The sequence below is a fragment of the Shinella sp. OV683 genome (assembly GCF_057787725.1).
This window is the reverse complement of sequence record NZ_CM173543.1, coordinates 4314273-4370864: the sequence shown is the minus strand read 5'-3', so window position 1 is coordinate 4370864 and position 56592 is coordinate 4314273. Positions and strand designations below refer to the sequence as shown.

Genomic DNA, 56592 nt, shown 5'->3' with positions numbered 1-56592 from the left:
GGCAGTGTCTTGCCGTTCGTCGGCCAGACCATCGTCATCCATGACATGTATGATGTCGATGCCCGCTACAGGCCGCGCCTGCATGTTCTTTACACGAAAATCATGCTGTCGATCTATGCGCTGGTCAGCAAACGTGTCGTCTGTGTGTCGGACGCGACTTTCGAGGATGCTCTGAAGCTGATCGGCCGCAGCCGGTCGAAGGTGCGCATCGTCAAGGAGGCGTCCAAGTTCCTGCCGATGCACGAAGCGGATGCACTCGCCCAGGCGCGAAACGGCCGGGTCCTCTATGTGGCCAATGTCGAAGGCACCAAGAATGTCGGTTGCCTGCTGGAGGCGCTGCGCCTGGCCGAAAGCCGTGGCATTCCCTTGCAGGTCAACTGGATTGGCCGCGATCCCAGCAGCATCGTGGCGGACTGGCTGGCCAAGCATGGCCCGCTTGCCAACTTTCACTCGCTCGGCGCCGTTGACGATGAACGCCTTCTGCTTGAATACAAGCAGTCAAACGCCCTGGTCGTGACCTCGCTGAGGGAAGGTTTCTGCCTGCCCATCCTCGAGGCGAACGCCCATGGTACGCCGGCGATCGTTTCCGATATCGACATTCTTCGCGAGGTTGCCGGCAGCGCAGGCAAATTCTTCGACCCAGGCAAGCCCGAGGATTGCCTGGAGAAGATGAACGGCGTTCTTGCCGATATGGCTGGCTATCCCGAGCGGCAGAAACTTGCCCTCGAGAACGCCCGTAAATATTCCTGGGCTGATTCAGCCGCGAAACTGGAAGAACTGCTGACCGAAGACAGACGCGGCGCCTAGAGTCCTTCCGGCTCTAGTGTGCCTCATCCCAGTTCCTGGCCGCCCGTGCATCCACAGCCAGCGCCGGCTCCATCTGGATGACCGGGAAGGTGGCGTTTTCCATCACCTGCTTGATCACAGGGATCGCCTTTTCGGCTTCTGCCTCGGAGGTCTCGAAGATCAGTTCGTCATGCACCTGCAGCAGCATGCGGGCATTGATCTTCGCCGCATCGAGCGCAGGCTCCATCTTGATCATCGCCCGGCGGATGATGTCGGCGGCCGAGCCCTGGATCGGGGCATTGATCGAGGCTCGCTCGTTGAATGAGCGCACCGACGGATTGGTCGAGCGGATTTCCGGGAAATTGATCCGCCGGCCGAAGATCGTCTCGACATAGCCGAGATCGCGCGCCTGCGATTTCGCCTGCTCCATGTAGTCCTTGATGCCGGGGAAGCGCTCGAAATACTTCTTGATGTAGTCGCCGGCTTCGGACCGCTCGATACTGAGCTGGTTGGCAAGCCCGAAGGCCGAGATGCCGTAGATGATGCCGAAATTGATCGCCTTGGCACGCCGCCGAACATCCGACGGCATGCCCGCGACCGGCACACCGAACATCTCCGATGCCGTCATCGCGTGGATGTCGATGCCGTCGGCAAAGGCCTGCCGGAGCTGCGGGATATCGGCGGTATGGGCGAGTACCCTCAGCTCGATCTGGCTGTAGTCGGCCGACACCAGCACGTTGCCGGGCTCTGCGATGAAGGCAGTGCGGATCTTGCGGCCTTCGGCCGTGCGCACCGGAATGTTCTGCAGGTTGGGTTCCGACGAGGCCAGCCGTCCGGTCGTCGTCGCCGCCATCGCATAGGAGGTGTGGACGCGCTTGGTGTCGGGATGGATATAGCCCGGCAGCGAGTCGGTATAGGTCGATTTCAACTTGGTCAGCTGCCGCCAGTCGACGATCTTGCGGGGCAGCTCGTGGCCGGTCGCGGCCAGGTCTTCCAGCACCTGCACCGAGGTCGACCACTGGCCGGTCTTGGTCTTGCCGCCGCCGGAATCGAGGCCCATCTTGCCGAACAGGATATCGCCGAGCTGTTTTGGCGAGCCGATGTTGAAGCGCTCGCCGGCCAGTTCGTAGATCTCGCTCTCGATACGGGCGGCCGATTGTGCCAGCTCGCCGGACAGCCGCGACAGGATCTGCCGGTCCACCGAAATGCCGCGCTCTTCCATTCGTGCCAGCACGTCGACCAAGGGCCGCTCCAGCCGCTCATAGATGCGCGTCAAACCCTTGGCGACCAGCCGCGGCTTCAGCACATGCCAGAGCCTCAGCGTCACGTCGGCATCTTCGGCGGCATAGATCGTCGCCTTGTCGATCGGCACCATGTCGAAGGTGACCGAAGACTTGCCCGAGCCTGCCACGTCCTTGTAGGCGACCGGCGTGTGGCCCAGCCAGCGCTCGGCGAGCGAATCCATGCCGTGGGTCGTGTTGCCGCCGCCGTCGAGCACGTAGGACATCAGCATCGTGTCATCGAAGCTGTTGATGGCGATGCCGTGGCGCTTCATCACCAGCCAGTCGTATTTGACATTCTGGCCGACCACCAGCACCGAAGCGTCTTCCAGCAGCGGCTTGAGCAGGTCCAGCGCTTCGCGCAGCGGGATCTGCCCTTCCGCCATGCCGCCGCCCAAGAGGTCGCCGCGGCCGGTCTTGTGGCTCAGGGGAATATAGCAGGCGCGGATCACATCGCCGCGCGGCGAAACCGTGTTGTCGGCCACAGCCAGCGAAATGCCGGCAAGCTCGGCCTGCATCGGGTCGAGCGAGGTGGTTTCGGTGTCGAAGCCGACGACGCCGGCCTCGCGCGCCATGGCGACCCAGTGCGCCAGCTGGTCGCCGTCGCGCACCGTCTCGTAGGTGGTGTGATCGATGGGATGGGTGGCAAAGAACTCGGCGCGCGATAGCGCCAGCTTCGAGGCATCCTCGGCGACCGGGTCCTTGGTGGTGGTGGTGTAGGCCTCGGCATTCGGCGTGCCGGCGGCGGGCGGAATGGCCTCGCCCCCCTTTGAACCAGCAGTGTCGAGATCCGGGCCGCGGGCGGCGCCATCCCAGACGACGGGAACATTGGCGGGCTCGATCAGTGCGGCATCGACGCCTGTGGCTTCGGCGACACGGCGGGTCAGCGTGGTGAATTCCATCGTCTTGAGGAAGCCGACCAGTTTGGGCCCGTCCTGCGCCTCGAGCGCCAGATCGTCGAGCCCGTCGGTCACCGGCGTGTCCACCTTCAGGGTCACCAGCTGCTTGGAAATCTTCACCAGCTCGCGGCCGGCGATGATGCTTTCGCGACGCTTGTCCTGCTTGATCTCGTGGGCGCGCTCCATCAGCGCCTCGAGCGTGCCGAAGGTTTCCAGCAACTGCGCCGCGGTCTTCGGGCCAATGCCGGGAATGCCGGGCACGTTGTCGGTGGAATCGCCGGTCAGCGCCTGCAGGTCGATCATCTTTTCCGGCGGCACGCCCCATTTCTCGATCACTTCTGCAATCGAGATCTGCTTGTCCTTCATCGGGTCGTACATGTGCACCCGCTCGGTCACCAGCTGCATCAAGTCCTTGTCGGACGAGATGATGGTGGTCTCGGCACCCGTGGCCTCGGCCTGGCGCGCATAGGTGGCGATGATGTCGTCGGCCTCGTAGCCCTCGATCTCGATGCAGGGCAGGTTGAAGGCGCGGGTTGCTTCGCGGATCAGCCCGAATTGCGGGATCAGGTCCTCCGGCGGTGCGGAGCGGTTGGCCTTGTATTCGGGATAGATCTGCTTGCGGAATGTGGTCGCCGAATAGTCGAAAATCACGGCAAAATGCGTCGGCGTCACGCCCACATCGGTGTTGCGCGCATCGGCCAGCAGCTTCCACAACATGTTGCAGAAACCGGAGACAGCGCCCACCGGCAGCTTGTCGGATTTGCGTGTCAGCGCCGGCAGCGCATGAAAAGCCCGGAAGATAAAACCGGAGCCGTCGACGAGGAAGAGATGATCACCATTTTTCATGGGCGATTTGTTAGCATGGGCGGTGAGGGAGGCCAAGGTGGCAGGCGCGGGGATGGTGACAGAATTGGGATAGCGCTCCTGCGTCTGGATTGCGGACATCGACGATCCAGGCAAAACGGCAAGTTTACGCACCGTCCGCGACGTGTTCCATCAGCTTCACACCATCACTCTTCAGCCAAAAGCTGGCCACGAATATCCATCAAACGCTTCTTCTGCTTGTCGTCGATAACGGGCATGCTCAGATCCAGCCGCTCGAGAGCGGACGACACCACTTGCGACACCGCAAGACGAGCAAACCACTTGTTGTCCGCTGGAATGACAAACCATGGAGCCCACTCCGTGCTTGTGTTTTCGAGCATCTGCTCAAACGCCTTTTGATAGTCGTCCCAGTACTTTCGTTCCTCGTAGTCGGCCGCAGAGAACTTCCAATTTTTTTCAGCGACGTCGATCCGGGAAAGAAAACGTTTCTTTTGCTCTTTCTTGGAAACATTGAGGAAAAACTTCAAGACAATGGTGCCGTTGTGACGGAGGTACTTTTCGTAGTTGTTTATTTCCTTGAACCGCCCTTTCCAAATGTCCCCTTCCCGGGTCGTCGGCGGGATCTTTTGTTTCGCCAGGTATTCGGGATGCACTCTAACGACGAGCACTTCCTCGTAGTAGGATCGGTTGAATATGCCGATCATGCCGCGTGCGGGCAGCGCCTTCGAAGCCCGCCAAAGGTAGTCGTGATCAAGCTCCTCGGCTGAGGGGGACTTGAAGGGTGTCACCTGGCAGCCCTGGGGATTGATGCCGGACATGACGTGACGTATCGCGCCGTCCTTGCCAGCGGCATCCATGGCTTGAAAGATGATGAGCAGGGAATAGGTATCCTGGGCGTAGAGCATTTCCTGCATTGCGGCCAGGTCCTCCACGTTTGCCGCGAGATGTTCGAGTGCACCGGCCTTGTCGTCAAATCCTCCGGTAAAATCCGGGTCGAAATCTTTTTTGAGTGATACGGATTTTCCTGGTTCGACCACAAAATCCCGGAAGCGAAACTCTACCTCGCCGCTCGTTCCCACTGCCATTTTGCGCTTTTTGTCAAAGTCAAAATCGGATCTCATGTTCCCCCCCTCGCGCTTTGAGCCAAAGGCTTGCGCTAACTCGTTAAGTCATCCACTATTATATAAGGCTAAATTATGTTATCATTATTCACCGAAAAATCCACATGCTGAAATTCAATTCAACTGTAGGAAGCATCTAGAATCAACTGCAAAGCATGCAGCCTTGGCAATGTCTGAACTCAGGGGGAAGCAATGACCAGTTTGAACAAACAAAGTGAGCCGACCGGCGCCAATGATCTTTTCATGACCGCGGAAGAATTGCTGGATTACGCAGACAAAATCGATACGGCGCGTGCATCGGCAGCCTTCAATTCCATGAATGTCGCGGAAGATGCGCGAAAAGTGTTGATGGCCAAGTTGTCCAAGCCGGTAACGGTCACGGACGAGATGAGAGCCAGCGTTCTTTCCAGACTGAAAAAGGCCGCGGCCGACGGGCTGAGCGAATTGAAGGTCCTTCAGTTCCCCGTTGAGCTTTGTACCGACTCGGGCCGTGCGATCAACAACAATGAGCCCGACTGGCCAGACACACTCACTGGCGTTCCCCGGCAGGCCTACGAAGTGTGGCGAGATCGATTGAAGCCCGCAGGATATAGCCTTTCGGCAATGATTGTAGAGTGGCCACATGGGATGCCGGGCGATGTGGGTCTTTTTCTGGGCTGGCACAAACCCAAACCACTTTGAGCTATGCAGGACGAGTGCGGAGCGGATCTGCGAACCGCGCCGTCATCTACCCTGAATTGTCCGATTCTTGATATGCGGGTTGCGCCCATAAAGCCGTGCTGGCCATAGATGGACGCTGAATTGTGCCAACTCATTCAATTGCTGGTGTGTTAGACCCAATGCTCACACTTCCATTCATTTCCAGTATGAGAGAATATCGAGCTGAATGGTTTCGGCACGATTTGACCTCTGGCCTAGCCATCGCTGCGGTTGGATTGCCCAGTGCCATTGCGTATCCCGCACTCGCTGGACTGCCGCCGGAAATCGGCATTTACGCGAGCATCCTGTCGGTTCTTGGCTACGCTCTTCTAGGCTCCTCGCGCCAGCTCATCGTTGGTCCGGACGCCGGCACAGTGACGGTGCTTGCCGCAGTCCTCGTTTCTTTTGGGCTGTCCTCGACTGCAGAAAACGTGGTGGCCTCGGCCGCAATTGCCGCGATCGTCGGGCTTTTATGCTTCCTGGCCAGCTTTCTTCGACTTGGCTTCATTGCTAACCTGCTGTCGCGTCCGATTTTGACCGGGTTCATGACGGGTGTGTCGTTGACGATACTCGTCGGCCAGATCGGCCGCCTCACTGGCGTCAAAATAGATAGTAATGGATTGTTCGCTCCGCTCATGGAAATCATGTCAAAGGCGGGATTGATCCATTGGCCTTCCCTTGGAGTGGGCATTGGTCTGTTTATCATGCTCCGGTTACTAAGCGCATGGCGTCCAGCTGTGCCAGGGCCGCTTGTCGCTATCGGACTCGCGACGGCCTTATCGTGGTTGTTTGACTTTCCGGCGTTGGGAATTCGCGTTGTCGGCGCAGTCCCATCTCATCTCCCTTGGCCATCGCTGCCGATCCCAAAAGGTATCGCCATCGACGACCTGATCCTGGGCGCCGTGGCAGTGCTGATCGTCAGTTTTGGGTCTGGGATTTTGACCGCGCGCAGTTTTGGCGCCAAAAATGGATATCCCGTGGACGCTAATCGCGAACTCCTTGGATTTGGGGCAGCAAACCTCGCGTCTGGATTGTTTGGCGGTTTCGCGGTGACTTCCTCGGACTCCCGTACCGCAATCAACGACATGATGGGCGGCAGGACGCAGTTGGCGGCGGTTGTTTCCGCCGCCGCCCTTGCGCTTGCGATCTTGTTTTTGACCGACGCCTTGGCAATACTACCGACGCCTGCCCTGGGGGCTATCCTGGCGTCGGCCGCGATCAGCATTATCGATCTGCGAGCGCTGCGAGAGCTATGGCGGATCAGTCGCATCGAGTTCTCGTTTGCGCTGATCAGCATAGCGGGCGTCGTCGGTCTCGGTGTTTTGAAGGGCGTGATCATCGCGATCGGCGCAACGCTGCTGTATCTCCTTTTCAAGGGAATGAAGCCGCGCGACGCGCTGCTGGGGCGAGTAGAGGGCCGTGAGGGCTTCTACAAACTCCATCGACACACGCACGCCGAACCGGTTCCTGGCGTGGTGATCTATCTTCTCCAGGGCAGTCTGCTGTTCCTCAATGTCGATTATGTCAAAGGTCGGATTGAGGGCATTTTTTCAGAGCTGCCGCGGGACGTACGGGGGGTCATTTTCGATGCAGGGGCGGCTCCCCAGATCGACAGCACGGCAGCCGCTATGCTCGGCGAAATACAAACGCTCGCAGAGGAGCGCGGCATAAAATTCGGGATTGCAGACCTTCACAGCGAACCAATGGAGATGCTGAGACGCTCCGGCGTCCTCGCCAAAATCGGACCCTCCATGATTTTCGACGAGCTGGAGGAAGCCGTGGCGGCTCTGTCAACCAGCCAAAACCCACCCGCGGTGTTGGGAGCCTGAATGGCTGCTCGTGGCGCCGGTCGGTAACCACAATGTTTTTCAAAAATATTTTCACCCCCGTCATCCCCGCCCTTTTCACCTGCCAACGCGGAAGGGGGCTCCTGATCGGCAATCAAGCATCGACCACGGCTGAAACCGCCCTGCTCAAGCCGCCGCATCGAACTTCAGCGCGAAGGCGTCGACGGGCTCTTCGATTCCCTTCAACATGAAGGCACCTAGGCTGTCGACTGCCGACTCGCACTGGGCCTTCTCGGTGAATGCCCTGGAGAGGAGCACCGGGCGCTTTACTTCCTTGGTGAGGCTTTCGAGCCGCGACGCCACGTTCACGGCCGGTCCGATCACGGTGAAATCAAGACGCTTTTGAGAGCCGATATTGCCGTACATGACATCACCCAGATGGACGCCGACACCATAGCCGAGTTGCGGGTGGCCGTCCTTCGCGCTCTTCTCGTTCAAGGCTGCCATCGCGGCTCTTCCTTCCCTGATGGCACTGAGCAGATCGCTGCAGGCGGTCGGCACGGAAAGGGGGAATACGGCAAGAAGTCCATCGCCCATGAACTTGAGTATCTCGCCGCCATGTTCCTCGATAGGTCCGGAAAGCGCATCGAAATAGCCGTTGAGAAGTTCGATCACATAGTCGCGCGGCCAGAGCGACGAAAGCGTCGTGAAGTCGCGAAGGTCGCAGATCATGATGGCGGCGCTCATGGTTGCGCCGCTGCCCCTCGTCGTCGCACCCGCCAAGATCGCTTCGCTCGCATGGGGCCCGACATAGGTTCTCAACAGCGTCCTCGCCATGATGTTCTTTACCCGGATCTCGGTGATGAGCGCGAGCACCGGCACGAGATCCTTGAGGAAGCTGATATGCTGTTCGGCAAAGCCACCCGGGCGAGCCGTCGAGAAAGTGACCACATGCCGCTTGCCAAGCGTGTGGTTGAGCGGCCAGGCCACATACTCGGTCAGGCCCTCCTCGCGCAGGTCGGTATAAAGCGACGACTCCGATTGAGGGTCGAGGACAGGCTCCTCGAGATTCTTCCTCAGTTCGTCAGCTCCGTCATGGATCACCTTCAGCGGGCTCATGAGAAACGCTTGCGACTTCTCGACCTCATAGCCGTACATGTCCACTTCCGCTTCGCTCAATCCCGAGCGCCAAAGCAGCCGGGCGCCGCGCCATTGCGGATGATTTGTCTGAAAATGGAATGAGGCACGCCCGACAGGCACACCGGCGTCGACCAGCCGCTCGCACATCTCGATCAGTATGTTGTCGACGAACCGCTGCTGCTGCGTGTCGTTCACCAGCCAGTCGAGGACCTTCCGCCTTCGGGCAGGCCAAGTGCCGTCGTCAATCTCGGCATCTGAAAGAACTGCTTCGTGTAACATCACCATGTGCATGCCTCGTGAGTAGCCTGTCATCATATTTCGGGCTGGCGGCCGAAGGCTTCAAGGCCGGTGTCACCAACTTGTTTCGATTATGATGACATTCGTCTTTGTCGCGAGCCAGCAGGATACACGGAAGGCAATGACAATCTGACTAACGCTGTGCGAGCATCGCCGATGGCTGAAATTGCCCGAGCAGCCCGAGATAGGGCTTTTCCACCGGCGTCGCATAGGCGCCCTTCTTGGCGGTCCGCAGTCCCAGCGCCACCAGGCTCTCGGCCTGCTTGACCGCACAGGCAACGCCATCGATGACGGGCACGCCGAATTCATGGCTGAGTTCGGCGGTCAGGTCGGCCATCCCGGCACAGCCGAGCACGATCGCTTCGGCGCGGTCTTCGAGTAGGGCCAGCGTGATCTCGGCCCGCAGCCGCGTCTTGGCGTTGGATTGCGGGTCTTCGAGCGACAGGACGGGGATATCGGCGGCCCGGACCTTTACACGCCCGCCCATGCCGTAGCGATGAACGAGATGTTCGAGCGGCAGGCGCGAGCGTTCCATCGTCGTCACCACCGAAAACCGTTGCGCGATGAAGGCGGTGGCCGACAGCGCCGCCTCGCAGATACCAATGACCGGCATGTCGCAGAGCGCGCGGGCTGCGTCCAGCCCGGTGTCGTCAAAGCAGGCGATGATGGCGGCATCGGCGCCTTCGCGCTCGCCCTTGGCCAGTTCGATCAGCAGGCCCGGCACGGCGAAGGCCTCGTCATAATAGCCCTCGATCGACACCGGCCCCATCGACGAGGTGATGGCGACGATCTCGGTAGAAGAATTCTTCACGCGTTTTGCTGCGTCGGCGATGGTCGCGGTCATGCTCGTGGTCGTGTTGGGATTGACGACCAGGATGCGTGGATTGGGCTTGATGCTCATCCGCGTAACCGGCGGCGGTTGAGCCCGACGATCAGGCCGAGCGTACCGGCAATGACAAGGAAGGAGAATACGGTGGTGACGGTGCCGAGCGCATAGAGCACCGGCGTCGTCACATTGGTGGTCATGCCGTAGATCTCGAGCGGCAGTGTGTTGTAGGTGCCTGAGGTCATCAGCGTCCGGGCGAATTCGTCGTAGGACAGCGTGAAGCCGAACAGTCCGACGCCGATCAGGCTCGGCGCGATCATCGGCAGCAGAACATGCCGGAAGGTCTGCCAGTTCGAGGCGCCGAGGTCGCGCGCTGCTTCCTCGTAGGCCGGCGAGAAACGATTGAACACGGCAAACATGATCAGCACGCCGAACGGCAGCGTCCATGTCAGATGCGCACCGAAAGCCGAGGAGAACCAGGCGGGCTGGATGCCCAGTTGCTGGAAAATCACGCCGATGCCGAGCGAGATGATGATCGACGGCACGACGAGGCTGGCGACCGCCAGATAGAAGAGTGCGGTCGCACCCCAGAATTTCCGGCGGAAAGCCAGGCCCGCCAGCAGCGACACCAGCACCGTGACCACCATCACCATCAAGCCAAGCGTCAGCGAACGCTTGAAGGACCCGCCGAAATCGCCGACCGCCTGCTTTTCGAACAGATTGGCGAACCAGTGGAAAGACACGCCATTGAGCGGGAATGTCAGGCCGCCATTCGGCCCCTGGAACGACAGGATCAGGATCGCCGACAGCGGCCCGTAGAGGAACAGCACGAAGACGGTGAAGAAAACAGCCAGGATGTAGAATTCGCGGCCGCGGGATTCTCGATGCATCTCAAAGCTCCTTGCGGATATCGACGACGCGCAGGATGCCGGCCACCATCAGCAGCACGAGGATCAGCAATACAACGGCATTGGCGGCGGCGGCGGGATATTGCAGCAGCGACATCTGGTTCTTCATCATCAGCGCCACAGAGGCACTCTGGCCGCCGGACATGACCTGTACGGTGGAAAAATCGGCCATGACGAGCGTGACGACGAAGATCGTGCCGATCGCCATGCCGGGCTTGGCCAGCGGCAGCACGACATTGGTCAGAATCTGCATGCTCGATGCGCCGGCATCGCGGGCTGCTTCGATCAGCGATTTGTCGATGCGCATCAGCGTGTTGAAGATCGGCGTCACCATGAACAGCGTGTAGAGATGCACCATGGCCAGCACCACGGCGAAATCGGAATAGAGCAGCCATTCGATCGGCTGCGGCACGATGCCGGAACTCACCAGCGCCGAGTTGATCAGGCCGTTGCGGCCGAGCACCGGGATCCACGAGATCATGCGGATGATATTGGAGGTCAGGAACGGCACGGTGCAGACGAGAAACAGAACCATCTGCATGGCCGTGGTGCGGATGTGGAAGGCCAGGAAGTAGGCAACCCAGAAGCCGATGAACAGCGTGATCACCCAGACGATGGCAGCAAATTTCAGCGTGTTCAGATAGATCTTCCAGGTCACCCAGGACCCGAGCGTGTCGGTGTAGTTGAAGGTCACGAAACCGGGATACATCTGGGCGAAGTCGTAATCCCAGAAACTGACCACGGCGATCATCAGCACCGGCAGCAGCAGGAAGGCTCCGAGGATAATCAGCAGCGGCAGCGCCTGGATATAGGACGCGTGCTCGGCAATCCGGCTGCCGGGCTTCTTTTTCCGTTCTTCAGCGGCGGCGACTGCTGTGGTGTCGGTTACGGCTGCCATGGTCGTCTCCTTGCTTGGATGTGCCGGGAGCGTTCCGCGCACTCCCGCTTCTCCCCTTGGGGAGAAGGTGGCCCGAAGGGCCGGATGAGGGGTTCCCAGGACGGTCGAGTCTGTCGCTGAGAACCCCTCATCGCCTCGCATTCGCTCGGCACTTCTCCCCAAGGGGAGAAGAGGGAGCATCCATCAAGCTGCGATGAACTCGTTCCAGCGCTTGACCATGTAGCGGTCCTCGTCCATCACCGAGTTCCAGCAGGCGACCTTGCCCATGCGGTCTTCGAACGAGCCGCCGTCGCGCACGGCGCCGGCCTTCTCCATAACCTTGCCTTCCGGCGACAGGATATCGCCCTTGGCCGCCTTGCCTTCGATCCAGTAGCCCCATTCGTCTTCGGTCATGAACTTCTTGGCAGTGTCCATGGCTGCCGAGTAGTAGCCTTGGCGGTTGAGATAGCCGCCCACCCAGCCTGACGTGTACCAGTTGATGTATTCATAGGCCGCATCGAGCTGCGCGCCGGAAAGGTGGGAGGCGAGACCCAGACCGCCGCCCCATGAGCGGTAGCCTTCCTTGAGCGGCTGGTATTTGCAGGCAATGCCCTTGGAGCGGACGGCGGCCACGGCCGGCGACCACATCGACTGGATGACGACTTCGCCGGACGCCATCAGGTTGACGCTCTCGTCGAACGACTTCCAGAAGGCGCGGAACTGGCCGGCCTGCTTGGCCTTGATCAGGAAGTCGATGGTCGTATCGATTTCCGCCTTGGTCATGTTGCCCTTGTCGGCATACTTGATGACGCCCATGGCTTCGCAGATCATCGCGGCGTCCATGATGCCGATCGACGGGATGTTGAGGATCGAGGTCTTGCCCTTGAAGGCCGGGTCCATGATGTCGGCCCAGGTGGTGATTTCGCGGCCGACGAGATCAGGGCGAATGCCGAGCGTGTCGGCATTGTAGATGGTCGGAACCATCGTGAACCAATCGGTCTCGCCCTTGGCGAAGGTCTTGTCGCCCGGCTTTTCGACATAACCCACCGTGTGCGGGGCGGTGCCCTGCGCGATCACGCTGTCGGGCTTGAGCTTGCCGTTCTTGAACAGCGGCACGATCTGGTCGTAATACTTGAGCTTCTTGACTTCCATCGGCTGGATGACGCCGGCGGGGAAGACTTTCTTGAGGATCCAGTATTCGATGTCGGCGATGTCGTAGGAGTTCGGCTGGGTCACGGCGCGCTGGGCGGCGGCGTCGGAATCGGTGGCGGTCATTTCAAGTGTGATGCCAAGGTCGGCCTTGCACTTCTCGGCGATAGCATTGATGTTCGAAACGCCGGTGCCGAACTGGCGCAGCGTGATATTGCTCTGTGCCCAGATGGTCGGGAAGCCGGTGATGATGCCGGTGCCGGCGGCGGCGCCCACCGCAGCGGCGCCCGTTTTCAGCAACGAGCGGCGCGAAATGCTGCTTTTTGCGGCAGTCGTGATTTCAGTCTTGTCTGTCATGGTTTGTTCTCCTTCACGTTTATTGTTTGTTGTTCAACTGTCGAGACGGCCAAGCACGATGGCGTCCCGTGGCTCCCAGGAAAGCGGCACGGCAGCACCGACCGCGATCGATTTTTCAAAGAAATCGTCGTCATCGAGGATGACGGTGAAATCCTCGATGCCCGCGCCGGTGATCACCAGTTTCACCGTCGAGCCGCGATATTCGACATTGGAAACAATGCCGGTGAAGCCGAGGCCGGGCGTCGGACTTTCGCCGACCCTGACGTGATCGGTGCGGATGGCGATGTCGACAGGAGCGCCGATCTCGCCCGTGCGGCCGGTCGCCAGGAACTGGCCGCCGCCGATGACCTCGAGCGTCACGCCGTTGTCATTGGTCTCGAGAATGCGGCCGGAAATGACGTTGTGGTCGCCCATGAACCGGGCAACGAACGCCGTCGCCGGCTGCTCAAATACTGTGCGGGGGTCGGCCGCCTGCTCTATCTTGCCGTCATTCATGATGACGATCAGGTCGGCCAGTGCCATGGCTTCTTCCTGGCTGTGGGTGACATGCACGAAGGAGATGCCGAGCGTGGTCTGCAGCTTCTTGAGTTCGGCGCGCATCTTGATCTTCAGGAACGGATCGAGCGCCGAGAGCGGCTCGTCGAGCAGTAGCGCCTCCGGATCGGTGATCAGCGCCCGGGCGAGTGCCACGCGCTGCTGCTGGCCGCCGGAAAGTTGGGCCGGGCGGCGGTTGGCATAGGCCTCGAGTTGCATCAGCTTCAGCATCTCCATGGCTTTGGCCTGGCGCTCGGCCTTCTCCACGCCCTTCATTTTCAGGCTGAAGGCGACGTTGTCGACGAGATCGAGATGCGGAAACAGCGCGTAGGACTGAAACATCATCGCCGTGCCGCGCTTGGCGGGCGGCAGGTCGGTGACCACGACATTGCCAAGCCGTACGTCGCCGGTCGAAATGGTTTCATGGCCGGCAATCATACGCAGCGTCGAGGTCTTGCCGCAGCCGGAGGGGCCGAGCAGGCAGCAATAGGTGCCGGCCGGAATTTTCAGGCTGATCGAATGAACTGCGGTCGTCTGCCCGTAGATTTTGGAGACAGAGACGATGTCGATTTCGGCGGCTTTCGTCATGCGGCGCTCCCTTTGCGTCGCCTCCTACCATGCATCAGCCGTGCCAGTTTCCATTGCGCTGCGGTAACTTGTTGAAATTGCGTGTGAAATAGTTGTTAACTAAATGTCGCCAAAGAAGGTGATTTTCATTTGGGCAAAAAACGAGCGATTGTCGCCAATCTAATGGGTAATTTGTATGCAATAATATTTGTTATTCCATTCACTCTTCGATTTCCTCCGCACTGCAATTCGGGTTACATTGGGCGACAATCTGGAAGCGAAATATGAATGTCGTCGAAAAGGTAGAGTCCGCCGACCTGAGCCAGGAGGACCGGGCACAATCGATCCGTGACGCGCTGCGCGACGCGATCGTCGATCGCCGGCTGGTGCCCGGCAGCAAGCTTGCCGAAAGCGAGGTCGGCGCGCTGTTCGATGTGTCGCGCACGGTTGTCCGCACGGTCCTGCAGATGCTCGCTTATGAGGGCCTGGTAAAGATCGAGCGCAATCGCGGCGCTTTCGTCGCCAACCCGACACCGGAAGAGGCGCGGCAGGTGTTCGATTCCCGCCGCCTGATCGAGCCGGGCATCGTGCTGGCCGCGGCCGAGCGGCTGACGCCGGAAGACATCGCCGCCTTCCGCGTCCAGCTCGAGCAGGAAAGCCGCTTCATGAACGAACGCGGCCCCAGCGCCCGCCGCGCCGAGATCAAGGCCTCGGGCGATTTCCACCTGATGCTGGCGAGCTATTCCGGCAATGCCATCCTGCAGAAATTCATGGACGAGCTCGTTGCCCGCTCATCGCTGGTGATCGCGCTCTATGGCCGCTCCGGCATTTCGAGCTGCGGTCACAATGAACATGGCTCGATCCTCGATGCGCTTGAACAACATGACACCAGACGGGCCTGCGACCTGATGCTGCACCACATCAATCACATCGAGACCGATCTCGATCTGCGGGTCCAGGAGGGGCTGACCCTCAAGGACGCACTCTCCCTCTGATTTCGCGCTTTGGGTCTCGCCCAATCTCCTGCGAGCCGCTATCGTGCTGAGATCAAGAATTGGGAGGTTCCATGTATCTCGAACTGTTCAGCCTGAAGGGCAAGACGGCGGTTATCACGGGGGCGGCGCGCGGCATCGGCTTTGCCACGGCCGATGCGCTGAGCGAGGCCGGCGCCAGGGTTGTCATCACCGACATGAACGGCGAGGCTGCTGCCAAAGCAGCGGAGGAACTCGGCGCCAAGGGGCGCGAGGTGTTCAGCGAAGTGCTTGATGTCACCGACCCGCGCGCGGTGGAGAGGGTGCATGCTGATATCACCGCGAGGCATGGCCGCGTCGATATCCTCGTCAACAATGCCGGTATCGCCATCTCCAATCGTCCGGCCGAAACGATGGACGATCCGACCTGGCTGAAGGTGCTCGACGTCAATCTCAACGGCGTCTTCTGGTGTTGCCGGACGTTTGGCAAGGCGATGCTGGAACAGGGCGGCGGCAATATCGTCAATGTCGGCTCGATGTCGGCCGATATCGTCAACCGACCGCAGGAGCAGTCGCAATACAATGCCTCCAAGGCCGGCGTCCATCACCTGACGCGCTCGCTGGCGGCGGAATGGGCGACGCGCAACGTTCGCGTCAATGCGGTGGCGCCGACCTATATCGAGACCGAGCTGACCCGCTATGTCTATGACGATCCCGACATGATGAAGCACTGGGTCGGCAACACGCCGATGAACCGCATGGGCCAGCCGCCGGAAATCGCCGCCGTCATCCTGTTCCTGGCGTCTGAGGCCTCGAGCCTGATGACCGGCTCGATCGTCGCTGCCGACGGCGGCTATACGGTCTGGTAGGGTCCATGTCGCAGATGCCAAAATTTTTGAGAAGAGGGCGTGAACTCGCCCCCGGCCAGATCACCGAACTGACCATCTTCGATATCGAAACCGGCGACAGCTCGGTCATCTTCACATCGAAAGAGGTCATCGAGGCCCCGAACTGGACGCCGGATGGCAAGGATCTGATCTTCAACGCGGGCGGCCAGCTCTGGCGGATCGGCGCCGATGGCAAGGACGGTCCCGAACTGATCGACACCGCTCCGTTGGCCGACCTGAACAACGATCATGTCGTCTCACCGGATGGCACCACGCTCTATCTCAGTTCGGACGACGGCCATCTCTATTCGGTGCCGATTGCTGGCGGCACGCCGAAACGCGTCTCCAATCAGCACGAGCAGCCCTTTCACTACTATCTGCACGGCATATCGCCGGATGGCAGCGAGCTTGCCTATGTCGCGGTCGAGGGTGGGCCGGACAATCGGCGCATCAACCTGTTCACCATTCCAGCCGCCGGCGGCCCGGACAGACGGCTCAGCGACATTGACAAGCCCAATGATGGCCCCGACTATTCTGCGGACGGCCGCTGGATTTATTTCAACTCGGAGCGGGCCTCGCCGATACCCGGCCATGCACAGATCTTCCGCATGGTGAGGGACGGATCCGGCGTCGAGCAACTGACCCATGACGAGCGGGTCAACTGGTTCCCGCATCCTTCGCCGGATGGACGATGGGTCGTCTATCTCAGCTATCCCACGGGCACTTTGGGACATCCGCCGGACAAGGACGTGATCCTTAGATTGATGGCAACGGAGGGCGGGCCGCATCGCGACCTCGTGCATCTCTTCGGCGGGCAGGGAACGATCAACGTCAATAGCTGGGCGCCCGATTCCAAACGTTTCGCTTACGTGGCCTATTCCATGTAAAGAAAATGCCCGCCAGTGAGGCGGGCATCTTATTGACCGATAGGTCGATCCGCTCAGAACTCTTCCCACTCGTCCGCGCTGACAGCGACGGCGGCACTACCGCTGCTGCGCATTTGGCGGACCGGCGAGGGTCTTGGCGCCGACGCAACTGGCTGTCGGGCAGGGGCACGCTGGACTGCGGGACGCACCTGCGCACCCTTGACCTTGAAGCGAGCGACCATATCAGAGAGGTTGTCGGTTTCGCGCGACAGGCTCTGGGTGGCCGCAGTCGTTTCTTCGACCATGGCGGCATTCTGCTGGGTCGCCTTGTCCATCTGGTCCGCGGACGAGGAGATTTCGCGCAGGCTGATCGCCTGCTCGTTGGTGCTCGATGTGATCGTGTTGACGAATACACTCATCTCGCCGACTTCAGCGACGATCTCGTTGAGCGATGCGCCCGAGGCGGTCACCAGCTCGACGCCGTGCTTGACCTGGGACGCCGACATGGAGATCAGTGCCTTGATTTCCTTGGCGGCGTCGGCCGAACGCTGGGCAAGGCCGCGCACTTCCGATGCGACGACGGCAAAACCGCGGCCAGCATCGCCGGCACGCGCCGCCTCGACGCCTGCATTCAGCGCCAACAGGTTGGTCTGGAAGGCAATGTCGTCGATCACGCCGATGATCGTATTGATCTGGCCTGATGATTGCTCGATCGCGGTCATTGCAGTGACGGCACTGGCGACGATCTCGCCGCCGCGCGAGGCCTTTTGCTGGGCCGCCGCAGCCACGTTCTGCGCCTTGCCGGCGCCGGTGGCGCTGTCGTTGACCGCACCGGTGACCTGCCCAAGGGCGGCAACAGTTTCTTCGAGGCTCGCTGCCTGGTGTTCGGTGCGCTTGGCAAGATCGTTGGATGCGGTGGAGATTTCCTGCAAGCCGGCGCGGATCGTGCCGACCGAGCCGACCACAGAGCCGATGACCTCTTCAAGCTGGGAAATGCTATCGTTGAACTTGGAGCGGATCGGCTCGAATTCGGCGGCGACCGCCGCATCGAGCCGGATGGTCAGGTCACCGGCGGCGAGACCGTCGAAGCCCTGTTCGACCATGTAGACAAAGGCGCGCAGGTCTTCTGCCTTGGCATTGTCGAGCGCCGACTGGCGATTGCGCTGCGCTTCCTGTTCCTGACGGCTTTCCAAAGCCACTCGCTCCAGCCGTTTGTTCTCACTGCCGGCTTCCTTGAACACCTGCACGGCCCGCGCCATGGCGCCGATTTCGTCGGCGCGATCCTGTCCGCGAATTTCCGCATCGAGGTCGCCATTGGCAAGCTGCGCCATCGTGTCGGTGATCTTGCGGATCGTGCCGGCCAACGAGCGGGCAAAGATCAGGAAGCCGAGCAGCGACAGCAATGACACGATGACAGTGCCGACGATCGTCGTCCAGACCGCAGCCTGGCTGGCGGCGACAATGGCAGTCACGTCGGACGCGATTTCGATCACGGCGATCTTGTCGCCGGAGAAGTTGGTCAGCACCTTGCCTTCAACGACATAGTCGTGGCCATCGACAGCGGTGCTTTGACGGCTTGTGTCACCATCATAGGCTGCCTGGATCTGTTCGGGGGTCAGGATCGTGTCGCCAGTGAATGTAGAGGACTGCTTTTCGAATTTGCCTTCCTTGAGAACATGGACAGCCACCTGCGCATCGACGGCCTTGGCGAGGGGCATAAAGTAATCGTTGGTAAGCTGCGTGCCGACATCAACGATGCCGACCACCTTGCCGTCCTTCAGGACAGGTGCGGATGCAAACATGCTGACCGCCTTGCGGCCGAGTTCTGTGCCCGCCATCAACTTGCTCTGTTCGATGGCAGCGACAATCATCTTGCGACGCCCCTTGAGGTCGTCACCGAACTTGTCTGGGGTGTGGACGCGGGCGACCGCTATGCCGTCGGCACTGCTGAAGGTGATGAGCTCCAAGCCGCCATTCTTGAAGACGTCGGGCAGGCTTCCTGCATATTTCGCGACGATCTTGTCGCGTGCATTGGAGAGGATCAGGTCGGCGGTATCCGGCTCGCCGGCCAGCGTCAGCGCAAGCGCAGATGCCGCGCGCTTCTGGGCGGTCATGTCGAATTCGATCACCGAGAGGTCCGTGTCGAGCTCCTTTTGCAAGGCTTGTGTATTCATCGCTGACTGGCGATACCATGCGAGGCCACCAATCGTGGCGCTGGCAAACAGCACTGCGGCAAATCCGTAGGCGGTGATCCGGACCCACATGGGCCGCTTGATATCCATTTCAGTCATGTCTGTCCCCGTCAGCCCGGCGTCGCAGGCGAATGATCCGTCCGGGTTCAAAAAGAGCAAATATGTTTAAAGTTTAAGTAAACCCGGCACCCCTAAATTGTGCATGTCACGACTGATGCGATCGGTCAGCATCTGCGCGAATCCTCACGAGCGCCGCGGACAGCCAATTTCGGCCCAGTTGCAGAGCACGGATCAAAAGTGCCAGAAGGACACTGTGCCTGAACAAACAAAAAGCCCCCACATCTTTGATGCAGGGGCCCTCTTTCAAGTCAAATTGCCGTCCAAGCCTTATGAGCCGCCCTGGTAGTTGGGGCTTTCGCGGGTGATGGTCACGCCGTGGGTGTGGCTCTCGCGAAGGCCGGCGCCGGAGATGCGCACGAAGGTTGCCTTTTCCTGGAAGTCCTTGAGGTCCTTGCCACCGACATAGCCCATCGAGGCACGCAGGCCGCCAGCGAGCTGATGGAGCACGGAAGACACCGGTCCCTTGTAAGGTACCTGGCCTTCGATACCTTCCGGCACGAGCTTCAGCGTGTCACGCACTTCGGCCTGGAAATAGCGGTCGGCCGAGCCGCGGGCCATGGCGCCCACCGAGCCCATGCCGCGATAGGCCTTGAAGGAACGGCCCTGGTAGAGATAGGTCTCGCCCGGGCTTTCGTCGGTGCCGGCCAGCAGCGAGCCGATCATGCAGGCAGACGCGCCGGCAGCGATCGCCTTGGCCATGTCGCCCGAGAACTTGATGCCGCCATCGGCGATCACGGGAATGCCCATCTTCGAGGCGACGTCGACGGCGCCCATGATCGCAGCCAGCTGCGGCACGCCGACGCCGGCGACGATGCGGGTGGTGCAGATCGAGCCCGGACCGATGCCGACCTTGACGGCGTCTGCACCCGCATCGATCAGCGCACGGGCGCCATCCGGAGTGGCGACGTTGCCGGCCATGATGCGGACGGAATTGGAAAGCTTCTTGGCACGCGTCACGGCATCGAGGACGCGCTGCGAATGGCCATGCGCGGTGTCGATGACCAGAAGATCGATGCCGGCATCGATCAACCGCTCGGCGCGCTCGAAGCCGTCATCGCCGACGGATGTGGCGGCGGCGGCGCGAAGACGGCCCTGTGCATCCTTGGACGCATGCGGGTTGAGCTGCGACTTCTCGATGTCCTTGACGGTGATCAGGCCGATACAGTGGCCGGCATCATCGACAACCAGCAGCTTTTCGATGCGGTGCGAGTGCAGCAGCCGCTTGGCTTCGATCTGGTCGACATTCTCCTTGACCGTGATCAGGTTCTCACGGGTCATCAATTCATAGATCTTCTGCGACGGGTCGGTGGCGAAGCGCACGTCGCGATTGGTGAGAATGCCGACGAGGCGGCCGGTGCGGCCAGCGCCGGAGGTCTCCACCACCGGAATACCAGAAATATGGTACTTGGCCATCAGTCCGAGCGCATCGGCCAGCGTCGCATCCGGTCCGATCGTCACCGGATTGACGACCATGCCGCTTTCGAACTTCTTGACCTGATGGACCTGCTCGGCCTGTTCCTCAGGCGTCAGGTTGCGGTGGATGACGCCGATGCCGCCGGCCTGGGCCATGGCAATGGCGAGGCGGGCTTCGGTGACCGTATCCATCGCTGCCGACAGAAGCGGCAGGTTGAGTTCGATGTCGGAAGCAATCTTGGTTGCGATATTGGTCTGGCCGGGCATGACTTCGGAATGACCCGGCTGCAACAGCACATCGTCAAAGGTAAGAGCTTCAAGCCCGGTGATCGTTTCGATGATGCGCGCCATGCCATGTTCCTTATATCGGCTCCGCCCGATGCGGGAAGCTCGGGGGACAGGAAAAACCTGTGGGAAGATGACGAGGGCTGGTACCATGTTCATTGTGCAAAGGGAACAGGGCAGCTCATGAAATTTCAATGAAATTTACGCATGGCTCCAATGCAGCAGGAGGGCAGATGCGCTGCCATGCCTATCCCCGCAACTCCTTCCGGAGTATCTTGCCGACATTCGATTTCGGCAGGCTGTCGCGGAATTCGATCTGGCGCGGGCGCTTGTAGTTGGTCAGCGATGTCGCGCAGAACGCCTTGACGGCCTCGGCGGTCAGCGTCGGATCCTTGCGGACGATGAACAGTTTTACGGCCTCGCCCGAAGCATCGTCGGGGATGCCGATGGCTGCGACTTCCAGCACGCCGGGATGCGCGGCCACCACTTCCTCGACCTCGTTCGGATAGACGTTGAAGCCCGAGACGATGATCATGTCCTTCTTGCGGTCAACGATCTTGGTGTAGCCCTGCTCGTCCATGAAGCCCATATCGCCGGAGCGGAAGAAGCCGTCCGATGTCATCACCTTCTCGGTCTCGTCGGGGCGGTTCCAGTAGCCTGCCATCACCTGTGGCCCGCGAATGCAGATCTCACCGACCTCACCGAGCGGCAGTGTGTTGCCGTCATCGTCGCGGATCTCGATTTCGGTCGAAGGCAGCGGCAGGCCGATGCTGCCGGTAAAGCCTGTCGCATCCAGCCGATTGACGGTGACGATCGGCGAGGTCTCCGAAAGACCATAGCCCTCCGAAATCACGCAATGGGTCACCGCCTGCCAGCGCTCGGCAACAGGTCGCTGGCAAGCCATGCCCCCCGACAGCGTCAGCAGCATGTGCGAGAAATCCAGCGTCTTGAAATCGGCATTGTTGGCCAGCGCATTGAACAGCGTGTTGAGGCCCGGAAACACATGGAAGCGATATTTCCTGAGCTCCTTGATGAAGCCGGGAATGTCGCGTGGATTGGGGATCAGTATGTTGCGTGCGGCCTCGTTCATGCCCATGACCATGTTCACGGTCAGCGCGAAGATATGATAGAGCGGCAACGGGCAGACGAAGGTCAGGTCGGCGGGCTTGCCCTTGAGGTCAAACATGGTTTTCAACCAGACCGTCGTCTGGGCCGCGTTTGAAAGCACGTTGGAATGGGTCAGCATCGCACCCTTGGCGACGCCGGTCGTGCCGCCGGTATATTGCAGGAAGGCGAGATCGCTGGGGCCGATATCGACGGGCTTGAAGGATGATCGGGCGCCTTCCACCAGCACGGTGTTGAACGACACGTGCCCCGGCAGGGCCCAATCCGGCACCATCTTCTTGACTCGCCGGACAACGAAATTGACGATATGGCCTTTGATGCCCAGGAGGTCGCCCATCGTTGCCACGACGACGGTCTTCACCGCCGTGCCGCCGATGGCATTCTGCACGGTGGCAGCAAAGTTCTCGAGCGCGAACAGCACGGTTGCGCCCGAATCGGCGAGTTGGTGATGCAGTTCGCGCGGTGTGTAGAGCGGATTGATGTTGACGACCACGGCGCCGACGCGCAGCACGGCCATGGCCACGACCGGAAACTGCAGGATGTTTGGATACATGATGGCGACGCGGTCGCCTTTCTTGACGCCCTTTGCCTGCAGCCAGGCCGCGACTTTGGTGGAGACTTCGCCGACTTCGCCGAAACTCATGGTCTTGCCCATGCAGGTGAAGCCCGGCTTGCTGCTGTTGTCGATGCAGGCTTTTTCGAACAGCGCACCAACAGACTTATGGGCCAACGGACCGATCTCGGCCGGCACGCTTTCGGGATAGGATTTTAGCCAAATCCGCGATGTCCTGATGTCGCCGCCAGCCGCTTCAACCAATGCCATAGTCTCCTCCATTCCGCCGGCGAACTCCCGTTCCGCCCGCAGACTCCCGTTTCTGCGTCGCCAGCAGGATGCGCAAATAACGGCGCCCCCGCAAGACAATTCACGAACTATCTTACTTTGACGTAAACGGCAATATGTCGCAGGACGCTTGCAAGATCGACAAAAACAGGAGAACAGAATCCTCGCGATTCAGAGGGATGACGGATGACCAATATTTTGCTCGCTGTAGCGGCCGGCGCAGGCAAGGACAGTGCGGGACATAAGCAGAAAGGCGGGATTCACCTCTACAAACTCGATCCCGCCAAGGGCACAGCACAGTCGGTACAAGGCAGTGAAGCCACGAGTTACCCGTCCTATCTTGCCTGGTCGGATGTCAAGTCGGCACTCTATGTGGCAGGTGAACTTCCCGAGGTGGATGGCCAGGTGACTGCACTCAAGCGCACAGGCAATCGGCTTGCCTCGCTCGGACACGTCGAAACTGGCGGCAATGGCGCGGTGCATCTCTGCCTCGATCGCAGCGGAAATTTCCTGTTCGCTGCAAATTACCAGGACGGCGACCCGCTCGATCAGGTCTCGGTGGCAGTCTTCCCGATTTTGGCCGATGGCTCTCTAGGCGTGATGACCGGTTCCGCCCGGCATGCCGGCCACGGTCCGGACACTGGGCGCCAGAGCCGCCCGCATTGCCACGGCGTGGCGATTAGCCCGGACAATCGCCTGCTGGCCGCCGTCGATCTCGGTACCGACAGCGCCTATTTTTATCGCTTCGATGTGACAACCGGCGCAATCTCGCTGGCCAGTCAGTTGCGATTGCCGCCCGGCACCGGCCCCCGCCATCCGGTCTTTCATCCATCTAGGCCGCTCATCTATATTACGGGAGAACTCGACCCGACATTGATGACGATCGCCTTTGAAAAGGATGGCGCCGCAGCCGAACTCATCACCTCGGAGCCGTCGACGCGCAAGACAGGCAATTTCCGCAACTACCCCTCAGGCATCGCAATCTCGCCGGACGGGCACTACGTGCTCGCCGCCAATCGCAACGCCGATACGATCGCCGTGTTTTTCGTCGACGCGCATAGCGGAATTGCCAAGCTCCGCGATGAAGTGGACTGCGGCGGCAAGTTCCCGCGCGCGATCCGTCTCGATCCATCCGCGCGACTTCTGGCGGTTGCCAACCAGAAATCGGACGGCGTCAGTATCTTCAGCTGGGATTTCTCGACAGGTAACCTGTCCGCAAAACCGACCGTCGAGATCGACGTGCCGATCCCGTTCGATGCGGTTTTCATCGACGGCTGATCAATAGCCCGCGTCGCGTGCCACGACATTTTCGAGCGGTTCGCCGCGCTCGAAGCGTTCGATCTGCCGCTGGACGGAGCCGAACAGCGCCGCGACATCCGAGTCCGCCGCCGAATGTGGCGTGAGAATGACGTTGGGCATCGTCCAGAACGGCGATGTATCCGGCAGCGGCTCGGTCTGGAACACATCGAGCGACGCGCCCTTCAGAGTGCCATTGTTGAGAGCCGCAATCAGGTCGCCCTCGACCTGGCTGCCGCCACGTCCGGCGTTGATGAAGACGGGGCCGCCGAGCGCGCCACCTTTCTTGAGCTTTGCAAACAGCTTGCCGTCGAAGATGTTGCGCGTGCCCTCGGTCAAGGGCAGCAGTCCGACGAGGATGTCGGTCTTGCCGAGAAACGTGTCGAGCCCGCTTTCGGCATGCATCTCGAAGTCATCGACGGCCTTGCCGCTCCTGGACCAGCCTATCACCTTGAAGCCCATGACCCCGAGCTTGCGCGCGGCGTCACTGCCGAGCACGCCCATGCCCATGACGCCGACCGTGAGATCGGCGGCTTCCGGTTGGGTCAGCGCATTCCAGATCTTCCGACGCTGCTGACGATCATAGGCGAGATGCTGGCGCAGATGCATCAGGCACTGCATCACGATCCATTCGCTCATCCGCGTCGTCAGCGTGTGATCGACGAAGCGTACCAGCGGCAGGTTGGGGAGGCCGGGCAGGGTGAGCACGTGATCGACACCGGCTCCGCCCGAGAAAAGTACCTTCAGATCGGTTGCGCGCGAAAAGAGATCATCGAGCGGCTTCCACAGCAGCGCATAATCAATGCCGGAGAGATCGCGATTGGCATGTTGCGGATCGGCACGGTTGATCACCTCGCGGCCGGGAAAAGCATGCTTCAGACCCTCCCGCACCTGGTCGGGATGGAAGCGTAGATCGACGATGATGGGGCTCTTGGCAGGCATGATAGGCGAACTCACTGATGGATGGATGGAGTTTTGACAGCTTCGATGTTGAAAGCCGCGGCCAGCAACGCCTTGGTATAGTCCTCCTGCGGCGTGGCGAACAGGGTCTTCGAGGAGCCCTGTTCCACGACCTTGCCATTGCGCATGACGATGATGTCATTGGCAAGCGCCCGCACCACCCTCAGATCGTGCGAGATGAACAGGTAGGCCAGGTCGTGCTTGACCTGCAGGTCGCGCAGCAATTCCACCACCTGCGCCTGCACGCTCATGTCGAGCGCCGAAGTCGGCTCGTCGAGCATGACGAATTTCGGCTTCAGCACCATGGCGCGGGCAATGGCGATGCGCTGGCGCTGGCCGCCGGAGAATTCATGCGGATAGCGATGGCGGGTTTCCGGATCGAGGCCGGTCTCAGTCAGCGCTTCCGACACCAGTCGGTCACGCTCGTCGATATTGATGTGTGGCTCGTGGATGCTCAAGCCCTCGCCGACGATATCTCCCACCGACATGCGCGGCGACAGCGAGCCATACGGATCCTGGAAGACGATCTGCATCTGGCGGCGAAGCGGCCGCATGGCAGAGAAGCTGGCGCCCTGGATATCGCGACCGACAAAGGCGATGCGGCCGCGCGAGGAGATCAGCCGGGTGATCGCCAGCCCAAGCGTCGTCTTGCCCGAACCGGATTCGCCGACGATGCCCAGCGTGTGGCCGGCCTTGAGCGAGAGATCGATGCCATCCACCGCCTTCACATGATCGGTGACCTTGCGCAGGAAGCCGGTCTTGATCGGAAACCAGACCTTCAGGTCCTGTGTCTCGACAATGATCGGCTTGGTGGCGTCCGATACCGGCGGCTCGCCCTTGGGCTCGGCGGCAAGTAGATGCTTGGTATAGGCGTGTTGCGGATTGGCGAAGATCTCGGCCGTCGGGCCGGTCTCGACGATCTTGCCCTTGGTCATCACGCAGACGCGGTCGGCGATCTTGCGGACGATGCCGAGATCATGCGTGATGAACAGCATCGACATGCCGTGCTCGGTCTTGAGCTTGGCAAGCAGTTCGAGGATCTGCGCCTGCACGGTGACGTCCAGAGCCGTCGTCGGCTCATCGGCGATCAACAGTTCCGGGCGATTGGCGAGCGCCATGGCGATCATCACGCGCTGGCGTTGACCACCGGACAGCTCATGCGGAAAGGCGCTCAGCCGCTTCTCCGGCTCCCTTATGCCGACCTGTAGTAGCAGTTCGATGACCCGCTTGCGCGCATCAGCCTTGCCGATCGGCTGATGCAGTTGCAGGATTTCGGCAATCTGCCGTTCGATCGAATGGAGCGGATTGAGTGACGTCATCGGCTCCTGGAAGATCATGGTGATGTCGTTGCCGCGCACATGGCGCAGCCGTTCGACACCTGTCTTCAGGAGATCCTTGCCCTTGAACAGGATCGCCCCCGAAGGATGGCTTGCGGCAGGGTAGGGCAGCAACTTGAGTATGGAATTGGCGGTCACCGACTTGCCCGAGCCGGATTCTCCCACCAGCGCCACGACCTCACCCTTGGCGATATCGAAGGAAACGTGATCGACGGCAATCGACGTCCCGCCGCCCTGGTGGAAGGCGACGGACAGGTCGCGCACGGAAAGCAGGGGATCGGTCATCCGAATGTCTTCCTTGGATCGAAGGCGTCGCGCACGGCTTCACCGATGAAGATCAGCAGCGACAGGATCAGCCCGAGCGTGAAGAAGGCGGTGAAGCCCAGCCACGGCGCCTGCAGGTTCGATTTCGCCTGGCCTACCAGTTCGCCGAGCGATGCAGAACCAGGTGGCAGGCCGAAGCCGAGGAAATCCAGCGAGGTCAGCGTCGTGATCGACCCAGAAAGGATGAACGGCAGGAAGGTCAGCGTCGCCACCATCGCGTTGGGCAGCAGGTGCCGCCACATGATGGTGATGTTGCCGACGCCCAGCGCGCGGGCCGCCCGGACATATTCGAAATTTCGTGCCCGGAGAAATTCCGCGCGCACAATGCCGACAAACGCGGTCCATGAAAACAGCAGCAGGATGCCGAGCAGGATGAAGAACCCCGGCGGCAGGATGGCGGCGATGATCAGCAGGATATAGAGCACCGGCATAGCTGACCAGATTTCGATGAAGCGCTGCATGATCAGGTCGGTGCGGCCACCGAAATAGCCCTGCACCGCACCGGCGATCACGCCCACGACGGCCGAGGCAAAGGTCAGCGCTAGCCCGAACAGGATCGATATGCGCGAGCCATAGATGATCCGTGCCAGTACATCACGCGCCTGGTCGTCGGTGCCCAGCCAGTTCATGTTGCCGAGCGTGCAGCCCGGATCCTTATCAGCGAGCGGGTAGCCTGCGCAGCGATCCTTGGCGTCCATCAGCCACCACGGTTCGGTCGGCGCCGAATGGGGGATATTGGAATTGACTGTGCCGTTGGAATAGCGGATCGGCGGCCAGATCATCCAGCCATGGGCGTTGATCTCGTCGCGGATATAGTCGGTACGGAAGTCGGTCTGCGCCAGGAAGCCGCCAAACTTGTCTTCCTGATAGTCAACTGCGAAAGGAAACAGCATCTCGCCCTTGTAGGAAACGAGGATCGGCCGGTCATTGGCGATCAGCTCGGCGCACAGGCTGAGCCCGAACAGAACGACAAAGATCCAGAATGCCCAATAGCCGCGTTTGTTCGCCTTGAAATTCTGCAAGCGGCGCTTGTTGAGAGGCGACAGGAATGGTCTTTTTGCCATCGCTCAGACCTCCCGCTTGTCGAAATCGATGCGTGGATCGACCCAGGTATAGATCAGGTCCGACAGCAGGCCGACCAGCAGGCCCATCAGCGAGAAGATGAAGAGCGTACCGAAGACGATCGGGTAGTCGCGCTTGAGCACTGCCTCATAACCCATCCGCCCCAGGCCATCGAGCGAGAAGATCGTCTCGATCAGCAATGAGCCGGAAAAGAACGCGCCTATGAACGCACCCGGAAAGCCTGCAATGACGATCAGCATGGCGTTGCGGAACACATGGCCGTAGAGCACCTTGTTTTCCGTCAGGCCCTTGGCGCGGGCCGTCACCACATACTGCTTCCTGATCTCGTCGATGAAGGAATTCTTGGTGAGCAGTGTCGTGGTCGCAAAGGAGGACAGCACCAGCGTCAGCACCGGCAGGGTCATGTGCCAGACATAGTCGAAAACCTTGCCGCCGATGCTGAGATCATCGAAATTATCCGAGACGATGCCGCGCAGCGGAAACCAGTTGAAGAACGAGCCGCCGGCAAACACGACGATCAGCAGAATGCCGAACAGGAAGCCGGGAATGGCATAGCCGACGATAATGACACCCGATGTCCAGACATCGAATGTCGAGCCATCCGAGACCGCCTTCTTGATGCCGAGCGGTATGGAAATGGCGTAGGAAAACAGCAGGATCCACACGCCGAGAGAGATCGATACCGGCATCTTCTCGATGATCAGGTTGAGCACGGTCTCATTGCGGAAGAAGCTCTCGCCGAAATCGAAGCGCGAGTAATTCCACAACATCTCGCCGAAGCGCTGATAGGCTGGTTTGTCGAAGCCGAATTGTTTTTCGAGTTTCTTGATGAGGTCGGGATCGAGCCCCTGCGCACCGCGATAGCGATCGTTCGTGCTGCCGGCGGTGTCGTTCATCCCCGTGTCGCTGCCGCCGCTGTCGAGCCGGTCGCCACTGTTGTCCTGTCCGGTCAACTCGGCGATGATCTGTTCCACCGGCCCGCCGGGAGCAAACTGCACGATGGTGAAGGATAGCAGCATGATGCCGAACAGCGTCGGGATGATCAGCAGAAGGCGCCGGAGAATATAGGCTCCCAAGTCAGGTCTCCGTCCGGATGAGGTGCGTCGCCGTCAATGCCAACAAATTCTCCAATCGTCGCGGCGAAAACAGCCGCATCGGCTGATTCGCATGCTTACAAACAATTCCAACCCGGCCTAAAGCGCAAGCCTTTTGCCAGCCTCGCGCAACCCTATTGCTTGGCCCACCAGATGGTCGGGAAGCCGACCGAGTAGGTCGGCAGGTTGGCGGGGCGCTCGAATTTATCCCAATAGGCCGTGGGTACCTGGCGGCGCGTATAGCTCGGGACGAGGTAGTGGTGGTGCAGCAATACCCGGTCGAGTGCGTGGACGGCGGCCACCTGATCGTCGCGCTTCACCGAAAAGATCACTTTCTGGATCAGCTTGTCGATGGCCGGATCGGAAACGCCCATCCAGTTGCGCGTGCCCTCGATGCCAGCCGCTTTAGAACCCCAATACTCCGCCTGCTCGTTACCGGGGTTGAGACTTTCGCCCCAGCCATTGTACATCACGTCGAAATCGCGCGTGCGAGCCCGTTCGGTGAATTGCGAGTCATCGACCGCCCGCACAGTGGCCGTCACGCCGATCAGCTTCAGGTTTGCGGCAAAAGCCAGTGCAACAGGCTCGATAATGGGCGAATTGAGCATGATCTCGAAGCTGAAAGCCTCGCCGGTCTTGCTGTTGACCATCTTGTTGCCGCGGATTTCGTAGCCGGCCTGCTTGAAGAGGCCGACCGCCTTGCGGAGATTGTCCCGCAGCTTCGTCTGGTCGCCCGCCACCGGGTTCTTGTATTCCTCGGTGAACACCGAAGGTGGCACTTCGTCCTTCAGGCTGTTGAGGATTTCGAGTTCCTTGCCCTGCGGCAGTCCGCTGGATGCCAGTTCGGTGCCATAGAAATAGGAACTGATCCGTTGGTAACTGTTGTAGAAGATCGTGCGGCGCAGCGTCTCGAAATCGAACGCGTAATTCAGTGCCTCGCGGACGCGCTGATCCTTGAATTTCTCACGGCGAAGATTGGGAATGAACCCAACCATCACACCCTGCGCGCGATAATCGTTTTCGAAGAGTTCGCGCTTGATCTTGCCCTGTTTCACTGCGGGAAAATCATAGGCGGTCGCCCAACGCTTAGCGGCGTTCTCCGTCCAGTAATCGGTATTGCCGCCGCGAAACGCTTCGAACTGGACGTTGCGATCGGAGAAATAGGTGTACTCAATCGACCTGAAATTGTTCTGGCCGACATTGACCGGCAGGTCTTTGCCCCAATAGTCGTCGCGGAGTTCGTATTTGATGGCCGAGCCGGGTTTGATCGAGGCGACCTTGTAGGGTCCCGAACCCATCACTGGCTCAAGCGTGGTTGCGGTAATATCGCGCTTCTTGCCGGCTGCGTTCGTGCCCTCCCACCAATGCTTCGGCACGACCAGCAACTGGCCCATGACGTTGGGAAGCTCGCGATTGTCCTTGAGGTCGAAGGTGAACTTTACCTCGGCATCGCCAACCTTCTCGGCTTTGGTGACATGCGCATAGTAGCTTGCCTTGCTGGGATCGAGTTCCTTGGTTTTGTCAAACGAATAGATCACGTCCTCGACCGTGACCGGCTGGCCATCGGCCCATTTCGCGTTGGGATTTATCCGAAAGGAAACCGAAGAGAAATCGGCGGGATAGGAAATGCTCTCGGCGAGCAGGCCGTAGCTCGAAAACACCTCGTCGGAGGATGCCTTCATCAACGTCTCGTAGACCAGGCCGACGCTTGCTTCGATATTGCCCTTGTTGGGCACCGGATTGAGCGTGTCGAACGTGCCGAGTTGCGACAGATGCAGGTCGCCACCCTTTGGCGCATCCGGATTGACATAGTCGAAATGTTTGAAGCCCGGCGGGTATTTCAGCTCGCCAATCGTGGAAATCCCGTTGGTCCAGGTATCGGCAAAAGCTGCGGTGGGAAGCACAAGGGAAAGCGCCAGCATCATTGTCGGCAGGCGTGAGAACTTTCCAAGCATGTGCAATCCCATCTCAATTTCCTTCTGCAAACGAATCCGTCGCTGATCTTATGTGAAAAAATCATCGTGGCAAATTTGCCGCTGGCGGCAAAGCAATTTTCGGACTGTTCATCGATTCACCAAAATTGGCGCTATCTGTGGTATGAAAAGCAAATCACTTTGTGCCGGCTTATCCGCCGGTTACGCTTGAAGGATGGCGAATTGAGATTCAACCTGTTTCGCATCGCGGCTGTCGCGCTCGGTCTGACAATGGGCGTGCAGTCCGCGTTTGCCGGCGATCCGATCCCCGCAAAGCAGCTGTTCGGCGCGGTGGAATTGCCGACCAGGGGCGACACGGCGTCGCTGGGTTTCTATGCCAAGGGTTGTCTCGCCGGCGGCGAAGCATTGCCGACCGACGGTCCGACCTGGCAGGTGCTGCATCCCTCGCGCAACCGTCGCTGGGGCAACCCGCGCATGCTGGCGCTGATCGAGAAACTGTCGCACGAGGCTCACGACCAGGATGGCTGGAATGGTTTGCTGGTGGGCGACATCTCGCAGCCGCGCGGCGGCCCAATGCTGTCTGGCCATGCCTCGCACCAGATCGGTCTTGATGCCGACGTCTGGCTGACACCGATGCCGAACCGCAAGCTTTCCTACCAGGAACGCGAAACGTTTCCGGAAAACTCGATGCTGCGCAAGGGCTCGCTCTATGTCGATCCCAACAAGTGGAGCAAGTCTGCTGCCAGCCTGATCATGCGGGCCGCGAGCTATCCGCAGGTCGAGCGCATTTTTGTCCATCCCGGCATCAAGAAGAAGCTTTGCGAGAGCTGGACCGGCGATCGCTCGCTGTTGTCCAAGGTCCGGCCTATGTATGGGCATCACTATCATTTCCACATTCGTATCAAGTGCCCGGCAGGCTCAGCCGGTTGCGACGACCAGGTCGACCCACCGTTTGATAGCGGCTGCGGCAAGCCGCTGGCCGATTGGTTTGCAAAGCTCAGGCCTCGTCCTGCGCCAAAGGTGGTGAAAAAGCCGACCAAGCCCGTAAAGCCGACATACCTGACGCTCAAGTCATTGCCCAAGGCTTGCAGCATGGTGCTGAATGACAAGGCAGTAACCTCGGTAGCAGCGGCCACATATGGCGCCCCGGCTGAGGCAACGGGTGAAGTCGCAGTGGCGGAAGCGGCATTTGCGGAGCCGACCATAGCGGAAACCACGGTGTTCCGGTCGATCGAGGACTTTTCAGAATTTCTGCCGAGAGGCGGCGTTCCGATCCCGCGTGATCGTCCCTAACTCCGGTTCGGCAAGGGCATTCAGCCTTTCTGCCGTGCCACAAGCTCGAGAAACAGGCCGGCATGGTCGAGCTCGCCGCCATCCATGTCGTCGACGAAATGCTTGAAGCGCTCGCGCTGCAGCTCTGACAGCGGCAGACTGAGACCAAGCTCGCCGGCTTCTGCCAGCAGGTTGTTGAGGTCCTTGAGCTGCAGGATAGAGCGGCCGCCGGGCACGAAATTCTCGTCGGCCATGCGCTTTCCGTGCTGCTGCAGGATAATGGAATCGGCAAAGCCGCCCTTCAATGCATCGCGAAAACGGTTCATGTCGGCGCCGGCTGTCTTCATCAGCAGCATGGCTTCGGCAACAATGCCGATCGTCGTGGCGACGATACCCTGATTGGCGAGCTTGGCGAGCTGGCCGGAACCCGATGGCCCAACCAGGATCGGCCGTCCCATCGCCGAAAGCGCAGCCTCGACAATGGCAAAGTCCGCCTCCGTGCCGCCGGCCATGATCGCCAGTGTTCCATCGGTCGCACCCTTCGTGCCGCCCGAAACCGGCGCGTCGATGGCCCCCACGCCATGGGCTGCGAGCAATTCGGCATGCGCGCGCGCTTCGGCCGGTTTGATCGAGCTCATGTCGACCAGCACGGCGCCCTTTTTCGCTGATCTGGCGACGCCGGCATCGTCCAGCAGTGCCCGTACAGCGTTGCCGTCGGAGACCATGGTGATGATGATATCGGCATTGGCGACGGCTTCTGTGACATCTGCAGCAAACCGTGCGCCATCGCCGACAAGCGCCTCGGCCTTATCGGGCGAGCGGTTCCAGGCGGTGACGGTAAAGCTGGCTTTCAACAGATTGCGCACCATCGGCGCACCCATCAATCCGGTTCCCAAAAATGCGATGCGTGCCGACATGTCCCCTCCGCGGATTGTTCGCCGAGAGCTATAGCAACCAAATGTTTGGGACGAAACCGCTTTGCGGGATTGATTTTCTAGCCGGTCGGCAATGGCTGCCAGCGATCGGTGATCTTGCCGCCCTGATAGACAAGGACGGCCCCAAAATACTGCAGCACGGCCTCGCTTTGCGTCGGCCTGAGGAAGACGAAATCGTCCTCTTTCAGTGTGCTATCCTTGGCCAGTGAGAAAAATTGCTGGTTGGAACTCGTGCCCCACAACGCGTTTTCGCGGAGATCGGAGGGGTAGGCGGGCTTTGCCATCCACTTGCCGCCATAAGTGAAACAGCCACGCGCCGGCAACTTGCCAAGCCGCTTCATCAGCGTGGTGAGGAATTCCGGACCCGGTAGCTTGGCCTCGACGATTTTCAGAGCAGGTGTGGCGATAAACACGGCAGGCGAGAGCGCGGCGAGTTCGCCGCCCTCGAAATCCGTCGTCGCCAGGAAACCGGAGCCCATCGAGAATTCATTGGCCAGCGTATCTCGCCCATAGCCAAGTGCAGTGTTGCTGCCACCGGTGTTGAGGATAACACGGCAATCCGAGGGGACGACATCAAGGAAAGCGGCAAATCGGGCGCTGACCTTTGTGCGCTCGCCCTTTGTGCCACCGGCAAACCCCGGGATTTTTGGCAGATGTGCCTCGTAGCCCATCAGCCCCTGGCATCTCATTCGTCCGTTGCCGGCAATCGTCCGCAGTGCTTCGGCCAATGCTGACGGCGCGGCAAAGCCGCCGCGATGCATGCCGATATCGATCTCGGCTGCGAAGCGGAAGGCGAGGTCGAACTCTTGTGCCACTTCCGCATAGGCGGCAAGGCGCACGGCGCTATCGGCCAGCAACGCGACGCGACGGCAGAAATCCTGCCGCTCGTCCGGCGTGCTCGCCTGCAGAAAATAGCGCAATGCGGGAGCCGGCATCGGTTTGCCGAACAGCACTTCAGCGTCCGGGAACGCCGCCAGCACCGCATGCGTGATCGGCAGGTGGAAGCTCATGACCCGCTTGGTCCCTAGCTGTTCCATCAGATGCGCAATTAGCGGCAGGATCGGCAGCGACTTGTCGACGATGCGGATGGGCATTCCAGGAGCGAGCTTGCTCTTCACGATGTCGATATTGGCGTCGAGCCTGTCCTTGTCGATGACCAGCGCTGGCTGCGCGCAGCCAGCCTCCCGGAGCGCGCGGTCGAGGGAGGCGTAATAGGTTTGATCGGTCATTCGATCCCCAGCAGGCGGCTGATATAGGGTGTGACGAAGCGATTGTCGGGATCGATCTCGCGGCGAACCTCCATCGCATCCTTGAAACGAGGATAGAGCTTGGCGAGGTCGAGGGCGGTGAGATTGTGCATCTTGCCCCAGTGCGGCCGCCCGCCGTAGCGACGGAAGATCGGTTCGGCGGCCTTCTGGAAAGCCAGCGGATCTTCCTTCGCATCATGATGGATGGCGATCGAACAGCTCGGACGCTTGTAGAACGGGCTGAGCCAAAAATTGTCGGCTGCGACCGTGCGCACTTCCATGGGGAAATAGACCTCGGGAAACAGGTTTTCCGTCAGTTGGATGATCTCCGCCAGCGCCTTCGGTCCTTCCTCCAGCGGCAGATGATACTCCATTTCATTGAAGCGGGTCTGCCGGTCGCTCGTATAGACCTTCAGCCAATCCTCGACGAAGTCCTCGCGCGGCAGCTTTTTCATCGCATTGCGGATCAGCCCGCGCCGCGCCCATGGCAACCACTTCAACCCGTTGCGCAACATCCGCAAGGTCTTGAGCCCCTCCTCGTCGTCCTCCGGCGGTCGATGGGTTACCGGCTCGTCTGTAATGTCGCTGGCGAGAAACATCGCATGGCCGGAAAACGGAATGAAGTAGAACTCGGCCGAGCGATGGGCCAGCATCAGGTCGTGGAAATTGGCGAGCATGTCCTCGATCGGCAGCACCCAGCGACGCTTGTGCATCCGATAGCTCGGCAGGTTGTTGAGCGTCACCTCAGTAAAAATGCCGAAGGCACCGAGGGTTACGCCGATCGCCTCGATCATCTCGGCATGATCGGTACGGTCATAGCTGCGCACGCCGCCGCGGCCATCGACCAATTCAACGCGTTCGACGAGCGTGTGGTATGCACCGAGCTTCGAGCCCGTGCCGTGGGTGGCAGTGCCAAGCGCGCCGCCGATCGATTGCTTGTCGATGTCGCCCATATTGGCCAGCGCCTGGCCGATGCCCTGCAGCGCAGGCGTGAGCTCGCCGAGGCGGGTGCCAGCACCGAATGTGGCCTGGTTTTTTCCCGCGTCATGCGACCGCAATCCCGAGATATTGTCCAGTGATACGATCGTGCCGGCGCTTGGCACCAGCGGCGTGAACGAGTGACCGGAGCCGACCACGCGCACCGGACCGGGCGCAGTACGAACCACGCCTTGCAACTCTTCAACAGTGGCCGGCGTGGAGCGGTTTGCGGGATTGGCGGTGACGAAGCCCGACCAGTTGGTCCATGAGGCAGGCGTGGTCATGCTTGCAGCTCCTTGCCGCGCCGACTGGCCAGTACGAGGCCGAGCAACAGCAGCAGGCTGACGAATGCGCATCCCGCCGCAAACCATGTGACCGGCCGGAAATTATCTGCCTGGATGAAGGCAGCAGCACCAGCGGGCCCGATTGCCGCGCCGAACAACTGGGCGGCCGGCACCAGCAAGGTCGATCTGCGGCTGGGGTCGATTTCCACTGCCATGGCGATCTGCCAGGGCACGACGAACAGCCAGAGAAAGCCGGTCGCCAGCGACAGTACCCAGAACAATGTTACTGACGGGCCGGAGGCAAAGCCAAGGCTGATCAACACGGCCGCAAACGCAGCGCCGCCAATGACGATCGGAAAGCGCAGATGGGGTTCGAGGAAAGTCGCGCTCATCGCGCCGCATACCTGCACCAGCAGCGAGGCGGCGACGATGATGCCAACCGTTGCCGCGTCGATGCCGTTCTGGCCGCCGATCGGCTCCAGAAAGGCCCAGATTGCCCCGATGAACAGATAGAGCGTGAAAATCACTAGCAGCGCGATGGCCGGCTTCCCCCAGCCTGCGGCTCTTCCGGCGATTTCGACGGGCTTGGGCAGGCTGCCGTAATCATTCAGCAGCATCGGCACGGCGAGCAGCGGCAACAGGCTGGCAGCCGCAAGCAGATGAAAGCCGCCGGCGGATCCGAATTTCGGCACCACGATCAGCGCCAGGATTGCCGCCAGGATGCATTGCGCCAGCGTTTGCAGAATGACGAACCAGCCACCATGCCGTCCGGGCGTGGCGCTGCGGGCGATCAATTCGACAGCGATGGCAATCAGCCCGCCCTCGAGAAGTCCGGTCACGCCGCGGATAATGGTCAGCGATGTTGCGCCATCGGCGCCTGCGGTCAAGTAATTGCCGGCGGCAGCGCCAAGCAAAAGCACGATGGCCTTGAGGCGCATGTGCCGTGCGGAAAACAGCAGTGCCAGCAGCGCCGAGCCGATGCCGATCGCCAGCATTTCCACCGTGGCCATCAGGGCCAGGCCATCGAAAGTGACGCGATTTTCGTTGAGAAGCGCGCCGAGCAGCACAGGCTGCAGTCCGAGAATTAGGGTGCCCGTCGATCCGATCACCAGCGCTGATGGCAATTGTTGGCCCGACAATGCTGTCTTCGTACTTTGATTACCCACGCCCATGGGTGCATTTTCTTGCATAAGTGTTCCCCGCACTTGCATTTTTAAATGCGCCCGCACATCAATGTTCTTATATATTGTATAAGCACGGGCACATGGACAAAATCTGACACTCGATCAGATTCATGTCAATGGCTACATTGCAGGAAAGGCCGGACTGCGAAATGCCTCAACAAGAGTCGGTGCTCAGGCGCCCCCCCAAGCAGGAACGGAGCCGCGAGCGGGTGGATGAAATTCTGGGTGCGGCCAAGCGCCTGATCGGCGAAAAGGGCATCGATGCGGTCAAGATGCGGGAAATCGCGGGTCTGACCGGCGGACCGATTTCCTCGATCTATCAGTATTTCCCGAATAAATCGGCGATCATCGCGACACTCTATAACCAATGGTCGTCCGAGATCATGGAGGTGTTGAAACAGGCGCTCGCCGGTGTTCGGGATCTCGACGAACTGTTTGCGGCGACAGCGGCATTGCTCGACTTCTACTACGAGCGGATAAAGTCCGATCCGGCGATCCTCGACCTGATCAATGCCACGCTGGCCGACAAGGCGCTGAAGAATATCGACATATCGGAGACCCGCAGCCAAACCGCCTATTTTTGCGAAATCGCAAGGCCCTGGATCGCCGAAAGCCGGTTCGATGCCTTCAACCGGGTGACATTCATGATGTTCCAGCTCGCCAACGGCGCTGTGCGGATGGCACTTGCCGCCAGCAGCTCCGAAGAGGCCGAGGCAATCCTCTCCGATTACAAGATGATCATCCGGGTACAGCTCAACGATTTCGTCCGCGACAACGCGGCCACTGCCTGAGGCTCGGGCGCGCGCTCAGTCGCGCCAGTCTTTCAGCGGATTCTTCCGCGCGCGCATCAGGACCAGTGCGACGTCTTCGCCATGAGGGCTTGCCAAGGCCTGTTCGAAGTCGAACCGTGTCAGGCCGATATCGGCAAGCAGATAGTCGTCACGGCTCGCGAGGTCTTTCAGCATCGCTCGGTCGGCGCGCTTGGTCTGCATGCGGTCGAAACGGGCGAGGATGCGAGCCAGCAGGCCCGTACGTGCTGCGCGGCATGTGCCGCTGGCATTGTTGGAATAGATCATGTCATTCTCCTTTGCTGGCAGCGCTGATAGCGCCCATGGGAGATGGGATCGGTTCCTGAGGCAACTCGGCCCAGATTTGGCACGTGTGCCGGGCTTGGCCGACGCCCCAGGGCTCCAGCGCGGAAATGCGAGCGACCGGCAGTTCAGGGAACTAGCGGGCCGTCTCAGGATGTCTGGCCTCATGGCGTTGCTCAGCGAGAACGGCTGGCCTGGATGAGAGCGATCATCGGGTCTTCTGTTAGCGGCGCCGAACCAGCGATGATGAGATCGTCGCGGCTAAGGCCGATGTCTCTCAACATGTAGTCGTCGAGCGCGTTGAGATGCTTGAATTCCCGGCGAGCCTTGATCAAGGCGGCGAATGACCGCGCGACGTCTGCGATCCGCGAGAGGAAAGTACCGGCATGACCGGCAGCGATCTGGGTTTCATGGGTCATGGTCATGTTTTGCTCCTTTGCAAAGGCTGATCTTTTAGGGCCTTTGCGCAGTGCGGGTTGTTTCGTTGGTAACAGTTTCCAGTTTTGGGACAGAACGCCCGCACGATTGTTGGAAAGAAAAAACCCGGCCGGTTGCTGGGAGGCAACGGACCGGGCAAGAAGCAGGGTTGCTTGGCTTTAACCCTGCGGGGAAACTCGGGAGCGCCTAGAAGCGCTTGATGCCACGCAGCGGGTTCAGCCGCGCGCTGATCAGGTGGTGCGACGGGTCGACGCTGAACGGCAGGTCCAGTGCCGCCCTTATGTCGCTGCGCTTCAGGCCGATATCGGCGAGCTGCGCATCGTCGAACTCATTCATGTTCATCACTGCTCTACGGCTGCGCCATGCGCGCACTACCGCGGTCAATCGGCTTATAAGCGTCGACAGGCCAAAATTTGACAACAGTTCTTCTCTGCCCGCTGCTGCGCAAACGGGCGCTTGATCTAGCATAGACATCGATTTTCTCCTTGGCCGCCGCGAACGCGACGTGTTCGATGATCACAATATTAAAAATAATCATTGATCAGTCCAACGAATGTTTCTAATGATAATCATCAAACTCTCTTATGGGTGGGAAACATGCCCGCGCCTCTCGATATCGACCAGTTGCAGACCTTCGTGGCGATTGCCGACGCGGGTAGCTTCACCAAGGCAGCGGACCGCGTCTTCAAGACGCAGTCGGCCGTGTCCATGCAGATGCGCCGCCTCGAAGAGCGCATTCGCAAGCCGCTTTTCGTCAAGGACGGACGGGGCAACCGGCTGACGCCCGAGGGCGAAAAGCTGTTGAACTATGCACGCCGGATGATCCGCCTCAACAACGAGGCGGTTGCAGCCTTCGACGACAATCGTCTCGAGGGCACGCTGCGCATCGGCACGCCGGACGATTATGCCGACCGCTACATGCCCGAGATCATCCAGCGTTTTGCGCGCTCGCATCCTAATGTCGAGCTCTACATCGTCTGCGAACCCTCGGTCGACCTCGCCGAGAAGATGGGCCGTGGCGAACTCGATATCGCGCTGGTCACCCACAATCCACTGGAGCGCGAATCTGAAGTCGTGCGCACCGAGCCATTGTGCTGGGTAACCTCGGCCAATCATCCGCTGCCGGAAAATGCACCGGTACCGCTGGCAGTGGGCCGTCGTGATTGCCAGTGGCGTAGGCTCGCCTGCGCATCGCTCGACGCCGTCGGCCGTGAATACCAGATCCTGTTCACAAGCTGGTCGTCGACCGTCGTTGCCTCCGCAGTGCTTGCTGGCATGGCCGTCTCGGTGCTGCCGGAATCGGCGCTGCGCACCGGCATGAAGGTGCTCGGCCAGCCCGACGGCTTTCCGCCACTGGCGCCCGTGCAGATCGGCATCATGAAGCGGCCGGGCCTTTCGACCTCGCTGACCAATGCCATCACGGCCCATATCAGCGCCTGCCTCGACAACATCACGCCGTCCAATGTCGAGGATGAACTCGACCGCGACGTCAAGGTCTGGCCGCGTATGCCGCGCCTCAAGGCCGGCCATATGCTGCCGGGCTGGTAGGGCGTTTTTGGGCTGTATTTAAGCCGCAATCTGCATGGCAAATATTGAGGGTTAAACTAAGGTGAGGTGGGCAGCTTTGCGCCCATCGACTTCTGCATGTCCAATTTCCCGAGAGTACCGATATGACCGACCGTACCTTCACCACCATTGAAAACCAGTGGATCACCCTGAAGGACGGCACCCGCCTCGCCGCCCGCATCTGGATGCCCGACAATGCGGAAAACGATCCCGTGCCGGCAGTGTTCGAATTTCTCCCCTATCGCAAGCGTGACGGAACCAGCCCGCGCGACGAATCGACCTATCCGGTCTTTGCAGCCGCTGGCATCGCCGGCGTGCGCGTCGATATCCGCGGTTCGGGCGAATCCGATGGCGTGATCGATGGCGAATATACGCCGCTCGAACTTGCCAATGCCGTTGAGCTGATCGAATGGATCGCCGCCCAGAAATGGTCCAACGGCTCGGTCGGCATGATGGGCATTTCCTGGGGCGGGTTCAACTGCCTGCAGGTCGCCGCCCTTCGCCCAAAGGCGCTGAAGGCGGTGATCTCCATCGCCTCGACGGTGGATCGCTACAATGACGACATCCACTACAAGAACGGCACGCATCTCTCCGCCCAGCTTTCCTGGGCCGCGACCATGCTCGCCTATCAGTCGCGTTCGCCCGATCCCGAACTCACCGGCAATCGCTGGAAGGAGATGTGGCAAGAGCGGCTGGAGGCCGAACCCTTCTTCATGGAAGAATGGCTTCAGCATCAGCGCCGTGACGAGTTCTGGCAGCATGGCTCGATCGGCGACAATTTCGGCGATGTCGAAATTCCGGCATTGGTGATCGCCGGCTGGGCCGATGGCTATCGCAACACGCCACTCAAGGCGGTCGAAGGCCTGGGCTCCAAGGCCAAGGCCATCATCGGCCCCTGGGTGCATAAATATCCGCATTTCGCCTGGCCCAAGCCGCGCGCCGATTTCCACGGCGAGGCGATCCGCTGGTGGAACCGATGGCTGCGTGGGGAGGAGAATGGCGCCGAAAACCTGCCGCAGGTGCGCGCCTACATCATGGATGCAGTCAAGCCGGCTGCCCGCCGCGATTTCGATCCCGGCTTCTGGATTGCCAAGGATGAGTGGACAAAGCCGGCGGGCGATCATTTCCACGTCGATGTCGGCGGCAAGCTCGCGCACGGTGCCAGCCGGGGTGCAGGCGGTGATGTCTTCCTGCGCTCGCCGCTCGATACGGGCACCCATTCCGGCGAGTTCTTCACGCTCAAGCCGGATGCCGAAATGGCGGTCGACCAGCGCGGCGACGATGCCGGCTCGCTGGTGTTCGAAACCGCCGAACTGACCGAGGCGCTGGACTATCTGGGCCAGCCGGTCGTCAAGCTCACTTTGTCGTCGGATGCCGAGCTTGCCAATCTCTGCGCCCGCATCGTCGATGTACATCCGGATGGCTCGTCGCTGCGCGTCTCGTTCGGCGTGCTCAACCTCGCGCATCGTAGTTCCAATGCGCATCCCGAGCCGCTGGTCCCCGGTAAGAAGACCGAAATCACGCTGGTGCTGGATGCCTGCGGCTATCGCTTCGAACCCGGCCACAAGATTCGGCTGTCGCTGTCGACGGCCTATTGGCCGATGATCCTGCCGCAGCCCACCGATGCTGGCCTGACGATCGATGTCTCGTCGATCGATCTCGCGCTGCCGAAGCTGGGCGAAGCCGACAGGATCTCCATGAAGGAACCGGAAAATCCGTCACCGCTGCCGGATTATATCGAGCACCATCCGGGCGTGACACGCCGGGCCGTGACGCGCGAATTGTCGCTGGCGCGCACGGACTATCTCATCCACGAAGATACGGGCGTTCACGAGCATCCCGGCACGGGACTTTCGACGCGCCAGCTGCGCGAGGAGCTGTGGTCGATTTCCGACAACGATCCGACCTCGATGACCGGACGTTCCGTCTGGACCTGCGACATGTCGAGGCCGGGCTGGTCGGTCCGCACGGTCTCGATGGCGAAGATATCCTGTACGAACACCGAATGGCTCATCAGCGCCAGCGTGCTCGCCTATGAGGGGCATGAGCAGATCTTCGAGAAGACCTGGGAAAAGACCGTGCCACGCGACATGATGTGATCAGGCGGCGGTGCTTCGCATGCTCAGGTCGCGAAGTGCCTCGACTGCCCGTTCGGCATCAGCTGACGGCACGAAGATGTGGTCGTGATAAAAGGCCGCGACCACATTGGCGCTGATGCGGTGCCGGGTAAGCTCCGTGGAAATGGCTGCGGTCAGGCCCACGGCTTCCAGCGACGAATGAATCGTCAGGCTGATGTGCCGCATCGGTGCGCTCTTCGGGCAATCGAGGAATGCGGCCAAGGACACTTCGAGGATCAGCGTCCGGCCTTCTTTCTCGATGAATGTTGCAAGCGGCACAAAATCCCCGCCCAGTATTTGGCCCCGGGGAATCGTGCAGAACAAGAATTCACCCGGCTGTAACTTGGGCTCCATGCTGGCGAGCAGGACATTGAGGTCTGTCACGCCTGTCATCGGTTCTTCCCCCGCCTCCGCACATAGTAGCGCGTCGGCCACTTGAATTGTAAGGGCTCACAAGTTGAGCCAGTGCGAATTCCTTCTTGCCAAATCCGCGATCCCTGTCATAAACCCGCCTCATGACCGACAAAAAAGATCTTCCGGAACGCGCCGATTTTGCTGATATCAGCGAATGGGTGTTTGACCTCGACAACACGCTCTATCCGCATCACGTGGATCTCTTTGCGCAGATAGACCGCAACATGACGGCCTATGTTGCCGATCTCCTCGGGCTCGGGCTGGAAGATGCGCGCAAGCTGCAGAAGCAGTATTATCATGACCACGGCACGACATTGCGCGGCCTGATGCACCATCATGGCGTCGATCCGGCCAGCTTTCTCGACGCCGCCCATAAGATCGATTACTCGCCGCTTCCCGCCGATGCCGGTCTGAGCGACGCGATCAAGGCGCTGCCGGGACGTAAGTTCATCTTTACCAACGGCACGGACAAGCATGCCGAGGCCGCCGCCAGGGCGCTGGGCATTCTCGATCATTTCGAGGATATCTTCGATATCGTCGCGGCCGACTATGTGCCGAAGCCGGCTGGCCAGACCTACGACAAGTTTGCCAGCCTGCACCGGGTGACGACGAACAAGGCTGCGATGTTCGAGGACTTGCCGCGCAATCTCGTGGCACCGAAGCTGCTCGGCATGAAGACGGTGCTCATCATCCCGATCGCCGGCCAGCAGCAGATGGAACGCTGGGAGATCGCCGACGAGGCGGATGAGCACATCGATTACATCACCAACAATCTGACCGGCTTCCTGAAAGCCGTCCTGTGATTTCAGAACATTTCCAACGGAAATGTGGGGCGTTGCGCCGCCCTGAAGTTTGACGCGGTGGCGGTTCGAACATGAACCGCCCATTCAGCCTGCATTCAGCCGCGTCCCTTATAACGACGGTCAACTTTGGCAGACGGCACAGGTACTGCGTTGCCGGACTGCCCAGAGGAAACAATCAGGATGCGGCTGACGCGTCCCCATCGACTTGAGCAATCAAGTGAAAGGTCCTCATTTTATGAAAACCAAGACTATCGTCCTTGCAGCCCTGGCCTCCGTGTTCGCCTTCACCGCTGCAGCCCCGTCATTTGCCGCCGCTGATCCGGTCAAGAAGCAGAAGCACTTTTCCCGCATGATCAAGCGCGCCGACACCAATGGCGACCAGCGCGTCTCGCATGCAGAAATGCTCCAGGCGATCGACCGCACCTTTGTGGTTCTCGACACCAACCATGACGGCGTGCTGAGCAAGGCCGAGCTGGAAAATCGCAAGAGCGTCTTCAAGGCGCATGTGCAGAAGGTCAAGGCATCCGGCTCAGAGGTTTCCGGAGTCATGCGCATGCCCAAGGGTGTGATCAAGCGCTTCGACAAGATCGACGCCAACCATGACGGCGTCATCTCCAAGAGCGAGATCGCTGGCATCGCCGACCGCGTCTTCAAGCGCCGCGATACCAACAAGGACGGCTACATCTCTGCCGCGGATTTCAAGGCCTGAACCCCATGCATTTAGTCAGCGACGGCCCGTGTCTCACGGGCCGTTTTGCGTTCATGCTATCTGGGCTCAGCTGCGGCCGTTTCCGTTGCCATTGCCGTTCTCGTAGAATACCCGGATGATCTCGCAGGCTTCGGCCGCCGTCTCGACGAAATGGACGAGATGAACGTCCTCCGGCGCGATGGTGCCGAATTCCGCCAATGCTTCGAAATTGATCACCTTCTGCCAGAATTCCCGCCCGAACAGGATCACCGGTATTTTAGCCATTCGCCCGGTCTGCATCAGGGTGATCGATTCAAACATCTCGTCGAGCGTTCCGAAGCCTCCGGGAAACACCACGATCGCCTTGGCGCGCATCATGAAATGCATCTTGCGGATGGCGAAATAGTGGAAATTGAAGCTGAGTTCCGGCGTCACATAGGGGTTCGGCGCCTGCTCGTGCGGCAGCACGATGTTGAGCCCGATTGATGGCGCGCCGGCTTCGGCCGCGCCCCGGTTGCCGGCTTCCATGACGCCGGGCCCACCGCCGGTGACCACGACATATTCGTGATAGTCGTATTTGGCTGACCATTCCGAGCACAGGCGCGCAAACTGCCGCGCCTCATCGTAATAGATCGATGCCGCCTCGAGGTTTTTCTTCTGCACCTGGTTGCGCGCTGCCCATGCGGCCTGGCCGGGCGCCGGGATGCGTGCGCCCCCGAACAGCACGACAGTGGATCTGATGCCGCGCTCGGTGAGTACAGCTTCAGCCTTCAAAAGCTCGAGTTGCAGGCGGATCGGTCGCAATTCCTCGCTCGAAAGGAAATCCGGATCTGCATAGGCAAGCCTGTAGGACGGCGAAAGCGTCTGCGGCGTTTCAGGAACGCGCTCGGCCCGCTTGCTGTCGGCGCGACTGCTTTCCAGCGGATCCCAGACACCGTCCTTGCGCCGAAAGCTGTCGGTTTTCCCCTTTGCCATTGCCATTTCCATTCGCTATAGAGCCGTCAACGGCCCGCATGTTATTGCCGGAAGAATAATCCTTCAAATCTTAAGGAATTCCCATGAACGCCACCGAACTTGCTTCGCTCGAAAAGACAATCGATGCCGCTTTCGACGACCGCGACAATGTCTCGACCTCGACGCGAGGCGAAGTGCGCGATGCTGTGGAAACTGCACTCAACCTGCTCGACAGCGGTAAGGCACGCGTTGCGACGCGTGGAGAAGACGGAACATGGACCGTGCACCAGTGGCTGAAAAAGGCGGTGCTGCTGTCCTTCCGCCTCCGGCCGATGGAAATCATCAAGGGCGGCCCCGGCGAAGCCGTCTGGTGGGACAAGGTTGCCTCCAAGTTCGATGGTTGGAGCACCAATGAATTTGAAAGGGCCGGCCTTCGCGCCGTGCCGGGCGCCATCGTCCGCCGCTCTGCCTATATCGCGCCGGGCGTGGTGCTGATGCCGTCCTTCGTCAATCTCGGCGCCTATGTCGGCGCCAACACCATGGTCGACGGCTGGGCAACGGTCGGCTCCTGCGCCCAGATCGGCGCCAATGTACATCTTTCGGGCGGCGTCGGCATCGGCGGCGTACTGGAGCCGATGCAGGCCGGCCCGACCATCATCGAGGACAATTGCTTCATCGGCGCCCGTTCGGAAGTCGTCGAGGGCTGCATCATCCGCGAGGGCTCGGTGCTCGGCATGGGCGTGTTCATCGGCAAGTCCACCAAGATCGTCGATCGCGCCACGGGTGAAGTCACCTATGGCGAAGTGCCGCCCTATTCGGTGGTCGTTGCCGGCTCCATGGCGTCGGGCAAGGACATGCCGAACGGCATGCCGGCACCGAACCTTTATTGCGCCGTCATCGTCAAGCGCGTCGATGAGCAGACCCGCTCCAAGACCGGCATCAATGAACTGCTGCGCGATTGATCGCATAGTTTTAATCCGAACTGATCCGCGCGCCCGAAACGGCGCGCGGATTTTTCATTTTCAGGCGGGATCGAAGGGCAGGGGGCGGCGGCTGGCGCCCTGGCGCTCGACCATCCAGCCCGGATATTCCGGCGGCAGCGCGCTGACCTCGTTCAATTTCGTCAGATCATCTGCATCGAGCGCTAGCTTGGTCGCAGCCAGATTCTGCTCCAGCTGCTCCATACGCTTGGCGCCGATGATGATGCTGGTGACGAAGGGCTTGGAGAGGATGAAGCCAAGCGCCACTTCAGCGACGCTGGCGCCATGCTTGGCCGCGATCTCGCGCATGACGGCGATGCATTCCCAGGCGCGGTCCTTGTTGACCGGCGGGAAATCGAAATTGGCCCGGCGGCCTTCGCCGTTGCCAGGCGCGCCCGGACCGTATTTGCCGGACAGCAATCCACCCGCCAGCGGCGACCAGACCATCAACCCCAGCTTTTCCTCAGTCATCAGTGGCACGATATCGCGTTCGAGATCGCGGCCGGCAATGGAGTAGTAGGATTGCACCGTCTCGAAACGCGCAAAACCCTTGCGCTCTGACACACCGAGCGCCTTGGCGATCCGCCAGGCGTGCCAGTTGGAGACGCCGACATAGCGCACCAGCCCGCGCGACACGAGATCGTCGAGCGCCCGCAAGGTCTCGTCGATCGGCGTGACGGGGTCGGTGGAATGGATCTGGTAGAGGTCGATATGGTCGGTCTGCAGGCGCTCAAGGCTGGCCTCTACCGAATCCATGATATGGCCACGCGAAGCGCCGCGATCATTGGGCTTGTCGCCCATCTGGCCGTAGACCTTGGTGGCGATGACAACATCTTGGCGCCGCACATTGAGATTTTTGAGCGACTGGCCGAGAATTCGTTCGGAATTGCCCGCGGAATAGACATCGGCCGTGTCGATGAAGTTGATCCCAGCGGCCAGCGACCGCTCGACGATCGCGTCTGCTGCGACCTGGTCGACACCGGCGATGTTGCCCCAGATGCCGTTGCTGGCTTCGCCGAATGTCATGGTGCCCAGGCAGAGTTCGGACACGAAAAGGCCTGTATTGCCCATCTGATTGTAACGCATGGTGTTTCACTCCTTGTTGGAATTCCATGATGGCTGAGATGTGAGACTTGGATTGTTGGGGTCCCGGCTTCGCGCTTTCATACATCCAGGCGCGTGACAGCCTGATGGGGATCGGCTAAGAACCCAATATAAGTCAAATATCATGGGCTTAAAGGCCCCTCAGAGTGACATCTGCAATGACCTCATCCAATCCGATCGACAATCTCGCCAAACTCATCCAATGCGCGTCGGTGACTCCAGCCGAGGGTGGCGCCCTGAGCGCGCTCGAAGCGATGCTGAAGCCGCTGGGCTTCAATGTCGAGCGCATCACCGCAACGGAAGACGGCACGCCGGATGTCGAGAACCTCTACGCCCGGCTTGGCGACTCCGGACCACACCTGATGTTTGCCGGTCACACCGATGTCGTTCCCGTGGGCGACGCCGCAGCCTGGACGCACCCGCCGTTTGGCGCAGAGATCGCCGATGGTATGATGTATGGACGTGGCGCGGTCGACATGAAGGGTGGCATCGCCTGCTTTGCCGCCGCTGTCGCCCGCCATATCGAGGCGCACGGCGCCCCTCAGGGCTCGATCTCTTTCCTGATCACCGGCGACGAGGAAGGTCCGGGCATTAACGGTACGATCAAGCTTCTGCAATGGGCGCATGAAAAGGGAGAGCGCTGGGACGCCTGTCTTGTCGGCGAGCCGACCAATCCCGACCAGCTCGGCGACATGATCAAGATCGGCCGGCGCGGCTCGGTGTCGGGCAAGGTCACTGTGCATGGAGTGCAGGGCCATGTCGCCTATCCGCACCTCGCAGACAACCCAGTCCGAGCCGCGATATCCATGACCTCGGCGCTGATGGATCCACCATTCGACCACGGCACGGATGAATTCCAGCCGTCGAATATGGAAGTCACCACCATCGACACCGGCAATCCGGCCACCAATGTCCTGCCCTCGAAGGTCAGTTTTGCCTTCAATATCCGTTTCAATGACACTTGGACCGCAGACAGCGTCAAGACGGAGATCGTGCGCCGCCTCGATGTTGCCGCCACCGATTCCGCCCTGCGTCCGGGCCGGCCGGCAGCGAAATATGAGCTGACCTGGGCCGAACGCCCGAGCCACGTCTTCCTGACCCGCAACAACCGCCTGATCAGTTCGCTGACCGCGGCGATCGAGAAGAGCACCGGCCTCACACCAAGGCTTTCGACCACCGGCGGCACCTCGGATGCGCGCTTCATCAAGGATTACTGCCCGGTCGTCGAGTTCGGCCTTGTCGGCCAGACCATGCATATGGTCGACGAGAATGTGCCGGTTGCCGATCTCGAAGCGCTGACGCGCATCTACGAAGTGTTCATCGCCCGCTGGTTTGCCGATGCCGGGGCTTGACGAGCTCGAATACTATTTCCGGGGCCTCTGGCTGCTCATTAAGGGGCGCCACGAAGGTGGGGCTTGGCTCGATTTCACCATGCGTGGTTTCTGGCGTTCTTGGTGGGCGGCGGTCTTCTGCCTGCCTCCGACAATCCTCAGCTGGCTGGCTTTTCGCGCGACCTATCTCGGCTCGCTGCCGGCGGGCGCGCATGTCGACTCGATCTTCTTCGCCAAGCTGGCCGTCATGGAAGTCGCCAACTGGACTGTTCCGATCGCGCTGGTGGCGATGATCGCGATTGGCACGGGTCTCTCACGCTTCGTCGTTCCGGTCGTCGTGGCGACGAACTGGTTTGCCGTGCCGCTGCAGTGGCTTTATTCGACCCAGAGCGCCATCCAGCTGCTGGTTCCCGGCAGCGACGGTGCGACGGCCTTGCTGTTCCTGATCTTTCTGATGCTATCGATCGGGCTGCATTATCGCATCATTCGCTCGATCACCGGCGGAGATGCTGTTGTGCCGGCGGCAATGGTCATCTGCCTGTTTGTCGGGTCGTTCCTGACACAGTACCAGCTGACGACGATCTTCGATCTGTGGATCAATTCATGAATCGTCGTCGTCGAAGCGCAACAGCGTCGACAGATCGCCGTAGTCCACCTGCATGAAAAACAGTCCCCAAGGCGGCGCGACCGGCCCGCAGCGAGTGCGGTCTTTGGCCTCCAGCGCATCCCGCACATCTTTGGGCGACCACTTGCCTTCACCGACCAGCTTGAGCGTGCCGGCAAACGATCGGATTTGATTGTGCAGGAAGCTTTGTGCCGAGGCGCGGATTTCGATCAGCTCGCCGTTGCGCGTCACATCCAGCCGGTCGATCGTCCGGCCGGGATTCTTCGCCTGGCAATGGGTGGAGCGGAAGGTGGTGAAGTCGTGATAGCCCACGAGTTCCTGTGCAGCGGCATGCATGACCTCGTGGTCGAGCGGCTTCTTGACGTGCCATGCACGCTGGGCCTCAATGGCAGTCGGCGCCAGCCGATTGATGATCCGGTAGAGATAGTGCCGCTTGGTGGCTGAAAAGCGTGCATCGAATGTGTCGGGCACCGCCTCTGCCTCAAGGATGGCCACTCGTTCGTTTTCCTGGGCGAGGTAGGCATTGACGGCGTTCATCAGCACCAATGGCTTCCACGCGCGCGTCAGATCCACATGGCACACCTGTCCATAGGCGTGCACGCCTGAATCGGTGCGGCCGGCGGCCTTGAGCGAAACCGTCTCGCCGGTCATCGAAAAGATGGCCTTCTCGATGGCGCTCTGGACGGCATAGCCGTTGTCCTGCCGCTGCCAGCCGACATAGGGCGCCCCGTCATATTCGACCAGCATGCGGAAACGCGGCATCAGGAAATCCTCATGCCTTTGACGATCGGCGTGCCACGCAGGAAGTCGGCGGCATCGAGCGGCTTGCCGCCAGCCTTTTGCAGGCGCGTCAGGCGCACCGCACCCGAGCCACAAGCAATGGTCAGGTGATCGTCAAGCACCGTCCCCGCGACTCCGCTACCTGTTGCTGGCTCGGACCGCAGCACCTTTATGCGCTCTTGCTTGCCGGCGATCTCGGCCTCGAACCACGCACCGGGGAAAGGAGAAAGCCCGCGGATATGATTGTGGGCCTCAATGCCATTCTTGCTGAAATCGATCCGCGTTTCTTCCTTGCTGATCTTGGCAGCGTAGAGCACACCGTCATCCGCCTGTGGCGTCAGTGGCAAATTCCCGGCCTCGAGCTTCGCCATGGCCTCCACCATCAGCGATGCGCCGGCTTCCGAAAGTCTGTCATGCAGTTCGCCTGCTGTCCTCTCCAGAGGGATGGCAATGCGGCTGGTCAGTGCGACGGGGCCTGTGTCGAGCCCCTTGTCCATCTTCATGATCATCATGCCCGTCTCGGCATCGCCCGCCATGATCGCCCTCTGGATCGGCGCCGCACCGCGCCAGCGTGGTAGGAGCGAGGCGTGGCCGTTGTAGCAGCCGAGTTTCGTGCCATCGAGGATCGACTGTGGCAGCAACAGGCCATAGGCGACAACAACGGCGACGTCAGCCTGATGCGCACGAAACCGTTCTACATCTTCAGGATTCTTGAAATTGACGGGTGTCAGCACCGGAATGCCGAGCGCATCGGCGGCCTGGTGGACGGGAGAGGGGGTCAGCTCCAGCCCGCGCCGGCCCGCTGGTCGCGGCGGCTGCGAATAGACCGCAATGATCTCGTGCCCGGCCGCATGCAGCGAGCGCAGGACCGGCACCGAAAAATCCGGCGTTCCCATGAAGATGATGCGTAGCGGCATGACGTTTCCCGAAGAGATGATCTCAGGGCTCTTCAAACGGGTTTACGAGCGGAAGATCAAGCCCCTCGAAGTCTTTGACATTGCGCGTGGCAAGTGTCGCCCCATTGGAAAGACAGATTGCGGCGATCTGGGCGTCTTGTATTCCCATGGAGTGGCCGCCCATTTCCTGTCGGGCGCGAATTTGTCCAGCCAGAAAATTAGCGTTCGGAAGTGATCGCAAAATCTGATTGCGAAATTGCTCATTTATCAGGCGATCCAGCACGACGTAATATCGATTTGAACCTGTCTTCAAAAGATGTTTTTCAGCACCATAAGCGAGTTCCATAACAGTTATGTCGTTTAGGAAAAGCTCGTCTGTGACGCGTTGGTCGAACCAGTTCAATACCCGTTCGTTTGGTCTCGGCTTATTGATTTCAGAGATGACATTGGTGTCGAGCACTATCATTCGCCAAACGAGAAAGGACGACCGAAGTCCTTTTTCCTCTCAGCCTCAACCTCCTCCATAATCTTTGCGAATTCCTCGCGCTCGTCGTCGGGGATGCCAGCAAAAATCTCCCGCAGCGCAGCACCGGCACCTTTTTTGGGTTGCCTATCAGTGCTGCGGTTCTCGGTCGCGCCCCTGCGGAGCCGGCGTTTGGCTTCATCTGACAAGCTAAGGCCAGCGCGATGCGCCGCATCCGCAAGATCCTGTTTAAGGTCGTCCGGAACATCCCTGATCAGCAAATCGCCCATCGCGCATCTCCTATGATATCACTGATATCATAGTGCGCTCACGTCCAAGAATCAATGAAACCCGCTCAGGCGCGGATCTTGGCGGCCTTGGTGAACTTCTTGATCACCATCTCGCGCTTCAGTCTCGAGATATGGTCGATGAACAGCACGCCGTTGAGATGGTCGATCTCATGCTGCAGGCAGGTTGCCAGCAGGCCGTCGGCCTCGATCAATTCTTCCTTGCCGTCGAGATTGATGTGCTTGACGGTAATCCTGGCTGGCCGCTCGACTTCGGCATAATAATCCGGAATCGAGAGGCAGCCTTCTTCATAAGCCGAGCGCTCATCGGACGAAGAAACCACCTCGGGATTGATGAACACTTGCGGCGCCTTGTCCTCGCCTTCCTTGGAAAGGTCGATCACCAGCAGGCGCTTTGGTACGCCGACTTGAATGGCGGCCAGCCCGATGCCGGGCGCGTCATACATGGTGGCAAGCATATCGTCTGCGAGCGTGCGGATTTCCCCATTCACCTGCTCGATTTTGGTCGAGACCTGGCGAAGGATGGGATCTGGAAGGATTATGAGCGGCTTGATGGTCATTCCGCTTCCATAATACAGGACAATTCGTCTGGCAATATTGACCCGAAATAAGTGTGCCTGGGGATTCTGGGAGCACGGAAGTCAAGCCGTCGCCGCAAATGTTCTTGGTTTGATCTGGTAACCGGACACAAATCTGCTACTCTCCGGCCATGGACACATTCGATTCTCTCTTCACCACACCCATATTCATGCTGAGCACCCTGCCAGTGACGCTGGGCCGCTTGCTCGCCGCTGCCGGCATCGTCGTCGTTTTGCTCCTCATCGTCATTCTCATGGGATGGCGTGCGGCGCGTCGGGCGGCGCTGGAAGAGAGTTCGCGTGCTCAGGAACGTGCGCTGGAGGCCGACGCCCGGATGGCTGAAATCCTCAAGGCTCAGACCGAGATGCAGGGCCGGATTGCCGCGATGACCGATGTGTTTGGTTCGCGCCAGGCCGAGCTCAACCAATCGATCAACCAGCGTATCGACGGCATGACGCACCGTCTTGGCGTAACGATGACGGAACAGACCAAGTCGACCCACGAAAACCTGCGCCATTTGCAGGAGCGGCTTGCCGTTATCGACACCGCCCAGAACAATATCCAGGCGCTCGCCAAGGATGTCGTTGGGCTGCAGGCGATCCTTTCGAACAAGCAGACGCGCGGCGCTTTCGGCCAGTCGCGGATGGAGACGATCGTTGCCGATGGCTTGCCGATGGGAGCATTTGAATTCCAGGCGGTGCTGTCGAACGGCATGCGGCCGGATTGTCTGGTCAAGATGCCGAACGGCCAACCATCCCTGGTCATCGATGCGAAATTCCCGCTAGAAGCCTGGAACGCTATCCGTGACGCCGGTCCCGAAGGCCTCAAGGTAGCGAGCCAGCAGTTCCGCCGGGATATCGACGTGCACATCAAGGATATTTCTGAGAAATATCTGCTTCGCGGCGAGACCCAGGACACGGCCTTCATGTTCGTGCCGTCCGAATCGATCTTTGCAGAGATCCATGAAAACTTCGAAGGTGTCGTTCAGAAGGCGCACAAGGCGCGCATCGTCATCGTCTCGCCCTCGCTGCTGATGCTGTCGATCCAGGTCATCCAGGCGGTGCTGAAGGACCAGCGGATGCGCGAGCAGGCGCACCTGATCCAGGGTGAGGTGATACGTCTGATGGAAGATCTGGTTCGGCTCGATGACCGGGTGCAGAAGCTGCAGACGCATTTTTCCGCTGCCCAGAAGGATGTCGAGCAGATCGTCACTTCGTCGGATAAGCTCAACAAGCGCGGCCAGCGGATCGAGGCGATGGAATTCGAAGCTGCCCCCGTGCCCGAGGTCGCCGCTGCCCCCGCGACACCAGCGCCGCGCTCTGTCGAAAGCAGGACCGGACAATTGAAATTCAGGGTGGTTGACGAAGACTGATCTTCCGGCCAGAACTCGCATGTTCGTCCTGGGGGGAAATTGCATCATGATCACCGTACTCGGCTCCATCAACATGGATCTCATCGCCACCGTGTTTCGCCTGCCGAAGCCGGGCGAGACATTGGCCGGGGAAAACTTCGTCACCGCGCCCGGCGGCAAGGGTGCCAACCAGGCGCTGGCCGCCCGCCGTGCGGGTGCCTCGGTGGCCTTGGCAGGTGCCTGCGGCGAAGATGAGTTTGCGGTGCCTGCACTCAATTATCTGCGGTTCGATGGTGTCAATCTCGACCGCGTTCGCAATGCGCCAACCGCGACCGGTGTCGCGCTGATCTTCGTCGGTGGCGACGGCGAGAATGTCATCGTCATCATCGCTGGTGCCAATGGCACGGTGGGCGTTCAGGATGCCGAAGCAGCGGTGGCCGCGATGAACCCGGGCGACACGCTGATGCTGCAGCTGGAAATTCCGCCCGCTACGATCGAGGCGGCCCTGAAGGCGGCGCGCGCCCGGCGGATCAAGACCGTGCTCAACACCGCACCGCTGACCGCGGATGCCACCAAGCTCGCTGCGCTGGCCGACACCGTCATCGCCAACGAGACCGAATTCGAGCTGCTGGTTGGCAGGAGCGGGCTCGACGCCACGGCCCGCGAGAAGGCGATGCATGACTATGCCGGCAGGTCCGGCCAGACGATCATCGTCACACTCGGCGGCGACGGCGTGATGGCTGTCAAGGACGGCAAGACCGTCAGCGTCAAGAGTCTTGATATCGAGCCTATCGATACGGTCGGGGCAGGCGATACTTTCTGCGGCTATTATGTTGCTGGACTTGACCAGGGACTGGGCTTCGAGAAGGCGCTGCGGCGGGCAGCGATTGCCGGCTCGCTCGCCTGCATGAAGCCGGGCGCCCAGCCCTCCATTCCCTTCGCCTCGGAAGTCGCCGCGCGGCAGTGATGAACTGGGCTGACGTGGCAAAAACTCCGTAAAGATCTTTTGCTCAAATTTAACATTTTAACTTTATTGAAAAAGCCCATACCCGGCATTCGCCGGATACAATGGGCCGGCATTCGCATCCCCGAGGTGGTCCGGCAGTAGTCAAAACCGAACCCTGAGGCATCCATGCGTGCATTTGTTCCGAAGTCCCTCGCCACCAAGCTGCTTTTGGTGACGGGTGGGATTGTCGCAATCCTGCTCCTCGTATCCAGTTTCTTCCAGATTTCCCAAAGCCGCACGCGCGTTGAGTCGCTGATCTCAGCCCAGGCCGAATCCGAAGCGAAGGCCATTGCCGCGAACGTGGCATCGGAAACCGGGTCGCTGGCAAGCGCCGCGCGCACCATGGCCGGTGTGATTTCCCATGGTCACAAGATTAGCGCGCTGGATCGTAAGGGCGTCGTCGATATTTTGAAGACCAATCTCGAACAGCATCAAATGGCGTTCGGCAGCTGGTTTGCAGAAGCGCCGCAGGGCTTTGACAGCCAGCAGGCCAAGGCCAAGGGCGTCAAGGAACTCGGCGGCGACAAGGACGGCAACTTCAATCCTTACTGGACGAAGGGCAAGACCGGCGAGGACACGTTCAGCACGTTTGACGCCGACTACAAGGCCGAGTGGTATTCGCTCGCAGCCGAGAGTCGCAAGGGCTCCATCACCAAGCCTTACGTAATCCAGGAACTGGAAGTGCCGACCGCGGCAAGCTCGATCGCCTATCCCGTCATGGATGGCGACAAGCTGGTCGGTGTCGCGGGCGTCGACGTCTCACTGGCAATGCTAGCCAAGAATGTCTCGAGCCTCAAGCCATTCGGCACCGGCAATGTTCTTCTCGTTGCCCAAGATGGCAACTGGCTCGTCTCGCCCACGCCGGCACTGATGGGCAAGAAATACGAAGACGCCGCGCCCGATGCCATCAAGGCGGCGCTTGAAAGCGGCAAGACCAGCACCATTGCCAACTTGCAGAATGCCGATGGCGAAGCCTTCAGCCGCCTCGTCTATCCGTTCCAGCTCACGGGCCTGAACACGAGCTGGGTGCTGCTGGTCGACATTCCCGATGCCGCACTTGCCGGTCCGGTTCGTGACCAGACGATGATGATGGTCGGCGGCGGCCTGCTGCTGCTGTTCGCAGTTCTTGGTGGCCTCTACTTCGCCGTGCGCAGGTTCGTGCAAAAGCCGATCGAGAGCCTTATCGGTGATGTGACGACCCTCGGCGCCGGCAAATACGATCAGTCCGTCTCGGGCCAGGAACGCCAGGACGAGACAGGCTCTGTTGCCCGCGCACTCGAAGGCTTCAGGCACAAGCTCGCCGACTCCCGACGCATGGAAGCCAGCGCCGAACGGGCGCGCCTGGCCTCGGAAAGCGAACGCTCGCAGACGGAAGCCGAACGCGGCGAGAATGCCCGCGTCCAGCAATATGTTGTCGCCGAACTCGGCCGCGCGCTTGAGAAGCTCTCGGGTGGCGATCTCGCCTTCCGCATTGATGCGAACTTCCCGGGTGAATATGTCAGCCTGAAGAGCAACTTCAACGATGCGCTCGAAAGCCTCGAAGAAACGGTCCGCATGGTCAATGGCGCCGTCGTCGCCATCGGCACCGGCACCTCGGAAATCAGCTCCAGCGCCAACGACCTGTCGCGCCGCACCGAACAGCAGGCGGCCCAGCTCGAGGAAACCGCAGCCGCACTCAACCAGCTGACCGAGCAGGTCCATTCAAGTGCCGAGAATGCCAAGACAGCAGCCAATGCGGTCCAGAAGGCCAGCAACGATGCAGAGAATTCCGGCAATATCGTTCGCAACGCCATCGAGGCGATGCAGAACATTGAGAAGTCGTCGGGCCAGATCTCCAACATCATCGGCGTCATCGACGAGATCGCCTTCCAGACCAACCTGCTTGCGCTGAATGCTGGTGTTGAGGCCGCGCGTGCCGGCGAGGCGGGCAAGGGCTTTGCCGTCGTTGCACAGGAAGTCCGCGAACTCGCCCAGCGCTCCGCCAAGGCTGCCAAAGAAATCAAGGCGCTGATCAGTGCATCTGAATCCCAGGTCAATGACGGCGTCAGCCTCGTCGGCCAGACCGGCGAGACCTTGCAGGCGATCGCGGCACAGGTCGTGCAGATCAATGGCCTGATCCGGATGATCTCGGTGTCGGCAAGCGAACAGGCCGTTGGCCTCAAGGAAATGAACACGGCGATGCACCAGATGGACCAGGTGACCCAGCAGAACGCTGCGATGGTCGAGGAAACGACCGCGGCGTCCATGACGCTCGGCGAAGAAGCCGAGAGCCTGAAGAACCTCGTGGCCCGCTTCCGCACCACCGGCCAGAGCGTAGGCGGTTCCAACCAGCTGCGCATGATGGCCGGCCGCATGCGGGCGTAAGCGAAAGCTTGCCTACGACGACTGCAACATTGAATCCTTCCCCCACGTCTTGGG

At 60.3% G+C, this 56592-nt stretch carries 51 protein-coding genes (1 of these 51 cut by a window edge); 19 read left to right on the top strand and 32 right to left on the bottom strand.

The genetic code is table 11. The annotated features are described in order from the left end of the window. Window positions 1-807: the 3' portion of a glycosyltransferase gene (locus ACXHRN_RS21100; RefSeq protein ID WP_488638260.1), read on the top strand. 330 nt of this gene lie to the left of the window's left edge; only the last 807 of its 1137 coding nucleotides appear in the window; its start codon lies off the left edge, out of view; the stop codon is at window positions 805-807. 13 nt (window positions 808-820) lie between these two features. Here the strand turns inward: ACXHRN_RS21100 and polA are convergent, their stop codons facing one another. Together polA and ACXHRN_RS21090 are read right to left on the bottom strand one after the other, a co-directional pair. After that, on the bottom strand, window positions 821-3811 hold the full coding sequence (polA, locus tag ACXHRN_RS21095) for a DNA polymerase I (protein ID WP_488641967.1): 2991 nt from the start codon (window positions 3809-3811) through the stop codon (window positions 821-823). Between the two features lie 164 nt (window positions 3812-3975). Further along, on the bottom strand, window positions 3976-4911 hold the full coding sequence (locus ACXHRN_RS21090) for a polyphosphate kinase 2 family protein (RefSeq protein ID WP_488638259.1): 936 nt from the start codon (window positions 4909-4911) through the stop codon (window positions 3976-3978). Window positions 4912-5103: 192 nt separating this feature from the next. On the opposite strand from ACXHRN_RS21090, the gene ACXHRN_RS21085 reads away from it, so the two are divergent. Together ACXHRN_RS21085 and ACXHRN_RS21080 are read left to right on the top strand one after the other, a co-directional pair. After that, on the top strand, window positions 5104-5592 hold the full coding sequence (locus ACXHRN_RS21085) for a hypothetical protein (protein ID WP_488638258.1): 489 nt from the start codon (window positions 5104-5106) through the stop codon (window positions 5590-5592). A gap of 158 nt (window positions 5593-5750) precedes the next feature. Continuing rightward, complete coding sequence (locus ACXHRN_RS21080; protein WP_488638257.1) at window positions 5751-7439, top strand: SulP family inorganic anion transporter; 1689 nt, start codon at window positions 5751-5753, stop codon at window positions 7437-7439. Window positions 7440-7583: 144 nt separating this feature from the next. On the opposite strand, the gene ACXHRN_RS21075 is transcribed toward ACXHRN_RS21080, so the two are convergent. The 6 genes from ACXHRN_RS21075 to ACXHRN_RS21050 all read right to left on the bottom strand — a co-directional run bounded on the left by ACXHRN_RS21075 (window position 7584) and on the right by ACXHRN_RS21050 (window position 14073). Continuing rightward, a complete protein-coding gene (locus ACXHRN_RS21075) occupies window positions 7584-8822 on the bottom strand; it encodes an adenylate/guanylate cyclase domain-containing protein (protein ID WP_488638256.1) in 1239 nt (412 codons plus the stop codon). A 145-nt stretch (window positions 8823-8967) separates the two neighbouring features. Further along, entirely contained in the window at window positions 8968-9735 is a 768-nt protein-coding gene (locus ACXHRN_RS21070) for an aspartate/glutamate racemase family protein (RefSeq protein ID WP_488638255.1), read from the bottom strand. Continuing rightward, entirely contained in the window at window positions 9732-10550 is an 819-nt protein-coding gene (locus tag ACXHRN_RS21065; RefSeq protein WP_488638254.1) for an ABC transporter permease, read from the bottom strand. The genes ACXHRN_RS21070 and ACXHRN_RS21065 overlap by 4 nt, the downstream gene beginning before the upstream one ends. A 1-nt stretch (window position 10551) precedes the next feature. Then, window positions 10552-11466 (bottom strand): ABC transporter permease, encoded by a 915-nt coding sequence (locus ACXHRN_RS21060; protein ID WP_488638253.1) that lies wholly within the window; start codon window positions 11464-11466, stop codon window positions 10552-10554. 183 nt (window positions 11467-11649) lie between these two features. Beyond that, a complete protein-coding gene (locus ACXHRN_RS21055; RefSeq protein WP_488638252.1) occupies window positions 11650-12951 on the bottom strand; it encodes an ABC transporter substrate-binding protein in 1302 nt (433 codons plus the stop codon). A gap of 33 nt (window positions 12952-12984) precedes the next feature. Beyond that, window positions 12985-14073, bottom strand: a complete 1089-nt coding sequence (locus tag ACXHRN_RS21050; protein ID WP_488638251.1) for an ABC transporter ATP-binding protein — start codon at window positions 14071-14073, stop codon at window positions 12985-12987. 263 nt (window positions 14074-14336) lie between these two features. Here ACXHRN_RS21050 and ACXHRN_RS21045 point away from each other — a divergent pair, with 263 nt between their 5' ends. From ACXHRN_RS21045 to ACXHRN_RS21035, 3 genes are all read left to right on the top strand, one after another. Beyond that, window positions 14337-15047 (top strand): GntR family transcriptional regulator, encoded by a 711-nt coding sequence (locus tag ACXHRN_RS21045; protein ID WP_488638250.1) that lies wholly within the window; start codon window positions 14337-14339, stop codon window positions 15045-15047. 71 nt (window positions 15048-15118) lie between these two features. Then, window positions 15119-15892 carry an SDR family NAD(P)-dependent oxidoreductase gene (locus ACXHRN_RS21040; protein ID WP_488638249.1) on the top strand — a complete coding sequence of 258 codons (774 nt, stop codon included), beginning with the start codon at window positions 15119-15121 and terminating at the stop codon, window positions 15890-15892. Between the two features lie 5 nt (window positions 15893-15897). Beyond that, window positions 15898-16797 (top strand): TolB family protein, encoded by a 900-nt coding sequence (locus ACXHRN_RS21035; protein WP_488638248.1) that lies wholly within the window; start codon window positions 15898-15900, stop codon window positions 16795-16797. Between the two features lie 53 nt (window positions 16798-16850). Here the strand turns inward: ACXHRN_RS21035 and ACXHRN_RS21030 are convergent, their stop codons facing one another. The 3 genes from ACXHRN_RS21030 to ACXHRN_RS21020 form a co-directional block, all read right to left on the bottom strand. Then, entirely contained in the window at window positions 16851-19067 is a 2217-nt protein-coding gene (locus ACXHRN_RS21030; RefSeq protein ID WP_488638247.1) for a methyl-accepting chemotaxis protein, read from the bottom strand. 288 nt (window positions 19068-19355) lie between these two features. Beyond that, the gene (gene guaB / locus ACXHRN_RS21025) at window positions 19356-20852 is read right to left on the bottom strand and encodes an IMP dehydrogenase (protein ID WP_488638246.1); all 1497 of its coding nucleotides are present in this window, start codon (window positions 20850-20852) and stop codon (window positions 19356-19358) included. A gap of 181 nt (window positions 20853-21033) precedes the next feature. Next, complete coding sequence (locus ACXHRN_RS21020; RefSeq protein WP_488638245.1) at window positions 21034-22734, bottom strand: long-chain-fatty-acid--CoA ligase; 1701 nt, start codon at window positions 22732-22734, stop codon at window positions 21034-21036. A gap of 204 nt (window positions 22735-22938) precedes the next feature. Here ACXHRN_RS21020 and ACXHRN_RS21015 point away from each other — a divergent pair, with 204 nt between their 5' ends. After that, window positions 22939-24030, top strand: coding sequence for a lactonase family protein (locus tag ACXHRN_RS21015; protein ID WP_488638244.1), 1092 nt, complete (start codon window positions 22939-22941; stop codon window positions 24028-24030). Here the strand turns inward: ACXHRN_RS21015 and ACXHRN_RS21010 are convergent, their stop codons facing one another. From ACXHRN_RS21010 to ACXHRN_RS20990, 5 genes are all read right to left on the bottom strand, one after another. Next, window positions 24031-24990: a 2-hydroxyacid dehydrogenase gene (locus ACXHRN_RS21010; protein ID WP_488638243.1), complete on the bottom strand. Its 960-nt coding sequence runs from the start codon at window positions 24988-24990 to the stop codon at window positions 24031-24033. 11 nt (window positions 24991-25001) lie between these two features. Continuing rightward, window positions 25002-26630 (bottom strand): ABC transporter ATP-binding protein, encoded by a 1629-nt coding sequence (locus tag ACXHRN_RS21005; protein ID WP_488638242.1) that lies wholly within the window; start codon window positions 26628-26630, stop codon window positions 25002-25004. After that, window positions 26627-27733, bottom strand: a complete 1107-nt coding sequence (locus ACXHRN_RS21000) for an ABC transporter permease (RefSeq protein WP_488638241.1) — start codon at window positions 27731-27733, stop codon at window positions 26627-26629. The genes ACXHRN_RS21005 and ACXHRN_RS21000 overlap by 4 nt, the downstream gene beginning before the upstream one ends. Before the next feature lie 3 nt (window positions 27734-27736). Further along, complete coding sequence (locus ACXHRN_RS20995) at window positions 27737-28828, bottom strand: microcin C ABC transporter permease YejB (RefSeq protein ID WP_488638240.1); 1092 nt, start codon at window positions 28826-28828, stop codon at window positions 27737-27739. A gap of 152 nt (window positions 28829-28980) precedes the next feature. Further along, window positions 28981-30801, bottom strand: a complete 1821-nt coding sequence (locus tag ACXHRN_RS20990) for an extracellular solute-binding protein (protein ID WP_488641966.1) — start codon at window positions 30799-30801, stop codon at window positions 28981-28983. Window positions 30802-31050: 249 nt separating this feature from the next. Between ACXHRN_RS20990 and mepA the strand changes: the two genes are divergently transcribed. Further along, window positions 31051-32073 (top strand): penicillin-insensitive murein endopeptidase, encoded by a 1023-nt coding sequence (gene mepA, locus ACXHRN_RS20985; RefSeq protein WP_488641965.1) that lies wholly within the window; start codon window positions 31051-31053, stop codon window positions 32071-32073. A 20-nt stretch (window positions 32074-32093) separates the two neighbouring features. On the opposite strand, the gene ACXHRN_RS20980 is transcribed toward mepA, so the two are convergent. From ACXHRN_RS20980 to ACXHRN_RS20965, 4 genes are read right to left on the bottom strand one after another with little or no spacing between them, the layout of a single operon-like run. Continuing rightward, entirely contained in the window at window positions 32094-33062 is a 969-nt protein-coding gene (locus ACXHRN_RS20980) for an NAD(P)-dependent oxidoreductase (RefSeq protein ID WP_488641964.1), read from the bottom strand. Next, entirely contained in the window at window positions 33047-34216 is a 1170-nt protein-coding gene (locus tag ACXHRN_RS20975; RefSeq protein WP_488638239.1) for an alanine racemase, read from the bottom strand. The genes ACXHRN_RS20980 and ACXHRN_RS20975 overlap by 16 nt, the downstream gene beginning before the upstream one ends. Continuing rightward, on the bottom strand, window positions 34213-35496 hold the full coding sequence (locus ACXHRN_RS20970; protein ID WP_488638238.1) for a D-arabinono-1,4-lactone oxidase: 1284 nt from the start codon (window positions 35494-35496) through the stop codon (window positions 34213-34215). The genes ACXHRN_RS20975 and ACXHRN_RS20970 overlap by 4 nt, the downstream gene beginning before the upstream one ends. Next, window positions 35493-36635: an MFS transporter gene (locus ACXHRN_RS20965; RefSeq protein ID WP_488638237.1), complete on the bottom strand. Its 1143-nt coding sequence runs from the start codon at window positions 36633-36635 to the stop codon at window positions 35493-35495. The genes ACXHRN_RS20970 and ACXHRN_RS20965 overlap by 4 nt, the downstream gene beginning before the upstream one ends. Before the next feature lie 194 nt (window positions 36636-36829). Here ACXHRN_RS20965 and ACXHRN_RS20960 point away from each other — a divergent pair, with 194 nt between their 5' ends. After that, entirely contained in the window at window positions 36830-37471 is a 642-nt protein-coding gene (locus ACXHRN_RS20960; protein WP_488638236.1) for a TetR/AcrR family transcriptional regulator, read from the top strand. A 15-nt stretch (window positions 37472-37486) separates the two neighbouring features. On the opposite strand, the gene ACXHRN_RS20955 is transcribed toward ACXHRN_RS20960, so the two are convergent. From ACXHRN_RS20955 to ACXHRN_RS20940, 4 genes are all read right to left on the bottom strand, one after another. Beyond that, the gene (locus tag ACXHRN_RS20955; protein ID WP_488638235.1) at window positions 37487-37756 is read right to left on the bottom strand and encodes a hypothetical protein; all 270 of its coding nucleotides are present in this window, start codon (window positions 37754-37756) and stop codon (window positions 37487-37489) included. A gap of 191 nt (window positions 37757-37947) precedes the next feature. Then, the gene (locus ACXHRN_RS20950) at window positions 37948-38196 is read right to left on the bottom strand and encodes a DUF1127 domain-containing protein (RefSeq protein ID WP_488638234.1); all 249 of its coding nucleotides are present in this window, start codon (window positions 38194-38196) and stop codon (window positions 37948-37950) included. A gap of 199 nt (window positions 38197-38395) precedes the next feature. Then, complete coding sequence (locus ACXHRN_RS20945) at window positions 38396-38545, bottom strand: YjiS-like domain-containing protein (RefSeq protein ID WP_488638233.1); 150 nt, start codon at window positions 38543-38545, stop codon at window positions 38396-38398. A gap of 13 nt (window positions 38546-38558) precedes the next feature. Further along, on the bottom strand, window positions 38559-38747 hold the full coding sequence (locus ACXHRN_RS20940; protein ID WP_488638232.1) for a hypothetical protein: 189 nt from the start codon (window positions 38745-38747) through the stop codon (window positions 38559-38561). A gap of 59 nt (window positions 38748-38806) precedes the next feature. Here ACXHRN_RS20940 and ACXHRN_RS20935 point away from each other — a divergent pair, with 59 nt between their 5' ends. Together ACXHRN_RS20935 and ACXHRN_RS20930 are read left to right on the top strand one after the other, a co-directional pair. After that, window positions 38807-39757: a LysR substrate-binding domain-containing protein gene (locus tag ACXHRN_RS20935; RefSeq protein ID WP_488638231.1), complete on the top strand. Its 951-nt coding sequence runs from the start codon at window positions 38807-38809 to the stop codon at window positions 39755-39757. Between the two features lie 122 nt (window positions 39758-39879). Beyond that, window positions 39880-41874, top strand: a complete 1995-nt coding sequence (locus ACXHRN_RS20930) for a CocE/NonD family hydrolase (RefSeq protein WP_488638230.1) — start codon at window positions 39880-39882, stop codon at window positions 41872-41874. Here ACXHRN_RS20930 and ACXHRN_RS20925 read toward each other — a convergent pair whose 3' ends face one another. After that, window positions 41875-42285, bottom strand: coding sequence for an ACT domain-containing protein (locus ACXHRN_RS20925; protein ID WP_488638229.1), 411 nt, complete (start codon window positions 42283-42285; stop codon window positions 41875-41877). Between the two features lie 122 nt (window positions 42286-42407). Here ACXHRN_RS20925 and ACXHRN_RS20920 point away from each other — a divergent pair, with 122 nt between their 5' ends. Then, window positions 42408-43109: a pyrimidine 5'-nucleotidase gene (locus ACXHRN_RS20920; RefSeq protein ID WP_488638228.1), complete on the top strand. Its 702-nt coding sequence runs from the start codon at window positions 42408-42410 to the stop codon at window positions 43107-43109. A 235-nt stretch (window positions 43110-43344) separates the two neighbouring features. After that, a complete protein-coding gene (locus tag ACXHRN_RS20915; RefSeq protein WP_488638227.1) occupies window positions 43345-43818 on the top strand; it encodes an EF-hand domain-containing protein in 474 nt (157 codons plus the stop codon). A gap of 66 nt (window positions 43819-43884) precedes the next feature. Here ACXHRN_RS20915 and ACXHRN_RS20910 read toward each other — a convergent pair whose 3' ends face one another. Continuing rightward, window positions 43885-44772: an LOG family protein gene (locus ACXHRN_RS20910; RefSeq protein ID WP_488638226.1), complete on the bottom strand. Its 888-nt coding sequence runs from the start codon at window positions 44770-44772 to the stop codon at window positions 43885-43887. 83 nt (window positions 44773-44855) lie between these two features. On the opposite strand from ACXHRN_RS20910, the gene dapD reads away from it, so the two are divergent. Further along, entirely contained in the window at window positions 44856-45713 is an 858-nt protein-coding gene (gene dapD / locus ACXHRN_RS20905) for a 2,3,4,5-tetrahydropyridine-2,6-dicarboxylate N-succinyltransferase (protein WP_488638225.1), read from the top strand. Between the two features lie 60 nt (window positions 45714-45773). On the opposite strand, the gene ACXHRN_RS20900 is transcribed toward dapD, so the two are convergent. Beyond that, window positions 45774-46817: an aldo/keto reductase gene (locus tag ACXHRN_RS20900; protein WP_488638224.1), complete on the bottom strand. Its 1044-nt coding sequence runs from the start codon at window positions 46815-46817 to the stop codon at window positions 45774-45776. Between the two features lie 176 nt (window positions 46818-46993). Here ACXHRN_RS20900 and dapE point away from each other — a divergent pair, with 176 nt between their 5' ends. After that, complete coding sequence (gene dapE, locus ACXHRN_RS20895) at window positions 46994-48187, top strand: succinyl-diaminopimelate desuccinylase (protein WP_488638223.1); 1194 nt, start codon at window positions 46994-46996, stop codon at window positions 48185-48187. Beyond that, the gene (locus tag ACXHRN_RS20890; protein ID WP_488638222.1) at window positions 48174-48773 is read left to right on the top strand and encodes a hypothetical protein; all 600 of its coding nucleotides are present in this window, start codon (window positions 48174-48176) and stop codon (window positions 48771-48773) included. The genes dapE and ACXHRN_RS20890 overlap by 14 nt, the downstream gene beginning before the upstream one ends. Here ACXHRN_RS20890 and truA read toward each other — a convergent pair. From truA to def, 5 genes are all read right to left on the bottom strand, one after another. After that, the gene (truA, locus tag ACXHRN_RS20885) at window positions 48768-49553 is read right to left on the bottom strand and encodes a tRNA pseudouridine(38-40) synthase TruA (protein ID WP_488638221.1); all 786 of its coding nucleotides are present in this window, start codon (window positions 49551-49553) and stop codon (window positions 48768-48770) included. The two genes, ACXHRN_RS20890 and truA, sit on opposite strands and share 6 nt — an antisense overlap. Beyond that, a complete protein-coding gene (fmt, locus tag ACXHRN_RS20880; protein ID WP_488638220.1) occupies window positions 49553-50488 on the bottom strand; it encodes a methionyl-tRNA formyltransferase in 936 nt (311 codons plus the stop codon). Before fmt ends, truA begins: the two co-directional genes overlap by 1 nt. Before the next feature lie 22 nt (window positions 50489-50510). Continuing rightward, complete coding sequence (locus ACXHRN_RS20875) at window positions 50511-50933, bottom strand: PIN domain-containing protein (protein ID WP_488638219.1); 423 nt, start codon at window positions 50931-50933, stop codon at window positions 50511-50513. Continuing rightward, window positions 50930-51220, bottom strand: a complete 291-nt coding sequence (locus ACXHRN_RS20870; RefSeq protein WP_488638218.1) for a plasmid stabilization protein — start codon at window positions 51218-51220, stop codon at window positions 50930-50932. The genes ACXHRN_RS20875 and ACXHRN_RS20870 overlap by 4 nt, the downstream gene beginning before the upstream one ends. A 65-nt stretch (window positions 51221-51285) precedes the next feature. Beyond that, window positions 51286-51798: a peptide deformylase gene (def, locus tag ACXHRN_RS20865; protein WP_488638217.1), complete on the bottom strand. Its 513-nt coding sequence runs from the start codon at window positions 51796-51798 to the stop codon at window positions 51286-51288. 149 nt (window positions 51799-51947) lie between these two features. On the opposite strand from def, the gene ACXHRN_RS20860 reads away from it, so the two are divergent. The 3 genes from ACXHRN_RS20860 to ACXHRN_RS20850 all read left to right on the top strand — a co-directional run bounded on the left by ACXHRN_RS20860 (window position 51948) and on the right by ACXHRN_RS20850 (window position 56538). After that, complete coding sequence (locus ACXHRN_RS20860; RefSeq protein WP_488638216.1) at window positions 51948-53189, top strand: DNA recombination protein RmuC; 1242 nt, start codon at window positions 51948-51950, stop codon at window positions 53187-53189. Between the two features lie 46 nt (window positions 53190-53235). Next, entirely contained in the window at window positions 53236-54135 is a 900-nt protein-coding gene (locus ACXHRN_RS20855) for a ribokinase (protein WP_488638215.1), read from the top strand. A gap of 165 nt (window positions 54136-54300) precedes the next feature. Beyond that, complete coding sequence (locus ACXHRN_RS20850) at window positions 54301-56538, top strand: methyl-accepting chemotaxis protein (protein ID WP_488638214.1); 2238 nt, start codon at window positions 54301-54303, stop codon at window positions 56536-56538. The last annotated feature ends 54 nt before the right edge of the window (window positions 56539-56592 follow it).

What these genes read in the sequence shown, in the direction of transcription:
- truA (WP_488638221.1), bottom strand. Translation starts at nt 49,553, where the DNA reads ATGCCGCGTTTCCGCATGCTGGTCGAATATGACGGGGCGCCCTATGTC.
- guaB (WP_488638246.1), bottom strand. Translation starts at nt 20,852, where the DNA reads ATGGCGCGCATCATCGAAACGATCACCGGGCTTGAAGCTCTTACCTTT.
- mepA (WP_488641965.1), top strand. Translation starts at nt 31,051, where the DNA reads ATGGGCGTGCAGTCCGCGTTTGCCGGCGATCCGATCCCCGCAAAGCAG.
- ACXHRN_RS20920 (WP_488638228.1), top strand. Translation starts at nt 42,408, where the DNA reads ATGACCGACAAAAAAGATCTTCCGGAACGCGCCGATTTTGCTGATATC.
- ACXHRN_RS20925 (WP_488638229.1), bottom strand. Translation starts at nt 42,285, where the DNA reads ATGACAGGCGTGACAGACCTCAATGTCCTGCTCGCCAGCATGGAGCCC.
- ACXHRN_RS20890 (WP_488638222.1), top strand. Translation starts at nt 48,174, where the DNA reads ATGCCGGGGCTTGACGAGCTCGAATACTATTTCCGGGGCCTCTGGCTG.
- ACXHRN_RS21020 (WP_488638245.1), bottom strand. Translation starts at nt 22,734, where the DNA reads ATGGCATTGGTTGAAGCGGCTGGCGGCGACATCAGGACATCGCGGATT.
- ACXHRN_RS20940 (WP_488638232.1), bottom strand. Translation starts at nt 38,747, where the DNA reads ATGATTATTTTTAATATTGTGATCATCGAACACGTCGCGTTCGCGGCG.
- ACXHRN_RS20955 (WP_488638235.1), bottom strand. Translation starts at nt 37,756, where the DNA reads ATGATCTATTCCAACAATGCCAGCGGCACATGCCGCGCAGCACGTACG.
- ACXHRN_RS21085 (WP_488638258.1), top strand. Translation starts at nt 5,104, where the DNA reads ATGACCAGTTTGAACAAACAAAGTGAGCCGACCGGCGCCAATGATCTT.
- ACXHRN_RS20960 (WP_488638236.1), top strand. Translation starts at nt 36,830, where the DNA reads ATGCCTCAACAAGAGTCGGTGCTCAGGCGCCCCCCCAAGCAGGAACGG.
- ACXHRN_RS21055 (WP_488638252.1), bottom strand. Translation starts at nt 12,951, where the DNA reads ATGACAGACAAGACTGAAATCACGACTGCCGCAAAAAGCAGCATTTCG.
- ACXHRN_RS20990 (WP_488641966.1), bottom strand. Translation starts at nt 30,801, where the DNA reads ATGCTTGGAAAGTTCTCACGCCTGCCGACAATGATGCTGGCGCTTTCC.
- ACXHRN_RS21090 (WP_488638259.1), bottom strand. Translation starts at nt 4,911, where the DNA reads ATGAGATCCGATTTTGACTTTGACAAAAAGCGCAAAATGGCAGTGGGA.
- ACXHRN_RS20875 (WP_488638219.1), bottom strand. Translation starts at nt 50,933, where the DNA reads ATGATAGTGCTCGACACCAATGTCATCTCTGAAATCAATAAGCCGAGA.
- ACXHRN_RS21070 (WP_488638255.1), bottom strand. Translation starts at nt 9,735, where the DNA reads ATGAGCATCAAGCCCAATCCACGCATCCTGGTCGTCAATCCCAACACG.
- ACXHRN_RS21005 (WP_488638242.1), bottom strand. Translation starts at nt 26,630, where the DNA reads ATGACCGATCCCCTGCTTTCCGTGCGCGACCTGTCCGTCGCCTTCCAC.
- ACXHRN_RS20870 (WP_488638218.1), bottom strand. Translation starts at nt 51,220, where the DNA reads ATGGGCGATTTGCTGATCAGGGATGTTCCGGACGACCTTAAACAGGAT.
- ACXHRN_RS20860 (WP_488638216.1), top strand. Translation starts at nt 51,948, where the DNA reads ATGGACACATTCGATTCTCTCTTCACCACACCCATATTCATGCTGAGC.
- ACXHRN_RS20915 (WP_488638227.1), top strand. Translation starts at nt 43,345, where the DNA reads ATGAAAACCAAGACTATCGTCCTTGCAGCCCTGGCCTCCGTGTTCGCC.
- def (WP_488638217.1), bottom strand. Translation starts at nt 51,798, where the DNA reads ATGACCATCAAGCCGCTCATAATCCTTCCAGATCCCATCCTTCGCCAG.
- ACXHRN_RS21035 (WP_488638248.1), top strand. Translation starts at nt 15,898, where the DNA reads ATGTCGCAGATGCCAAAATTTTTGAGAAGAGGGCGTGAACTCGCCCCC.
- ACXHRN_RS20970 (WP_488638238.1), bottom strand. Translation starts at nt 35,496, where the DNA reads ATGACCACGCCTGCCTCATGGACCAACTGGTCGGGCTTCGTCACCGCC.
- ACXHRN_RS21000 (WP_488638241.1), bottom strand. Translation starts at nt 27,733, where the DNA reads ATGGCAAAAAGACCATTCCTGTCGCCTCTCAACAAGCGCCGCTTGCAG.
- ACXHRN_RS21060 (WP_488638253.1), bottom strand. Translation starts at nt 11,466, where the DNA reads ATGGCAGCCGTAACCGACACCACAGCAGTCGCCGCCGCTGAAGAACGG.
- fmt (WP_488638220.1), bottom strand. Translation starts at nt 50,488, where the DNA reads ATGCCGCTACGCATCATCTTCATGGGAACGCCGGATTTTTCGGTGCCG.
- ACXHRN_RS20855 (WP_488638215.1), top strand. Translation starts at nt 53,236, where the DNA reads ATGATCACCGTACTCGGCTCCATCAACATGGATCTCATCGCCACCGTG.
- dapD (WP_488638225.1), top strand. Translation starts at nt 44,856, where the DNA reads ATGAACGCCACCGAACTTGCTTCGCTCGAAAAGACAATCGATGCCGCT.
- ACXHRN_RS21010 (WP_488638243.1), bottom strand. Translation starts at nt 24,990, where the DNA reads ATGCCTGCCAAGAGCCCCATCATCGTCGATCTACGCTTCCATCCCGAC.
- ACXHRN_RS20950 (WP_488638234.1), bottom strand. Translation starts at nt 38,196, where the DNA reads ATGACCATGACCCATGAAACCCAGATCGCTGCCGGTCATGCCGGTACT.
- ACXHRN_RS20850 (WP_488638214.1), top strand. Translation starts at nt 54,301, where the DNA reads ATGCGTGCATTTGTTCCGAAGTCCCTCGCCACCAAGCTGCTTTTGGTG.
- ACXHRN_RS21045 (WP_488638250.1), top strand. Translation starts at nt 14,337, where the DNA reads ATGAATGTCGTCGAAAAGGTAGAGTCCGCCGACCTGAGCCAGGAGGAC.
- dapE (WP_488638223.1), top strand. Translation starts at nt 46,994, where the DNA reads ATGACCTCATCCAATCCGATCGACAATCTCGCCAAACTCATCCAATGC.
- ACXHRN_RS21015 (WP_488638244.1), top strand. Translation starts at nt 22,939, where the DNA reads ATGACCAATATTTTGCTCGCTGTAGCGGCCGGCGCAGGCAAGGACAGT.
- ACXHRN_RS20935 (WP_488638231.1), top strand. Translation starts at nt 38,807, where the DNA reads ATGCCCGCGCCTCTCGATATCGACCAGTTGCAGACCTTCGTGGCGATT.
- ACXHRN_RS20945 (WP_488638233.1), bottom strand. Translation starts at nt 38,545, where the DNA reads ATGAATGAGTTCGACGATGCGCAGCTCGCCGATATCGGCCTGAAGCGC.
- ACXHRN_RS20900 (WP_488638224.1), bottom strand. Translation starts at nt 46,817, where the DNA reads ATGCGTTACAATCAGATGGGCAATACAGGCCTTTTCGTGTCCGAACTC.
- ACXHRN_RS20975 (WP_488638239.1), bottom strand. Translation starts at nt 34,216, where the DNA reads ATGACCGATCAAACCTATTACGCCTCCCTCGACCGCGCGCTCCGGGAG.
- ACXHRN_RS21050 (WP_488638251.1), bottom strand. Translation starts at nt 14,073, where the DNA reads ATGACGAAAGCCGCCGAAATCGACATCGTCTCTGTCTCCAAAATCTAC.
- ACXHRN_RS21065 (WP_488638254.1), bottom strand. Translation starts at nt 10,550, where the DNA reads ATGCATCGAGAATCCCGCGGCCGCGAATTCTACATCCTGGCTGTTTTC.
- ACXHRN_RS21080 (WP_488638257.1), top strand. Translation starts at nt 5,751, where the DNA reads ATGCTCACACTTCCATTCATTTCCAGTATGAGAGAATATCGAGCTGAA.
- ACXHRN_RS21040 (WP_488638249.1), top strand. Translation starts at nt 15,119, where the DNA reads ATGTATCTCGAACTGTTCAGCCTGAAGGGCAAGACGGCGGTTATCACG.
- ACXHRN_RS21030 (WP_488638247.1), bottom strand. Translation starts at nt 19,067, where the DNA reads ATGACTGAAATGGATATCAAGCGGCCCATGTGGGTCCGGATCACCGCC.
- ACXHRN_RS20930 (WP_488638230.1), top strand. Translation starts at nt 39,880, where the DNA reads ATGACCGACCGTACCTTCACCACCATTGAAAACCAGTGGATCACCCTG.
- ACXHRN_RS21075 (WP_488638256.1), bottom strand. Translation starts at nt 8,822, where the DNA reads ATGGTGATGTTACACGAAGCAGTTCTTTCAGATGCCGAGATTGACGAC.
- polA (WP_488641967.1), bottom strand. Translation starts at nt 3,811, where the DNA reads ATGAAAAATGGTGATCATCTCTTCCTCGTCGACGGCTCCGGTTTTATC.
- ACXHRN_RS20910 (WP_488638226.1), bottom strand. Translation starts at nt 44,772, where the DNA reads ATGGCAAAGGGGAAAACCGACAGCTTTCGGCGCAAGGACGGTGTCTGG.